We start from the raw sequence: 57,091 nt of genomic DNA, 5'->3' as shown, positions 1-57,091 counted from the left end.
ATACTCAGGTCGCGGCCTTCGCCAGTGGTATAACCGTAATGTAACCCTGCCAAGGTATTTTCAGTTTCCGCTTGTTCTTCCCCCGTCACAATGACCGCCGTAAGCGACGTTTCAATCAGTGTCGCAATCCGGATAATCGGTGCGCCGTTATGGGCTTGTAGATGAAGCAGCGGCTGGCGCGTTAACGCTAGATCAACCTCGCCTGCGGTTAGCAGCTTGATGGCGATGGAAGGGTCGGCCGGTGACTGAATCTCTACCTCAAGCCCTTGGTTAATATACAGGCCTCGTTCTTTCGCAATCACCAAGGCAGCGTGCTGTGGGCTTAGGTACCAATCCAGCATCAGCGTCAGGTGTTTAACCGGCGGTGGCTCAAGAGGCGGGGCCGGGGCAAGTGCCATAGTGGGCGCTGCTTCGGTATCACTTTCAACGGGTCGCCATAGGCCATCCGGCACCTCAACGTCGGCATCCAACGTTAGGGGGGCGGTTTCTTGACTGCTTTCTTCACTCTCTTCATTTGCGTAACTAGCTGAATTGAAAAATAATAACGTAAAGATGAGGCTCAACAGAACAGGGTGCCAATAGCGTGACAGGCAGCGCAACATAGTCAGTAACTCCAAATGTTGTAACGGCGAAGTGTAGCCGCCCAGGAAAGCTTCTGACTAGCCCTTTAACCACAAGGGCGCGCGGAGAAGACACAGTAAATTCAACGGTTACATGTAATAATAGCGCTGTATTGATGTAGAGACGGAGAGTCATGGACGCAATTTATATGTTCTTTTTGGTAGGCGGCTCGCTGATGGCGCTCAGTATCTTGGCCAGCCGCTTATCGTCAATGATGGGTGTGCCACTACTGCTGATCTTCCTTGGGCTAGGCATGCTAGCAGGTGAAGAAGGCGTGCTGGGTGTTGTGTTTGATGACTACTCCATGGCTTTTGCAATCGGCCATCTCGCGCTCGCCATGATTTTGTTAGACGGTGGCTTACGTACTCGCCTCAAAACCTTCCGGGTAGGTTTTAAGCCCGCACTTTCTCTCGCGACCTTTGGGGTCTTTATCACCAGCGCCATTGTTGGCGTGATCGCGATGTGGATTTTTGATCTCACCATCGTGCAGGGCCTCTTGGTCGGTGCCATTGTCGGGTCTACCGATGCCGCCGCGGTGTTCTCAATGCTCAGTGGTCGCGGGGTCAATCTTAACGAGCGGGTAGGGGCCACGCTTGAAATTGAATCGGGTACCAACGACCCGATGGCGATTTTCCTAACCTTGATGCTGGTAGAGCTGTTAGTTGGCGATATTGGTGGCCCCACCGAAACGCTGCTGTTTTTTATTGCCCAGTTCGGCATTGGTTTGATTGTCGGCCTGGGTGGCGGTTGGCTGAGCGCTAAACTGCTGCGCTGGCTAGACTTGGCACCCGGTCTATATGCGATGTTGGCATTAGCGCTTGGCTTCAGTGTATTTGGCCTAACCAGTGTACTGGGTGGGAGCGGCTTCCTGGCCATCTACTTGGCCGGTTTGATGATTGGTAATCAGCCGGGGCGCCACCTCAACTTTATCCTCCCTGTTCACGATGGCCTCGCATGGCTTAGCCAGATTGGCCTGTTCCTAGTGCTTGGCCTGCTGGTGACCCCGAGTGAACTGTGGGATGTGGCACTGCCCGCTGGGTTAGTGGCGCTGGCGCTTATCTTTATTGCGCGCCCCTTGGCCGTGCTGATCACTATCAAGCCGTTCTTTAAGTTCCGCTGGCGGGAAACCTTCTTTATTGCCTGGGTCGGTTTAAGAGGGGCGGTGCCCATCGTGCTGGCTATCTTCCCGGTGATTGGTGGGGTTGAAAACGCTTCGCTCTACTTTAACGTCGCGTTTGCCGTGGTATTGATGTCGCTACTGATTCAAGGCGGCTCGCTAACGCTGATGGCCAAGTGGTTGAAGGTAGAAGTGCCGGTAGGCACCGTGCCTAACCGACGCGGCCCGCTGGGCATTTTGCCAGAAAACGATTTTGAGCTATTTGTTTACGGCGTAGAGAACCAGGATTTGGAAGACGTGCCTATCCGGCTTCTCCGCTTCCCATCCGGGGCGCTGATTTCGGCGCTGTTTCGCAACCACACCATGCTTCACCCCAAGGGCAGCACGCGCTTAAAACTTGGGGACGTGATTTGCGTTATCGGCCGCTCAGAAGACCTGTACTCCCTTAACCGGCTGTTTAATGGCGATGCCAAGCTCAAGCAGGAGCGTGCCTTCTTCGGTACCTTTACCCTGGATGGCAGCGCACAAATGCAGGATATCGCCCAGGCCTATGGCTTAACGCTAAGCCCCGGTGAGCAAAACATGACCCTGGCTGAGTTTATTGCCCTACGCGTGGGTGGGCACCCGGTAGTCGGGGATGACGTAGACTGGCACGGTATTCATTGGGTAGTCAGCGATATGGAAGGCGGAAAAATTACCCGTGTCGGGTTACGTTTGTACTAAAAGCGTTGACTTCCAAGGGAAAGCTGTTATTATACGCACCCATAAGCCGGAGGGATGGCAGAGCGGTTGAATGCACCGGTCTTGAAAACCGGCGTAGGTGAATAACCTACCCAGGGTTCGAATCCCTGTCCCTCCGCCACAATATAGTTTCAGGTGTTCCCATAAAGCATCAGAAACCCAGCAATGAAGCGCCTTAGGGCGCTTTTTTGTTGTCTGCAATTCCCATAACCTACCTTGACTTTGCACTATGTTAGGGGGCATAAGTGGGGGCATACGCCAAAATTACGTTTTTAGGTGCCCCCAATGACCCGAGCCACCAATAAGCTGACCGCTACTGCAGTGCGCAATGCCAAGCCAAAAGAAAAAGCCTATAAGTTATCTGATGGTGGCGGTATGTATCTGGAGATCACCCCGAGCGGTGGCACCTACTGGCGCTTGAAGTATCGCTTCAACGGTAAGGAGAACCGGCTGGCGCTGGGTATCTATCCAGAAACCACCTTGGCCCAGGCGCGTGAAAGGCGAGAGGATGCCCGCCGCCAACTTGCCCAAGGGATTGACCCGAGCGCAGAGCGAAAAGCAGAGCGCCGTGCTAGCAAGGTGGCCGCAGCTAACACACTGAACGCGGTGGCCACCGAATGGCTAGCCGTTCATAAAGATAAGGTGGTCCACGACCACTACCGGCACGACAAGCGCCGCCTAGAACTTCACTTGCTGCCGGTGTTGGGTAGCCGTGTGCTTTCTGAGATCACGGCCCCAGAATTGCTTGATTGCCTGCGTAAGATCGAGAAGCAAGGCAAGCTAGAGACGGCCAAGCGAGTGCGCACCCTGGCGAGTATGATTTTTCGTTATGCCATAGCGACAGAGCGCGCCGACCGTGACCCCGCCGCCGATCTGAAAGGTGCCCTTAAATCGCCGCAGATAAAGCACCATCCCGCCATTACTGAACCGGATGAAATCGCCAAGCTGATGCGCGCCATTTACGCCTATTCTGGCGAGCCGGTAACGCTGGCCGCGCTCAAGTTGTCCGCGTTTGTGTTCGTTCGCCCTGGCGAGCTTCGCCGCGCTGAGTGGGACGCGATCAACCTGGAAGAAGCAACCTGGAAGTTCACCCCGAGCAAAAACGGCCCGCCGCTAATCGTGCCGCTGGCTTCGCAAGCAGTCGAGGTGCTGACCGATCTACACGACCTAACCGGACGAAGCCGTTATGTGTTCCCAGGTGCTAGAAGCCGTGACCGACCAATGAGTGAAAACGCTATTACTGCCGCTATGGCTGGCATGGGCTATAAAGGCCGAATGACTGCCCACGGCTTTAGGGCTATGGCCCGCACGGTGCTAGAGGAGCGCTTAAACTTCCCGCCAGCCCACATTGAGCAGCAGTTGGCCCACGTAGTAAGAGACGCCAATGGGCGCGCCTACAACCGGACGGCGTTTCTAGAGCAGCGCCGCGTAATGCTGCAGGCGTGGGCCGACTATCTGGACACGCTACGCGAAGGCAGTCAAAACGTGGTGCCGCTTAGGGGCATGGCATGAATTTTGAAATAGATCATGACGCCGAGGATGCTGCCCGAGCTCAGCGTCAAAGCGCCCGAAAAATAGCGGATAAAATCGAAGCGGGCGAAACGCTAAGTAAGTTTGAGGGAAAATGGATAGCCGCTGTCATTAGGGGGGCAGTGGACTATATACAAGCCCCAACACGCCAAGGGCCGCCGTCAAAACTACCTAACGGTGACGATGCAGCTATTGAGTTTGCTTTGCTGGTAATTCATCAAGGCAAAAGTAAAACTCAGGCCCGTGCCGATCTTGCCGAGAAGTATGGCGTTTCTATTGAAGCCGTTAGAAAGTATCTTGTTAAAAATCAGCGTGGTCAAAGAGCACTAGAGTTTGTTACCAACCAATCTTAATCATTGGTTCCTATTTTGAATAAGTAGCTATCGCCAGTATTGGCCGTGTCCTAAGCACCCACGGAGAATCACGGAATGGCTAATCTTATCAAGCTAAAGGCAGTAAAAGAAAAAACAGCCCTAAGCACGTCCACTATTTATCGTGGTATTGAACGCGGCAGCTTTCCTAAACCCATTCCTTTGACGCCCAACGGGCGCGCTGTTGCATGGTTGGAAAGTGAAGTTGACCAATGGATTGAACAGCGCATTGAAGCAGCCCGCCAAGAAAAGGGGGCCGCGTGATGTTGACTATTCCCAGCGCTTCCCGCTATGCTTCACTTGCTGGCGCAAAATCGTCAGCAGGGTTTGGCGACCCAAAATCACAAAGGCGCAACAGCGCCCACCGCATTCATGGCGCTTTTTTTATGCCTGCAATGCGTCAATGGCTGCTGTGCGTGGGAGACCTTCGGGTCTGCCGGTTTTACCTTTGTGACCGGTTCGCCAACCTGCGTACAGCCGCCTCCATTACTGTTTGGCGACAGTCGGGGACGGCTCCAAAATACAAAGGAGTCTCACCAATGACGGCATCAATCCGCCTATCTAATCTTATTACCCGCAGTCTATCCAGCCGCGCCGCTGCCCATCGCGCCATGGCCAAAAGTGCCTTGTTTGCCGATAGCAGCGCCAGTACCCGCCTAAAGCGTTACAACCACCACATAGCGAAAGCCGAGCAACTAGAAGCCCGCGCCCTGAATACTGCCAAGTGCAGTGTAGGGGGTGAAGCGTGAACACCAACCAAACGCACCTACACGACCTTGAGGACATCTTGGGCGCTGTATATGGCCTAGCCGACATGCTGGAGCAAAGCGGCAGCCATGAAGGCAGCGAAGACGAAGCGCCAGCCCTTGGCCGCTTTCATCGTGGCTGTATGACCACGGCTATAAAGCACTTGGCTAATCGCGCAAGTTCGCTAGTTGACATCATCGGGGAGCAAGAGGCCAGTAAGGCAGGAGGCACCGATGCTAAATGAACTCTACTTGACCGGCATTCTCCGCACGATGCGAGAAGAAGCCGAGACAGCCGAGCGCCGCGAAGAAGACATAAGCCCCGCCGCGCTAGTTCAGTATGCCCAGATGATTGAAGACTCAGTTTACAAAGGTGCCGCCGCCATGACCCGTACAACCACTAACGATTATGCCCGCCAGCTAGAGAGCACCATTAGCGACTATACCCAACAGCTAGAGCAGATGACGCTTGCCGGTGAAGACCTTTTGAAGCTGGCGTCTGTGTTTAAAGCTATCGTGGACATGCTGGACAAGGATGGGTTCGATTTAGCCCAGGATGCCGAGCGGCTAGCCTGCGTTGGGCGCGAGCTTGCTAAGCGTGGAGCTGAATACTTTATGGATGCGGCAGACTGCCTTGAGGCGACAATTTCACAGCTAGAAGTTGAAGTTGAAGAAGAAAAGGAAAAAGTAATTTTTGCCGAAGAAGGGGAGGAGTAACCATGGCCGCGCCGTTCAATAAAAAGCGCGGCCCTGAGGGGAGCCGCGCCGATCATTCGAAGCCGTCTTGCAAGATCAATCCTAACACCCAGCAAGGCATGGTGCTAGAGGTTTTGCGCCAGCACCCAGCAAGCGCCTTTGAGCTACAACACTTGCTGCCCCTGGCAGATGCCCGCGCTGTGGTGCGTGATTTGATAGCCAAAGGCTGCCCCATCGGCACGATTAAAGTGCCCAACCCAAACCAGAATGCTCGCTGCAAGACAATACAGCGTTATTGCCTTAACGAAGCGGAGTGATTTATCAGCGGGCCTCAGTGTGAGGCCCGCTTGATCTGGAGGAGGTATGGGCAAAAAAAAGCGCGACGCCGAAACGGTGCAAGGCGGCTTTTTTGCCTTACCCTCGTTATTGATGGAGCATCGCGAATTTCGCGAGCTAACGCCATCGGCTTTAAAAGTGTTGATGGTGCTTATCTCTCAATACAAGGGTAGCAATAACGGCGACTTGGCTGCGACGCATTCAATGATGAAGGACTGGGGCGGCATGGCCGAAGGAACGCTCGGCAAGTCGCTGCGTGAACTCCAAGAGCGAGACCTGATCATCAAGTCGCGTCAGAACCGCAAGGGGCGTGAAGGTGCCCGCTGCGCACTTTACGCACTTACTTGGCGTAGAATTGATGAATGCCCTGGCAAAGACTTGTGCATTAGGCCAACTATTGTTGCGAGCCGTAAGCTTTCTAAGGCTTGATTACACTATTGATAATCCCACTTCGCAGTGGGGTTTTTTTTGCCTAAATACTTAGTGATTGAATGGCCGTTCAATATTAACCGCCTTCAAAAATTGAAGCTTATGGCATCAAAAATTGATGCCTTACCCTTAAATGAAGCATTAGAGGCGAAATAAGGCATCAAAAATTGATGCCTTATAGGGCTTCTTGGCAGAGTTTCAGCTTCAAAAATTGAAGACCTCTCTATATATACCAATCAGGTATGCCATAACGTCACGCACTAACCAGAGAGAGAAGCCAAGACGTGAGCAATAAGCGCACACCTTGTAAGCAATCACAGTAATGGTGATATAAACAGTTATGTTATAACATTGTATTTATGGGCTAGGTGTTATAGCGACACCACCAGACGACCAACCGACAAGGTAACAAACATGAAAGTGTCAGCACTACGTGAGCAGCGAAGCGCCAAAGTTGCGCAGATGAAAGGCATGATCGACAAAGCCGCCGATGAGGGCCGCGATCTGTCCGCCGATGAAACCAAACAATTCGATACGCTGAAAGCAGAGGAGCGCGCACTGGCCGGTCAGGTTGACCGAGCAGAGTACCTAGACGAAGCCGAGCGCCGCAGCGTGGCTAAGCCGGTTACTGGGGATGCTGGCGCAGACTTCACCAAGCTGGCGCGTCAGGTAAGCGTGATGAAGGTAATGCGTGCCCAAATGGAAGGCCGCAGCCTGGATGGTGTAGAGGCTGAATACGCTCAAGAAGCTGAACGCCGCAGTGGACGCAAGGCTCAAGGCGCATTCGTGCCGATGGCCGCGCTAGAAACTCGCGCCAATACTACTGGCACCGCTGGCGAGATCACACCAACCGATCACCGCGCCGATCAATACATTGACGCACTTCGCAACCGCTTGTTAGCGCGCCGCCTTGGTGTTCGTGTGCTATCGGGCCTATCGGGTGACGTAAGCGTGCCTAAATATGGCAGCGGCTTGGCTACTGGTTGGGTAACCGAGGGTGGAGCGGTACCGGAAGGCGTGATGAGCTTTGGTGAAGTGACGCTTTCACCCAAGCACGTAGGCGGCAAAACCGAAATGAGTCGCCAGCTAATCCAGCAATCAAGCCCAGACATTGAGCAGCTAGTGCGCGGCGATCTGTCCGCCCTGATTGCCCAGCAGATTGACCGGGCGATTTTGCAAGGCTCGGGTGCTGCTGGTGAGCCTCAAGGCATTATTGGTGCTGCTGGTGTTCAGGCGGCTGACATTCCTACTACGTGGGCCGGAGTTCTTGGGCTATCCGAGCTTTTGGAGCTTGAGAACCTTGAAGGTACGGCTTGGTTATCCGCTCCAGGCGTTAAAACCACACTTGGTAGCACTGAGAAAGTGGTAGGTAGTGCAGGAGTAGGAGGTTCTGGCTTCCTATTACAGAGCGGCATGATGGACGATAAGCCTTATTGGTCCACCAACCAAATGCCCACTAGCACGCTGCTTTACGGCGATTTCTCGCAAGTGTTGCTAGGTATCTGGTCAGAGATCGACATTCTAGTGAACCCCTACGCTGAACCGGCCTATAGCCGCGGCGGTGTGCAGGTTCGCGCTATGGCGACGTGTGATGTGGCCTTACGCCATCCGCAAGGCTTCATCGTCGCAACCCCAGGCGCATAACCATGGAACGCCGTGCTAGCAGTGAATTGACGCCCAAGGGCCGCAAGCTGACCGGCTACGTTGCCCGCTTCGATGAACCCATCGATCTAGGGGAGTTTGTCGAGGTGGTACGTGCTGGCGCGTTTACCCGCACGCTCGCCGGTACCGGTGCCCAAAACATCCGCGCTATTTATGAGCATGATGGCCGCGCACTGCTAGGACGGTTGGGCGCTGGTACGTTGCGGCTAAGTGAGGATGCCGTGGGGCTGGCCTTCGAGATCGACCTACCCGACACCACCTTGGGCCGCGACTTGGCCCACTTGGTGGAGCGTGGCGACGTGGCTGGCTGTTCGTTTGGCTTCCTGCCGGTGAGCGATGCGTGGTCAGAGCGTGAAGGCCGCGCCGTGCGTGAGCTGACAGACGTGGACTTGATCGAAGTCACCATAACCGCGTCACCCGCCTACGACACCACCAGCGTACAGGTGCGCGCCAGCCAGCCCTTAGGCATCCGACTTGCCCGCCTATACGTGGAGGCTTGCCAGTGAAGTTAATCAAGCGCCTATTTGAGAAGCGCGCCGCCGATTCCTACGACACCTACTGGAACCGCTTCACCGCTTCGCAAGACGTGGCAGGTGTGGCGGTGAACTCCAAGAGTGCCGAAGGTATCAGCGCCGTTTATGCTGCAGTAGCGGCCATTTCTGAGAGTGTGGCCAGCCTGCCGCTAGACATCTACCGCCGCACTGAGGATGGGCGCGAGAAGGCCCGAACCCATCCGCTGTTCAAGCTGTTGCACTCAGAGCCAAACGAACAGCAGACCGCGCTAGAGTTTCGGGAAATGCTGCAGCGGCACGTTCTGTTACGTGGCAATGCTTATGCCGAGATCAAGTGGAACGCTGCCGGACGCATCGACAGCTTGAAGGCGCTTCACCCTGACAGTGTGAACGTGCTTATCACCCTAGACGATAAGCTGGTGTATGAGGTGACAGACCGGCACGGTAAGCGCCGCCGCCTGCTGGCGTCTGAGGTGCTTCACCTGCGTTACCACAGTGACGATGGACTGATGGGCCGAACGCCTATAGAGGTGTGCCGCGACACGGTAGGGCTGGCGCTAGCAGAGCGCACCCACGGGGAACGTATGTTTGCCCAGGGTACCAAGCTATCAGGCGTTATACAGACCCAGCCAGCGACCACCAAAGAGCAGGCCGCGCAGATACGCGACAGTTGGGCCGCTGGTCAGAGTGGTGTGAGTAACCACGGCAAGACTGCCGTTCTACCTGCCGGTGCCGAGTTCAAGACGGTCAGCATGACGCTTGAAGACGCCGAGTGGATAGAAGCCCGCCGTATGAGCGTGGAGGAGGTGGCCCGCCTATTCCGTGTCCCGCCCGTGCTTATTGGCGATCTGAGAGAGGCCAACTACTCCAACGCGGTAGAGCTTGGCCGGTACTTTGTGACCCATACCTTACGCCGTCACTTGGTGATGTGGGAGCAAGCGATCAACCGCGCCCTAATCAATGACCCGGTGACGTACTACGCAGAGCACAACGTTGAAGGGCTACTGCGTGGCGATAGCCTCAAGCGCTCACAGTTCTATGAGCGTGGCATATCCGATGGGTGGATGCTGCGCAGCGAGGTACGCCGCTTAGAGAATCTACCCACCATTGACGGTATCGACGATGAAGAAGCGCCGCCACCTACCGCTTAACGGTGCCGCGTGGCAGCGCCTGCGCGCCCAGGTGATAGCAGAGGAGCCGCTATGTAGGCACTGTCTGGCGCGTGGTGTGGTGTCACCTACCACCGATGTTGACCACATACACAATGGTGACGGTGATTACTCAGACGACAACAGCCGCGAAAATTTACAGGGCTTGTGTCATGAGTGCCATAGCCATAAGACCCGCGCCGAGATGGACGGCAGCGCCACGTTAGTCGCTGGATGCGACGCCAGTGGCCGGCCCATTGACCCAAACCACCATTGGAACCGTTAAAAAATCACGAGGAACCGGGCCGCCACGCACCGCCCCCCAACCTCGTTTTTATTGCTAACTGCCATGAAAACAACCGCCCGCCGCCACCGATCAGACAGCGCCAAAGCGGCCATTACCGCCGCCCAGGCCGCCACCATGGAGCCAATCGCGCCCCCGGCTTGCGTTCGCCTGCGCGATAGTGACCGCCCGGCGTGGGTGGCCATTGTGACGGCTAGAGCGCGGGATACCTGGACTGATGCCGACCTTATCTTGGCTGGCCAGCTTGCCCGCATTTATGGCGACATTGCCGCGCTTGAAGAATTGATCGACGAGCAAGGAATGATCTTAGGCGATCAGATAAACCCGGCCTGCACGCTACAGGACAAGATGAGCCGCCGCGCTTTGGCCATGGCCCGCCAACTGAAAATAGACACAATTAGCGTGGTGGGTAAGTCGCAAGACATCAACAAGAGCGCCGCCCTAGAACGCGATGCGCGCCAAGGCGTTGACGATGACGACGGCTTGATACCAAGGACACTGCAATGACTCGCGCCGAGCGAATTATAAGGTTTATCGAGCGCTACTGTGTGACGCCCGAAGGCGCTGGCGTGGGTAAGCCGATGGTGCTAGCCGAGTTTCAGAAGCAATTCATCATCGACGTTTACGACAACCCATCTGGTACCCGCCGCGCCATCCTGTCGGTAGGCCGCAAGAACGGCAAGACCGGCCTTATCGCCGCGCTACTGCTGGCGCACCTAGTGGGGCCAGAGGTAAAGCAAAACAGCCAGCTAGTCAGTGGTGCTATGAGCCGTGACCAAGCCGCGCTGGTGTTTAACCTGGCGTCAAAGATGGTGCAGATGTCGCCCGAGCTTTCCAAGATCGTGCGCATTGTGCCCAGTGGTAAGCGGCTTATCGGCCTGACAATGAACACTGAGTTCAAGGCACTGGCAGCCGATGGCAAAACCGCCCACGGCCTTAGCCCGGTGCTGGCTATTCTGGATGAGGTAGGGCAGGTACGCGGGCCACAATCCGACTTTGTGGACGCGATCACCACCAGCCAAGGCGCACACGAAAACCCGCTGATAATCACGATAAGCACTCAAGCCGCCAACGATGCCGACTTACTCAGTGAGTGGATAGACGACGCGCTGCGCTCGAAAGACCCGCGCACCGTTTGCCACTTGTACACTGCGCCCGAGGGTTGCGACCTAATGGACGCCGAAGCATGGCGAGCCGCTAACCCGGCATTGGGTATCTTCCGCAGTGAAGACGATATGCGCGAGCAGATGGCCCAGGCCGAACGAATGCCGAGCATGTCCAACAGCGCCCGCAACCTGTTACTAAACCAGCGTGTCAGCCTAGATAGCCCCTTCATTAGCCCAGACGTGTGGGCAGAGTGCGCAGCCGAGCCGCTGCCGTTTGATGGCCCGGTGTTTGGTGGGCTTGATCTGTCAGCCCGTACCGATCTAACCGCCTTGGTACTGGTGGGTAAGGTGGAAGGCGTTTGGCAGGTGCAGCCATATTTCTGGACGCCAGAGCAGGGCATTTTCGACCGTGCCAAAACAGACCGGGCGCCCTATGACGTTTGGGCCCGTTCTGGCTTCCTACGCACCACCCCAGGCGCAACCGTTGATTATGAGGCGGTGGCCACCGACCTAGCAGAAATACTTCAAGACGTGGATCTGCACGCCCTGGCGTTTGACCGCTGGCGCATCGACATTTTCAGGAAGGAATTAGACCGGCTTGGGGTAGAGCTTCCCTTGATGCCACACGGGCAAGGCTTCCGCGATATGGCCCCAGCACTGGACGCACTCGAGGCCGAGTTACTGAACGGTCGCATTGCCCACGGCAATCACCCGGTTTTGACGATGTGCGCAGCCAATGCGGTAACCACTACCGACCCGGCTGGCGCTCGCAAGCTGGACAAGTCCCGCCGTACTGGACGCATTGACGGTATTCAAGCCTTAGCTATGGCGATGGGGGCCGCCCAATCAGCCGAAGAACCAACCACTATTGAAACCGAGGTGCTATTTATATGAGCGTTTCACTTGAAGAAGCTAAAGCCCACCTTCGCCTAATGGTTGAAGAAGACGACGAAGACGGATTGATTACCGGCTTAATTGAGGCCGCTGAGGGCTATATAGCCCAATACCTGGGCGAAGACCTTCCCGAACCGATGCCCGCGCCTGTGCGTGCTGCTGTGCTGCTGTTAGTGGGGGATCTATTCGAGCATCGAGAGCGCCAAACAGTTACCGGGGTAGGGGGCTTTCAGGAAAACCCGACGTTCCAGCTATTGCTAAACCCGTATCGGTCTAATGAGGTGTTTTGATGGCTAACTTGAAAAGCGAGTTTGCATGGAACGAACGACCCGCCGGCGAATATCGCACCGACCGGCTAGAGGAGGAGCGCGAGCGACTAAACCGCCGTTTGGTGTGGGCCATGCGTAAGCAGGATGCCCAGGCTATTGAGAGATTGCACCAGCGCCTTGAAGCGTTAGAGGAGGCAATCGACGATGACTTGGCCCCAGGCTGCCCGCCCAATAAGTTTGAGCGTTTCCGTAATATGTGGAAACCCTAGGGCCGATTGTCTGGAATCGCCGCTGTCACCAATTTAGAGACACTGTCTCTAAAATAGAGACACCACCTAAGTTAGGGCATGTTGCCCTGACTCAGGTCAAACTGACTGCACCCCCGTTCTGGGGATTCAGCCCTGAACACCAGTTTGGCGTTACCGATGTCCGATTTTCCGACATCGCCTAAATGTGACCCTGAATCCCTTTTAGGTGACCACCCAACTAAGGGGGCATATCTGGGGGCATGTTTTGATAAGCGATAGCGGAATGTCGCTATCGGCGGGGGTTTTAGGTGGCTTTGTGAGAGACTGTCCCTCCGCCAAGTATTACGACTAAGCCGCTGATTTCAGCGGCTTTTTTGTTGTCTGAAGGTTTTTAACCCACACTTTGACCCACACCTTGCAATTGGCTCTCTTCGAAACGACTGGGACGCCTATGGACAGTTTTTCAATCCAAGCAAGCATCTACAGGCTTGCCACTGAGCATCCTCTCCCAAAGCTTTACCCGCATCAAAGCCCTAAGCTGCTATTCCAAAGATGACACAGATGGCATACACCGTTATTGTGGTCTTAAGAATTATGAGTATTTGCCATAGACAGATTGCGACCCAAAGCGGTCAATTAATTAAAGCTAATGTAACACCACATAATCTATCCAAGAACTCAAATCGACCATTCAGGCTACCCTCTCAAACCCCAAGTATAAGACCAGGTAGTGTCTAAAAAACCCGGGGCGATTCAGTATTGCCAACCGGATAACACGGCTGCCAGGTAAGCAGGCTACTTGAGGTGGTTAAATATCTATGACTGAGACAATAATAAAGTCCACGTTGAATGCTTCTGTTGCTCCGAGACGAATTGTTCAACGTTTCCTTAAGATATATACCAACCTAGATAAGTAGGCTTATTGCGGTGAGTGTCGATTTTAGTCTCAGTTTTTGCCGGTGTTTTTGTACAAGCTCATATTAAACGCACAAAGAGCAAGTTCTTTTATCTTTATGTTCGTTGAGCTAGGCTCGCGAAGACCTTGTGGGCCACGCTATCGTGGTCACATATCTCCTGTCCAATAACTGTCCACTACACATCGATACTGGCTTGGAGATGCGCCAATGTGTTGGCGGAAGAATCGAGTAAAGTGACCCTGCTCGGTAAAACCAAGGTTCTCAGCGAGTTGGCCTAAAGTACCGCTGCGCTCTCGCTCAAGCCAAAGGAAGGCCCGCCGCATTCTCGCGTCATTGAGCATGAGTCTTGGTGTCATGCCGGTGTCCTTGCGAAATAAGGTAAAGAAGTGCGCACGGGAGAATCCGGCGGCCTTCGCAGCGTTGGTGACGCAATCAGGATCGTCAAGATGGGTTTGCAGGTAGGCGCAAGCACGGCGGATGCGTGCATCATTGAATCCTTGGCGCATCTGAGTGCCGAGGCGGCACAGGTGCTTCCATTGCGAGAAATCCTCGATAAGCTCGATTAGAAAATCAAATAGTAAATTTTCAATGTGCTCGCGGGGAATTAGCCCGGCACTATAGGCCTCGGCTATTAACCGGTCGGCCATCGCCCGTTTCTTGCTGTTAAGCTCAATACTAGGCTGGGCAAAAAATCCCGGATGTGAGCTCAGGGCTAACGTATGCTGGGCTTCAGCCAGCCAGGCCGGTTCGATATAGAGCGCGAGAATCTGTGTCTGCTCGGCGCTGGGCTGGTAATCAAAGAAATGCGGCTGCCAAGCGTTGATCAGTACCGCATTGCGGTCGGTAAGAGGTACCTGATGGCCATTGACGTTGAAAAATGTGTCGGAGCCTGAGACCTTCACCAGCACATGGCATTCGTGGTGCGAATGGGTTACAAGTGGTCGGTCCATATCGAGGAGGGCGACTCTCCCAAACTTGCCGTGGAAGACGCGTTGTGCGGTGGACATCGCTAGCTCCTTATGGTCGCGGAGTGTAGTGGCAGGCTTGGTGTGCTCAAGAAGTTTATCACCTAACCTGCCGCGGCAGGTGTAGATTGACCAGCGCCAAGTCTACTACTTTCGTTTCAGAGCGCATCGCGACCTTTCCCGTGATAAACGCGCAGTACGTCGGCGACCACTGACAAGGCGATCTCGGCAGGCGTTTTGCTGCCGAGGTTGAGCCCGATGGGCATGTGGATACGCGCGATCTGCTGTGAAGACAATCCGCCGACCCGGCTCAGCCGTTCAGCACGCCGTATGGAGGTTTGCCGCGAGCCCATAGCGCCGATGTAAAAGGCCGGAGAGCGCACTGCTTCCATCAGCGCCAGGTCGTCGATGCGTGGGTCGTGGGTCAGTGCGACCACAGCGGTAGCTTCGTGGCAATGGCCAGCGGCGATGAATTCGGAAGGCAGCACTGGATGTACTTGAACTCCCTCGGGTGGGCGTCGCAGCATCTCTTCGCGCGGATCACAGGCAATCACCTCACAGCCGATGGTACGAGCGAAGCTGGCGCAGTATTCGGCCACCGGCGACAACCCGGCAAGAATCAGCCTAAGCACAGGGCCGATGCGTATTCGCACGCGTTCGTTCAGGAGCTGCGCAATCTCGCCGCCATGGTCGTCCGCCATGAGCACGAAGGCACCGGAGGACAGGTCGAGTTCACGTACCAACCGACGTTGGCCGAGCAGTGCGTTGTACATGCCCTGCAGATGGTCGACCCAAGTTTTGTCCGGTGCGCGATGCTCGACTAGTACCTTAAGAACACCGCCGCACGGCAGTTGCAGCCGCTGACGCTCTTCATCGCTCTCCCCATACAGGACGATCTGGGTCGGTGCACGCAGCTCGCCGTCAGCGAGACTTTCGAGAAAGGCCTCCTCGACGCAGCCGCCCGAAAGGGAGCCGATGAGCTGGCCGTCCGCCCGCACGGCCAGCATCGCGCCGGGTGTACGGGGTGCCGAGCCGTAGGTTGAGAGCACCGTGCACAGCCAAAAGGAGTGACCCTTGCGAGCCCACTGCAAAGCGGTGTGGACGACCTGAAGGTCGAGTTGAAGCATAACAGCACCCTCGTTATAGGCGCGGTCGCATGAGGCACCGCGTCAGTCTGTAATGTCTCTGGTTCTGCACATCCACGTTGCTACTGAAGAGTATGCCCGGATTTTATAGCTAAGAGACCAATATGACCGTTCTTCGTTGTAGCACCGGCTCTAGCGGCGTCTGATAATTGCTCTGGCTTGGCCCAAGGCCCCCATTTTTCCCGCAGCCCAGAATCATGCTGCTCTCAGGGCAACAGGTCTTGCCCTGAATCAGTTTTTTATGTTGCGCTGTGCCTCCTTTATCTAGGTTTAGCCCTTGACCTCGGTAGTGGTGAGGTCGTTTTTCATCTTATTCTTTTAATGGCTGCACTATAAGAGGACTGTTCCAGTCAGTTAACCCTCAAGGTACTGATAGCTGGAATCGAATTTGATGACGCGCCGACACCGAAAATGCTGCTGCAGGGCGTGGCTATTCTCCTGATTGGCTTGAGCCTAAGTTAGGAGTAGCGGTTAAGCCCTGTCCATTAATGAATTTTGATGCACCTCATCACAGTCCGCTATAGGCGACTACCGTGCGCCTGGTACGGTAGTCACATCCGATCAGCGCTTGATTTCGCCCAGTACCCCGGATACCAACACTCCAAACAACAGTGCCCAGAACGGCGAGCTGATGCCCATGAAGGAGAACTGACTCATCGCCACGGCTAGCGCAATAAAGGCGCCAATCTGGCAGTAACCGCCCTTTTGGAAGGCCTGCTGCAGTGCGCCGAGCAGTACGCCCAGCATGGCCAGGCCAGCGATCACGACGATCAGCGCCTTGGGGAAAGCCAGGATGAAGGGTACGGCAAGCCCGGCGAATAAGCCGAACAGCGCGAACAGCGCACCGTTAACCAAGGCTGCACCATAACGCAGGTTGCGGTCCTCACCGGCCTGCTCAGAGGAGCATATGGCGGTCATCGGGCCGGCAATGTTGGCATTGTGACCGCCGAGTAGCCCGGCGAGCATGCCTCCGATGCCACTGATTACCGTCATTGCATTGACTGGTGGGCGGTAGCCCTCTGTAATCAGTACACCGGTCGCCTGGGCGTTTTCTGCACCAATCACCAGTGCCGTCAGCGGGATGGTGATAGCCAGGAAGGCGTCCAGAGAGAAACTAGGGAGGGTGAAAGCCGGCATGACGAAACCGATATTCACGTCGGCCGGCTGCAGTTGGCCCATGGCGAAGGCCAGTACCAGCCCAACAACGCCAGCCACCAGCACCGGCGGTACCGATTTGGCGAACCGAGTAACGAGGAAGAAGCTCAGCGCCGCGGCTCCTGCGATGATGGGCGCGGTGACAACCGAGTCCACCGCACCGGTGGCGAAGCGGATCAGCGCACCGGCGATCATCGCCATCACGATCGGCATCGGTAGCCAGCGCATTAACCGGCCGATCAACCCGGTGACACCGAGGATCAGCACTAGCAGGCCGCTAATGATGAAGGCCCCGATAGCCTCGCTGAAGGGAATGACACTGAGCGAACCGACCAGGATCGCTGCGCCGGGAATGGTGTAGGCACCGCAGATCGGCTGACGATAACGCAGCGCCATGAAAAGGCTGATCAGGCCGCCCAGCACGTACACGGCGAACAGCCAGGCGACCGTCTGGCCATTGGTCAGGCCCCCTGCTTCGGCGGCATTGATAATGACCAGCGCAGGGCCGGTGCAACCGAACAGCGCGGCGACAACACCTGCACTGATGGACTTCGAGTTGAATGCATGGCGCAAGGGGGTCTTCGTAACTGGTTCGGCATGGGAAGCGTTTGCATCGGGTGCGACGGGGCTAGACATGGGCGTGCTCCGCTAGTTAATTGTTTTATAAGAGTCAGGGCGGTTTGGCATACGGTGGCGGGGCGCTTAGCCCAAACAGGCCATCAGGTGCTAGGGCGACGGTTGCCCAGACGTGCAACCGTCGCAGTCACATAGGTATTACTCGCCGCGGAATACGGCCGGACGCTTGCTGTGGAACGCCTCGACGCCCTCCTTGAAGTCCGCCGAGCTACGCAGGCGGCTGTAGCAGTGGCCTTCCATCTCAATGGCGACCTTTAGTGATGCGTCCTCGTTGTCGTTGATCAGTTTCTTCGCCGTACGCTGGGCGAGCGGCGAGAATCGGCGCAGTTCATCGACCATCGCATCGACGGTGCTTTCTAGATCTGCGTCGGGCACGCACTCGGTGACGAAGCCCCAGTCATAACCCTGCTGGCCGGTGATGCGCTTGGCGCGCATAACGATGTGCTTGGTGCGGGTGATGCCGATAATCTTTTGTAGCCGAGCCGAGCCGCCAGAGCCAGGAATCTGGCCGAGGTTTTGCTCGGGCAGAGCATAGCGGGTGGTTTCCGACGCAATGCGAAAATCGCAGGCCAGCGACAGCTCGAAGCCGACGCCGAAGGTGTAGCCGCGGTTGGCTACGATCACCGGCTTGGTGCAGCGCTCTGGGGCGGCGACGTTCCAGGCCAGCTTGGAGACGTGCTCCGGCGATGCCTCCAGAAAGCCCTTGATATCCCCACCGCTGGAGAAGTGTTCGCCCTGGGCACGCAATACGATCACCCGGATCCCAGAATGAGCGTCAAGCGCTTCGAAGACCTGGCGCAGGGTGTCACGCTGGCTCATGGCGATGACGTTGAACGGCGGGCGGCCGAGGATGATGTCCCCGCGCTCGTGCTCGAGGTTCAGTTCCACGGTGAAGCCGTCGAACTCAGTGCTCAGGAATTGTTCGATCTGCTGAGTATTCATGTAAGTTCTTTCCTTGTGTAAAGCAATAGTGTTAGTTGGCGGAAGTGGGGTGGCCGTAATCGGTCACTAGTATGCGGCGCAAGATCTTGCCGACCGGGGACTTGGGGATCTGGTCGATGAATTCGTAGCGGCGCGGCCGCTTGAAGCGAGCCAGACCCGAGGATACGCAGTGGGCGTCCAGCTCTTCCTCAGTAATCGGATGACGCAGCTTGATGAAGGCGACGACTAGCTTGCCCCATTGTTCGTCGGGTAGGCCGACCACGGCGACTTCCTCGACCGCAGGGTGCAGCGATAGGGCGTTCTCGATCTCCGCCGGGCTGACGTTCTCGCCACCAGTAATGATCAGATCGTCGACACGACCAGTCACGAACAGGTCGCCGTCCTCGTCGAAGAAGCCAGTATCGCTGGTGAAGTACCAACCCTCATGGATCGACTTGGCATCGGCGTCGGGCCGCTTCCAGTAGCCTTCGAAGGCCTCGTCGCTGGACAGGTCGGCGATGATCTGGCCTTCCTCGTTGTGCTTGCAGAGGTCGTCCGGCGATTCGCTGCCCAGCGCCACCACGCGAATGCGTTGGTTCAGCGCGCTGCGGCCAGACGAGCCAGGCTTGGCGCTGGCCTTCTGGTCGATGGTGAAGGTGTAGATTTCCGAGCTGCCATAGTGGTTGACGAACAGCTCCGGCTTGAACGCGGCCTCGACACGTTGCAGCAGCCCATCGCTCATGGCCGCGCCGGCGAAACCTAACTTGGTGACGCTGGCTACCCGCTCGGGGCTGAAGGCCGAATGTTCAATCAGCATGTGGTAGAGCGTCGGCACCAAGTACAGGTTGGTGATCTTCTCGCGCTCGATGGCGTCCAGCGTGGCTTCCACATCGAACTTTGGCACGCAGACGAAATGCCCGTCTAGCAATGCCATCGACAGTAGCGAACGCACGCCCATGGTGTGGTAGAGCGGCATCACGCCGAGGGTGCATTCCTCTTGGCTATACATGTTCTGCGCTAAGTGGGCGACCGCGGCGGCGCGTTCGGCGCGGTGGCGGCGCGGCACGCCCTTAGGCCGGCTGGTGGTGCCGGAGGTGTAGAGCATCAACGACCAGTCCTCGGGGTCGGCGCGCAGGATGATTTCGCTCGGCGTTTTGGCGCACAGTTCTTCGAAGCTGATCGCGCTATCGTTGCCCGGCTGGCCAACACTGACGCACTGCCAGGTGCTCCTGCCGCAACCGGCAACGGCTTCTTGGGCTGAATCGTCATGGATAACCACACGCGCTTCGGCGTCATTGGTGCACCAAGCGAGTTCGTCGGCGGTGGAGCGCCAGTTGAGCGGGGTCATGATGATGCCACTGAACTGGCAAGCCCAGTGCAGGGTCGCCATCTGCCAGCGGTTCTGCATTACCGCTACCAGATGGTCACCTTTCTTCAGGCCGAGCTGTTCGAGACCGTGCGAGGCACGTTGGATGTCGGCGAACCAGGTCTCGTAGCTTTTCTTCAGGTCGCCGTCGCTGATCGCCACGGCATTGGGGCGCCGCTCGACCGCGGCGAGAAAACTGCGTCCAAGGTCAAACATCGTTGTTGTTCTCCGCAAGTGTTTCTTGTCGTTGCTGCGTCACTTCTAGCACCGCCCGGACCATGCTGGTGTAGCCGGTGCAGCGGCACAGATGCCCAGAGAGCATGTCGCGAACTTGGGTTTCGTCCGGGTTCGGGACGCGCTCGAGGAATTCCACGCAGGACATCAAGATGCCCGCGGTGCAGAAGCCGCACTGCAGGGCGTGATGGCGGCTGAAGGCCTGCTGCAGGTCGTTCATGATGTTGTCGCGTGACAGCGACTCCACCGTGTCGATCCGGCGCTCGTGGGCCTGCACGGCGAGCATTAGGCAGGAGCGTGAGGCAACGCCATCGACCAGCACGGTGCAGGCGCCGCAGACGCCGTGTTCGCAACCGACATGCACGCCGGTGGTGCCCAACTCGTGTCGCAGGAAATCACACAGCTGCATGCGTGGCTCGGCGAGCCCTTCGCGTTGACGGCCATTGAGTTCTATCTGTATGGGGAAGCGCTGATCAGCTCGCACGTGCATGGTCGTTGTCCTCGATCAGTTGTTGGCCCAGTTCCCGTACCAGCTGGCGGCGGTAGGATGCGCTGGCGTGCACGTCGTCTTGGGCGCCAAGCGACCAGGCCAGGGTATTGAGTGAATCCTTCAGTTCTGCCCCCAAGGGCAGGCGGCGCAACGTTGGCCGGTCGGCGACGCCGCCGACACCCAGGTCCACCTCGCCTTGGCGGATACAGGCGGCGAGCGCCACCAGGGCGAAGTCACCGTGGCGCATGGCGACCTCGTGGAAGCGGTAGATCACGTCGGCCTCACGCAGTGGAAATTGGACTTCCACGACCATTTCGTCCGGCCGCTTCTCAGTGGTTAGCACGCCTTGGAAGAACTCGGCGGCGGGAACCTCGCGGCGCTTTCCCTTGAGCGATTCGAGCACTACAGTGCCGCCCAAAGTGACCAGACACAGCGGAATTTCGGCGCTCGGGTCGGCATGCGCGACCGAGCCACACACGGTGCCGCGATTGCGCGTCTGGAAGTGGCCGATCCAAGGCATCGCCTGGGCCAGCAGGGGGACTTCATCGACTAAGCTTGTACGGTCGAGCAGTTCGACCTGACGCACCGCTGCACCGACCTTAAGGCAGTTGTTTTCCACCTTCAGATAATGCAGATCGCTGGCCTGATTGATGTCGATCAGCACCTTCGGCTGGGCTAGGCGCATGTTCAGAACGGCCATCAGCGACTGGCCGCCAGCGATGATCCGAGCCTGCTCGCCGTGCTCTGTAAGCTGCTGCAAGGCCTCGCGCTTGCTGGCTGCACGGACATAGTCGAATGCGGCGGGTTTCATTTCGTACCTCCCATGCCGAGTAGGGCGCGCAAGCGTTGCCACAGGCTGGTGTCGATAGGCTTGCCGGAGAGCCGTTGGGCCAGACGGGTAAATATTTGACCGATAATCACGCGCGAGGCGCTCTGCAACATGCGCCCACCGACGGCGGCGACCTTACCGGTCACTGCGGCCTCATAGGCGTACTCCAACCGTGTATTCCCGTTCTCCAGCGCCACCAGATTGATCTTTGCGCTGCCGGTAGCCGAGCCCATAGGACTGTTGCCGGAGCCGGACAGACGTAGCGAGTGAGGTGGATCGAGGTCGGTCAGGGCGACCCGTGCGGCGAAGCGCGCGCGGATCATGCCCACACCGACGGTGACGTCGGCCCGGTAATGGTTTTCGCTTTCGAGTTCCAAGGCGTGGCAACCCGGGATGATGGCCTTCAGCGTTTCGGGGTCGAGGATGGCGTCGAATACCTGCTGCGGCGGCGCGGGAATCTCAACCAAGTCGTTAGCCTGCAGGGCCGAACCACCGGCTACCTTCGGTGCATCCATGACAAGACCTTCTGGCGCCGCCGGCTCGTCGATTCCGATCATTGAGCGAACCCGCGACGGCGTCAGCGGAAGCTTGATGTCAGAGCGGCCTAGCGCATCGGCTACGGCATTGGCGATGCACACCGGAGTGCTCATGTTGTTGCCTTCACCGACACCCTTAGCCCCCAGCGGGGTGAAGGGCGAGGGAGTTTCCATGTGCAGGATCACCGGGTCGACTACCTCCGGTGCGGTCGGGATCAGGTAGTCGGCCAGGGTGCCAGAAAGGAAGCTGCCGTCCTCGCTGTAGGCAAACTCTTCCATTAGCGCCACGCCCAGCGCCTGGGAATAAGCACCGAGGATTTGTCCTTCGACCAGCATTGGATTGAGAATGCGCCCGGCGTCATGGGTAGTGACGTACTTGTCGATGCGTACCTGACCGGTGACGCGATCGATCTCTACTCCGCAGAAATCGAGGATGAAGCCGTAACACAGAGAGCTGTTAATGCAGTCCTGGTCGTTCGGCGCCTCGAGTTGGGGAGGTGTCCAGAAGGCAGTTTCCCGCAGACCGCCCGTTTCGCCTTCCGGCAGCAGGCCCGGTGACCAATGGGTGGTGCCAGCCACACGATGAAAGGGCTGACTAGGGCCGTTCTCTACGAAGATCTTGCCGTCGGCGAAGCGGACGTCAGTGGGGGATACCTGCCACATGTCCGCGGCGATGGCGGCCATGCGTTCACGGATCTTCAAGGTGGCGTTATACACCGACCCGGCGACGGCGCCGGAGAAGCGGCTCGAGTAGTTGCCGGAGGCTATCGACCAGGCGTCCTTGCCGGTGTCCAGCTCGACATTCACGCTGATGCTTTCCAGCTTCACACCTAGTAACTCGCTAATGATCTGCGCCACCACTGTTTGATGGCCCTGACCTTGCGGTGTCGAGGACACGTGAGCGGTCACGCTGCCGAGCGGGTCGACACTGACTGTGGCAGTGCTCACTGCTCCATTCTTCGGTCCAGCCTTCTGACGCTCTTCGGGCGTCATGGCGACGGTGATGTAGCCCATGTTGGAGATTGAGGGTTCCACCACAGCGGCATAGCCTATGCCATACAAACGTCCCTCGGCACGGGCCTGGTCACGGCGCTGTAGGAGCTCGTCGAGATTGCCTTTACGGCGCGCCAGTTCCACAGCAGCAGGATAGTCGCCGGAATCGAGCAGTGCGCCCGCTGCTGCGCGGTAAGGGAATACGCCAGCGGGAACCAGGTTGCGCTGGATGACCTCGAGCGGGTCGAGGCCGAGTTCTGCAGCGACGTGTTGCATCAGCCGCTCAAGGGCGAAATAGACCTGACCGCCCCCGAATCCGCGGTTCAACCCGGTAGGCATTTTGTTGGTGAGCACCACCCGGTTGCGCACCGCCAGGTTTCGGATGGCGTAAGCGCCACTGAGATTGCCGTGCATGCGGTAGAAGGTGGCTGGTTCAGGGGCCCGTAGGTAAGCGCCACAATCATCAATCTGGTCGTAGCGCAGGGCCGTGACGCGGCCATTGGCTTCCACTGCGGCCTCGATTTCGCAGACGCGGTTGGTGGCGCTGGAAGAGGCCTGTAGATGCTCGAGGCGATCCTCCACCCACTTCACCGGAGCACCGACCTTGCGCGAGGCCAAACCCATCAGCACCACATAGGGGAACACCCCCTGCTTGATGCCGAAGCTGCCACCAGAATCCGGCGGGGTACGCAGGCGCAGGCGGTTGGCCGGCACGTTGAGTGCCCGGCACATTACCGAGTGCAGCGCGTAGGGGCCCTGGAAATTGGCCATCACATCATAGGTTTCTGAGGCTGGCAGGTACTGCGCCAGTACCACGTAGCATTCAATCGGCGTGCAGGAGTTTCGCGGGTACTGAACCTTCAGTGTGATGCGGTGTGGCGCTTCGGCGAAAGCCCGCTCCGGATCGCCGTAGCGGAAGCTGCGTTCGTTTACCACGTTGCTGCCTACGGCTTCGTGCAGAATCGGCGCATCATTTAGGGTGGCCGCTTCGGGGTCGATGATCGGTGTCAGCGGCTCGTATTCGACCTGAACGGCATCCAGAGCATCCTCGGCTAGGTAGCGGTCGTCGGCAATCACTACGCAGACCGGTTCGCCAACGTAGCGCACCTTGTCGACAGCCAGAGGCCAATGCTCCATAGGTGCTCTGACGCCCACCGGAAACGGGTTAGACCAGCGCTTGACGTCGTCGCCAGTGAGCACACCATGTACGCCTTTCATAGTCAGAGCGCGTGAGGCATCCACCGAACGGATACGGGCGTGGGCATGGGGAGAACGGACAACAGCGGCTTGCAGGGTCCCTGGTGGTGTCGCCATGTCGTCAGCGTAGCGGCCTTGGCCTTGAAGCAGAGCTGCGTCCTCGACTCGAGCCTGACGACTTCCGATGTGACCGATGGTGGCTTCGGCAATACTTTTTTGCATATTCATGGCGAGCTCTTGTTTTTATGCACGAAAATTTAAAGCTAATTCTCGCCAATTACCCGGCGCGACGCTTTGCCTGGAAATATGCATTCATGCCTTAGAGTCTGGTTATTTGCCCTGGAGTCTTATAGTACGGTGAGCGTACTAGCCTTCCTCAGCAATAGTCAGTCTCAATACTGAGTCTAGGAGCTATCCAATACGCTAATGCAAGGCATTTTCCCTAATCCATTATGGCCGCATCAAAGAAGCGATTCATGCGTGTCGGTGCATCTGGGCAAGCGTCCCAGATGCTGGCTATGGCCAGTGGGAGCTGGCGACAGATGATCTGCTGAGTGTTTATGAAGCGGCTGGCGGTATTTCCATCGCCTAACTGACGAGGCCCGCCCGAGAGGTGCGCTATGAACCCAAGACGAAAAGAGAAACGCCCTATGAATGGCAGAGACCCCAACTTCTGGCATGGGCTGCTGGATTTTTTTGCCCATCACTTTGGTGGCCATGCTTACGTTCACGATGGGCTTTATTCGTGGTGTTCACCGAGGGCGGTAGCCTGAAGAAGTCACTACTTGGCGCGGTGATGTGCATGATTTTGGCAACGCCGCCGGGGATTCGAGGTGTAGTTCCCCATTTCGAGCATGACGGTCGCAGCTAACAGGCCGAAATACAGTAAAGAATGGCCGGTTTTGTTCCAGCGTCCACCGTCTCGGCAGCTTCCGCCCTGGCCAGAAAGGGTGGTCAAATAGCGTACTTAGGTGATTCGATATAACTTGACTCGGGTACCCTTAGTGTTGGTAAGTGCTAAGGGCATTTATGTGGCTTTGCGAGATGATTGCCTCCCCGCATCCAAAATATTATTAGCTGAGCTCCCCGAACTCAATCTTGCCTAGTACATCCCTCACCATTTCGCGGCCAGCGAAGGTATCGAAAATATCGATGGGCTGAGACCCATTCAGCGCTCGAACCTCGCTGTGCAGCCACTCCTGGGCGCTATCACGATCACCTAAGACCTTTCCGGCTTCGACATATAGCTTCAGTGTATCCAGCACTTCCTCGCTCTGAGCACGGCCCAGGGTCTTACGCTTGTACAAGCGATGCAGGTTTCCTTTTTTGACAGGACTCGACCATAGAGAGGGTAATGCAAACATGGTTACGGATATTAATAGAGGCTTACTGAAAAGGTCATTTGGCACTTCCAGCCTTCCGGTTAGGCTCCGTATGAATAATCCGCCGGGTCTGAATAGGCGCTCGTACAGTTGCGAGGTGAAGTCCATGTTGACCGCATGGGAAGGACTTGGTTCGACGACGCTTTGGCGATACCAGTCCGGCGGCACCGCTCCCGTGAGGAATCGCTATACCTTTGGGTGCTCCTCACTAATAAGAAGGTTTCGATAGCGAAAGCGCCTGAATATTGCTCCTTCGGCTCTACATACTCGCAAGCATGCCGCTTAATAAGAGGGCTGCTCGACTTCACTAATAAGCCGAACTGGCTTAAGTTAATGGGGCTTGAACATGTATGGGCTGATAGCCGGCTGGGGAGTGGCAAAGAAAGTGCCGACGCGGAGCTGCCGGCTAGGGGGGAGCTGTTGTTCAACGGTTCAGGAAAGACGTAGATTCTTTCTAATAGTATAGCAACGCTTGTATCTGCGGTTTTTTATTATTCGTGTGATTGGTTATCATAACAGGGTATGAACTATGATTTGGCAAAAACAGATAACTCTTGATGAGCTTGGCTTGAGTGCAAAGGAGACCCTAATAAGTCATCTCGGAATTGAATTCACTAAAATTGGGGATGATTCTCTTAGTGGAAGGATGCCAGTAGATGCAAGAACCATTCAGCCTGCCGGCATACTGCATGGTGGTGCATCGGTAGTACTTGCTGAAACCCTAGGTAGTATAGCTGCTAACTTCTGTCTGAAAGACTGCAGCAAGATCGCCGTTGGCCAGGAGATTAATGCGAACCATGTGAGGCCAATGCAGTCTGGCTGGGTCTATGGAACAGCGAGGCCGCTACATATCGGCGGATCTACTCAGATATGGGAAATACATATCAAAAATAACGATGAAAGGTTGGTTTGCGTTTCTAGGTTGACCATGGCCGTTATCAATAAATGGTAAACGCATGTTCCGTTGTCCATCCTACTGTCGAGGGTCAACATGCATGACAGTTTGCTTTTGATGGCTCTGCTCGATGCTCGATAGTGTTCAGCAGTTTCATGGGGCCGACCAGAGCGTTCTCGCTGCCGCCGGTCATATCAGGCTCGCGGCATCCAGCCTCGCATCGCTCGCCGGGGCATAGAGGGTGATCAACGACTCGGACGCCATCGCTGGCTTGTCGAGAGAACCTTTGTCTGGCTAGGTTGAGTGAGACGATGGCGATACTCTATCAGCGTCGTGTCGATATTCATTATGCCTTACGCTGCTGGGATGCTCGCTGTTCTGTCTGAACAAGCTTCGAGGCAGGTTTTGAAAAGCATTGTTAACCCGACTCAGTAAGAATCAGGCATCGATCCAAGCGAAGACGATATGCTTAGCTTTCATCTGGAAATGTCATATTTTTCAGCGGTTCGCACCCTAGGTGTGAAACAGTTTCCAAAACTATCTTAGCAACCCTCGACAGCCTTCTTCGATTCGCACGCCTGCCAGTCGGCAGTGCTCGCCGAGCGCAGTGAAGGTCAATTGCCTTCTATTAATGTGTTGAACCACCCTGTCGCGGCGCGTTGTGTCTGGGGGCTATTGCACGGATCAGACTCTCGGGAAAATCTCAGTACAATTCGGGAAGTTCTCATTTTGTGAGGCAAGGCTTCCCCACGTGTGCTCCTTAGACTCCCTTACAGGTGGTCGGCCTTCATGACGCCACCAAGGAGGAGAGCATGACCGCGCCTGAGCCAACCGGACTTAATAGTAAGCGCAGCAACTTTATTGGCAAGAGCCAAGCTCGCGTCGAAGACGAAGCCCTGCTGAGGGGGCTTGGACGCTATGGTGGTGATCTCGCTACACCTCCGGGTACCTTGCATGCTGCAGTGTTGCGCTCACCGCATGCCCATGCACGGCATACTTGGTCAACCACCCCCAAGCTCTAGACATACCTGGTGTGCACGGCGTGTTGATAGGGGAATATGTCAAGCGCTGGGCGGCTCCATTTGCTGTTGGTGAACCGCCCCGGTTATTCCGGAGACCGGACTTGACCCGCAACACCTGGAACTCGAGCTGACCGAGAGCATGCTCATGGAGGATGTCGATACGGCGGTCGCAACGATGACGTGCCTCAAGGATTACGGCGTGAGCATCGCGGTGGATGACTTCGGCACCGGGTATTCCGGCCTGAGCTACCTGAAGCGTTTCCCGATCGATACGCTTAAGATCGACCAGTCGTTCGTCCGCGAAATCACAAGCGATCCGGCCAGTGCCGCGATCGCCGACGCCATCATCGCCATGGCTCAGCGCCTGAACTTGGATGTTATAGCCGAGGGCGTGGAGACACCGGAACAGTGCCGATTGCTGCGTGAAAGCGGATGCCGGTATATGCAGGGTTACCTGTTCGCAAGGCCGGTGCCGACAGAGGATCTAACTAAACTGTTGCGTGTGGGGCACGTCGGCAGGCACCTCTGACGCGGTTTGTGTTGATGCGGCTTGTTCGAACACGGCCAGCAGTAAAAAAGAACCAGGGTATGGAGTTGGTGCTGGCGGTTCATTCGCCCGGGATGGCGGGGCCCTGCTGCTGCTTGCCGCCTTGCTTTCAGTCTACCTCGGGCTATACTTATTTAATCTTCTCCCGGGCTCTGCCCCCTCCCAAGTTTTACTGGGCTCCGCCTCTTCTCCAAGGCTTAGCGGTTCCTATATGACTGTTGTAAGCCATACAACGGTACAAAGGAGGGATCATGAACAAGAGTCCAGAAAAATCGCAGCAAATATCATGCGATATCTGCCAACAACGCCCTGCGGCTCTGCAGGTAACCGTTTCACAGGCCGGACGCAGACGCACTCTCAACGTATGCCAAACGGATTATTTGCGCCTGAGAGCACGAAGTGCCTCTCCGTTTGAATCCCTATTTGGAAGCGGGCTGCTCGCCGACGATTTCTTCGAGCGGCTGGCGCGAGACGAGGATTTCGGCTTTGGCAGGGTCGCCAGCCGAGAGAACGGTCGGCCGCAGGATAGCGAATCGGTCGCCCTCGGTGACTTACTTAGCGAGCAAAGCGAGCAGATTCTGCAGCAAGCCGCGGCTACAGCGACGGAGTGGGGTTCGCAGCTGATTGATACCAGCCACCTGCTTTACGCGCTGGCCGATAACGATGTGGTGCAAGCGCTCCTCAAGCGATACCAGCTATCGGCCAAGGACCTCAAGGCCCAGATTGAGCAACTGACACCCAAAGCTGCGAGCGAACCTGAAACGGACGGGCCTACAAAGATCGGAGTTTCCCCACGAGTGAAAGCCGCGCTACAGCGCGCCTTCCAGGCGTCGAGAGACCTCGGGCATGGCTATATTGGTCCCGAACACCTTCTGATCGGTCTGTCCGAGGAGGAGGGGCTGGCCAGCGACTTGCTGAACCGTTATGGCCTCTCAGCACACGGTCTTCGGCAGAAGGCTGTGCAGGTGGTCGGAAAGGGGGCACAGGAGGGGCGACTGCCGGAGCAAAGCGACACGCCCACCCTGGACAAGTACAGTCGGGATCTTACGGCATTGGCTAACGAGGACAAGCTGGACCCGGTGATCGGGCGAGCGGCCGAGGTCGAGACCCTGATCGAGGTTCTTTCCCGGCGCCGCAAGAACAACCCCGTTCTTATCGGTGAACCGGGCGTCGGCAAGACCGCCATCGTCGAAGGGCTGGCGCAGCGAATTGTTCACAACGAAGTGCCGGACCTGTTGCAGAACAAACGGGTGGTTGAGCTAAACATCAATTCGCTGGTGGCGGGTTCCCAATATCGTGGTCAATTCGAGGAGCGGATCAAACAAGTCCTCGACGAGATTACGTCCCACCAAAACGAGATTGTGCTGTTCATCGACGAGCTGCACACCATTGTCGGCGCCGGATCGACCGGGGGCGAAGGCGGGCTGGACGTCGCGAATACCCTCAAGCCCCAACTGGCGCGTGGCGAACTGCATTTGGTCGGGGCGACCACGCTGGCCGAATACCAGAAGCACATTGAAAAAGACGCAGCGCTAGAGCGGCGGCTGCAACCGGTGTTCGTCGCCGAACCAACGATTGACCAGACCATCAATATACTAAGGGGGCTCAGGGATCGACTGGAGGCTCATCACAAGGTGACGATCACCGACGAGGCGATTGTCGCTGCAGTGGAGATGGCCGACCGCTACGTCACCAACCGGTTCCTGCCGGATAAGGCCATTGACCTGATAGATCAGGCGGCTGCCCGGGTACGAATCGGTGGCACTTCGCGGCCGCCGGAGCTTCACGAGCTCGGTGCACAGATCGACCAGCTGCGGCGTGAGCGTGACTACGCATCCAACCGCAAGAATTTCGAGCGCGCGAGCGCGCTGGAAGCTCGTATCGAAGAACACCAGGGCGACTATGACCAAGGCCTGGAGGAATGGAACACGACCCGGAGCACTAGCGCTAACCAGGTGGGCGTCGAGGATGTGGCACAGATCGTTTCGCGCCTGACCGGCGTTCCGGTGGCAGAGCTCACCACGGAGGAGCGCACCAGGCTGATGGAGATGGAACAGCGTCTGCATCAGCGGGTCGTCGGTCAGGACGAGGCAGTAAGAGCCATATCCGATGCCGTGCGTTTGTCTCGCGCCGGGCTGGGCGACCGTCGCCGTCCCATCGCAACCTTCTTCTTTCTCGGACCCACGGGCGTGGGAAAGACAGAGCTGACCAAAGCCCTTGCGGAAACAGTATTTGGTGATGAGGAGGCGATGATCCGCGTTGACATGAGCGAGTACATGGAGCGGCACACGGTCGCGCGCCTTATTGGGGCGCCTCCCGGGTACGTCGGGTTCGAGGAGGGGGGCAGCTTACCGAAAGGGTACGCAGAAAGCCGTACAGCGTCGTTCTGCTTGACGAGTTCGAGAAAGCACACATGGATGTCCAGAATGTGTTGCTGCAGGTCTTCGAGGATGGGCGGCTCACTGATGGCAAGGGGCGTGTGGTGGACTTCACCAATACCATCATAATAGCCACAAGCAATATCGGTTCTGATCTCATCCGGGAAAACCTCGAGGCCCCGGAGGACGAGCGCAAGGACGCCGCGGAATTGAAGTCGGAACTGTTGAACGTGCTCCGTCGTTATCTCCGCCCGGAGTTCATCAACCGCATCGATGAGATCATTGTATTCCACGCACTCGACCGCAAACAGATCCGTGACATCGTAGGTATGCAGCTCGAGCGCGTGAAGCGTATCGCGCACGGACAGGGCTTGACGGTGGAGTTCGACGACTCGCTCATCGACCATTTGGCGGATGTCGGCTACCGGCCAGAGTTCGGTGCGCGCGAACTTCGTCGCCAGATCCGATCCCTGATCGAGACGCGCCTTGCGAGTGCCGTATTGCGCGGCGAAATAGAGGAAGGCGATAGCCTGCGCTTCATCTACGACAAGGATCGAGGTGAAATCCATTGGGAGAAGGAAACAAAGGTGCCTGCCACCGAACCGGAGTGACGAAGCCGCGCGGGCGGCGGACAGGAGGGCATGATACATGTCCAGAGGAAAGCCCCTACAAGGGGGTGGCGGTAGTAGGTCGCGCCGCGTAGGTTCCGCACTCGCTGGACGGTTCTCAGAGACACGCCTTGCTTGGCCGAACATGTCCTACTACCAGCGCTTCGAGCAGATTGTGGCGATAATTCTCACGCTGCTGCTCAGTCTCGTGGTCGCGGTGGCTCTCGTCCATCTGACCTGGCGCATCCTCACGCTGATTGTGCTTGGTGTTGTCGATCCTGCCAACCAATCTGTCTTCCAAGTGGTCTTCGGCATGGTCATGACGTTACTGATTGCCCTGGAATTCAATCATTCCGTGCTGAGTATAGCCGAGCGTCAGAATAGTATCGTGCAAATCAAGACCGTCCTGCTAATTGCGCTCCTCGCTCTGGTTCGAAGGTTCATTATCCTCGATGCCACAAAGATCGACCCCATGACTCTGCTGGGGCTGAGCGCGGCGATTCTGGCTCTCGGCGCAATCTACTGGCTGGTGCGAGAGCAGGAGGGGAGGCAGAAGCGCGAATAGTGAAGAGGCTAGCGGGAGGGTCGTTACGAGAGTGAGGTGCGCGCGAATCATGACACCATGATGCTCAGTGAGTATCAACCCGGGTCGGGTAGGCTTGTCGCACTCGACTGTACCGCTGTATCCCGCGGCCTTGCAGCGGGAATAAATGGAGGAAAGGGCATGTTTACTCCGAATTCCATTCCCTATCAGCAACAAGCTGGCTTTCAGCGCACCTATCGCCAAGGCCGCCTGAGCCTGGGCCTTTTCTTCCCTCTCGAAGCCTTTACCGGCGATATGCCAACTATGGCCAACCAGGTAAGCTTGGCCCAACTTGCCGAACAATTGGGTTTCTCTGCCCTCTGGTTTCGCGACGTGCCGTTACGCGATCCCAGCTTCGGTGATTCCGGTCAGGTGTTCGATCCCTGGGTCTACCTGGGTTTTATGGCCGCACACACTCGCTCGATTGCGCTGGGTACCGCCTCGGTCATCCTGCCAATCCGTAATCCCCTACACACTGCCAAGGCCGCAACGAGTGTTGATCAGCTCAGTGGTGGCCGTCTGTTACTCGGCGTGGCTTCCGGTGACCGTCCAGTAGAGTTCCCAGCATTCGGTGTCGACCCGGAGCAACGCGGCAGCCTCTTCCGCGAATACCTCAAGGTATTTCGCGAGGTTCAGCGCAGCAGTTTCGTACCTATAACCTGGTCCGGCGGCACGCTTCAAGGAGCTGATCTGATTCCCAAGCCAACCACAGCGGAAATTCCATTCTTCGTGACCGGCCATAGCCGCCAGACGCTGGAGTGGATCGCCCGCTACAGTCATGGGTGGATCAGTTATCCGCGACCCCCGAAGGCCCAGCAAGCGGTTGTCGAGAGCTGGCGCACGGCGGTTCGTGATGAATGTGGCGAGCTGTTCAAACCCTTCACCCAGTCACTTTACCTCGACCTGACAGATAACCCGCAGACACCCCCACGGCCGATCCACTTGGGGTATCAACTGGGACGGCATCACCTTATTGCGCTGCTCCACAGTTTGCAGAAGATCGGCGTAAACCATGTGATTATCAATTTGAAATACGGCCAACGCCCCGCCGGTGAGGTGATTGAGGAAATCGGGCAATTCGTTTTACCTGACTTCGCCATGTCGACATAAGCCGGTCAGATACTGTACGGAGGAGGCCGTCGCCAGGTGGTCAACACCTAACCGAAGAAGGCCAGGGTGCGAACCTCGATACTCTCGCGAGGCGGGGCTCCTGGCGGCGTATGGGGGTCCTGGAAGGCGGTATGGGGAGTGAAGCGGGCACGGCCGTCGTGGCGTGAGTCATACCCTTTGATTAGCAAGGCTTCGTCACGGCGCATGTCCGGAAAATAGTACCAGCGCTGGCGCGGATTGTAGGCCAAGTGGTAGATCTCACCGATACGGTCCGGATAGATCAGGTCGGTGGCCAGCAGGTCATCGGGGTCGAGCGTCGATGCGTCCAGCAGGGCCAGCGGCGAACGCTTGACGGGCCCGCTTATCGGGCGCCAGAGGTTGATCTGAGCGACTGGCACCGCTGCCAGCGCGTCGGCCTGTTCGCTGCCCAGCACGTCGCGGATACGTTCAAGCCCCGAGCGCTCGGTGTAGTCATTATGCACGCGGCTGGCCGGGCCGCGAATGCCCCGTTGCTCGGCATCGCTACGCCGGGTGTGGTCGAAGATGACGACCCGGCTCGCCCCCGTCAGTTCTTTGATCAAAGCCTCGACTTCGGCGTAGTAGACGCTTTCCACCAACGTATCGTCGTAAAGGTCGTCGACCACCGTATCCCGCCGATGAAGTTCGAACCCCTGCTTGTCCAAAGATAGGCTGTCTACCAGTGGTCGGCCGTTGTATATCGTGACATCGCGCTCCTCCTGTTCTGCAAAGTAGCGCGGTTCACTTTCACCGGTCAGGGCTTCGGTATGCACATAGGGCTTCGCGTCGTGCTTGACCAGATAGGTGAGCGTCGTGGTAATGCTGTCGGGCATATCAGTCGTGCGCTGCAAGCAACACCTCCCGATCCGCTGAGCGCGTCCAGAGTGGTGTCACCGTGGAGTCGCGATAGCTAGTGTAGGTTTCTTCACTACCAAGTATAGGCCATCAGACGGGAACTTTCCCTGCCTTGACCCTGTTCTTTGGCAAATGTTACGTCGCGTTGTAATCGCTCACTGGGTTTACCTTCGCGTAGTGGGCTATAGTGTTACTAGAGTTCCACTCTGTATTTCCTTTACCCGTCAACCTGAGGTCATTATGGCCGAGTCGACCCACAATCCGAACGGTCAGCCGGCCTCAACCGACACCGTGTATGGAATGCCGGCCTATGCCGATAGGGCGGCGGCCGTGAACGAAGTGCATGCACGCCCACACCTCATGATTCAGGCCCCGAGGCAGATGTCCGAGCCGCCTGGCCAGCGGCACCGCGATGACCGCAGCCACCAGGTATATAAACGCCTGAACAAAGTAGTCAGTCATCAGTTATGTCCTTGGAGTTATGATGATTTCTGGTGTACGAGGAGATAGGTGGATGGCGTATCCTGTTGATTGATCACGACCAAGATCTCAATCAACAGAAGGTGATACGCCATGACCAAGTCTACCCTGAGAGCTCTTTCACAACCAGAAGAACAGGTGACAGATCCGCTGACAGAGTTGCTGCGCAACGGTGCCCGCGAACTGATCGCTTAGGCCGTAGAAGCTGAACTTCAGGTGTTACTGGAGCAGCATGCTGAACATCGACTGCCGGATGGCCGCAAGGCCGTGGTGCGCAATGGCTATTTGCCAGAGCGCACGGTCCAGACGGGTACCGGCGATGTCGAGATCAAGGTGCCGAAGGTCAGGGATCGTAGCGGTTCCGGCGTCCGCTTCAACAGCTCTCTGTTGCCGCCGTACCTGAAGCGCGCCCGGAGTGTCGAAGAGCTGCTGCCCTGGCTGTATCTGAAGGGCGTGAGTACGGGCGATTACCAGGATGCGCTGTCCGCGTTGCTGGGCGATCAGGCCAAGGGGCTTTCCGCCAATACCATCAGTCGGTTGAAGCAGCACTGGATTGACGAGCACCGCGGCTGGTGTCAGCGTGATCTTAGCCAGAAGCGGTATGTGTACTGGTGGGCGGATGGCATCTACAGCAACGTACGCATGGATAATCGCCTCTGCCTGCTGGTGATCATCGGCGTCACAGAGCACGGCCGCAAGGAGCTGGTCGCCGTTGAGGACGGCTTTCGCGAGTCAGAAGCCAGTTGGTCAGAGCTGCTGCTGGGCCTGCGTGAGCGAGGCCTGACGACAAGTCCTAAGCTGGCGGTCGGTGACGGTGCTCTTGGGTTCTGGAAAGCAGTGGCCAAGTGTTACCCCGATACCCGTCATCAGCGCTGCTGGGTGCACAAGACAGCCAATATCCTGTCTGCACTGCCGAAGTCCGTTCAACCCAAGGTGAAGGCGGCACTGCATGATATATGGATGGCAGAGACACAGGACGAGGCACACAAAGCCTTTGACCGGGCGCTGGTTCGCTTCGAGTCGAAGTATCCTGGTGCCATGGAGCGCCTGCGCAAGGATCGGGAAGAACTGCTGGCGTTCTACGACTTCCCGGCAGAGCATTGGGTTCACATCCGGACAACCAATCCGATCGAATCCACGTTCGCGACTGTCCGGCTGAGAACCAAACGAGCGCGAAACTGCGGCTCGCGAGAGACCACGCTGGCGATGGTCTACAAGCTGCTGGAGTCAGCCCAGAAGAACTGGAAGCGGATCAAAGGATTTAATCTGCTGACTCTCGTGGTCAACAACGTGAAGTTCAAGGACGGCGAACAAGTACAGGATCAATCAGACAGGAACGTGGCCTGATGTCCGTACACCAGATTTGACAATAACTCCGATAATCCGTTTGCAGAGTCACTGTTCCGAACCTGCAAATATCGGCCGGACTGGCCATCAGCAGGCTTTAAAAGCCTTGATGAAGCAAGGGGATGGGTGCTGAAGTTTACGCGGTGGTACAACTACGAGCATAAGCACAGTAAGTTGCGGTTCGTCACGCCACATCAGCGCCATACAGGGCAGGATGTTGCGATACTGGCTCAATGCAAAGAACGAATTGAAGCCGCTAAAGCAGCTAACCCAAGTCGTTGGGGAAACCGCGAGGTTAGGAACTGCACACCAGTGGGACCGACAACGCTGAATCCTGAAAAACAGCAGACTAAACAGATAGAAAAAAAGGCCGCTTAAAACGGTCAATGGTGACAACTAACTTGAAAAACGCCGCTCAACTAGCCAAGATAGTTGTCATCAACAGGTCATCCTAATTGTCGCAAGCACCCAAATGGCCTGAACATTTGGCGAACTAAGCTACTCGGCCCGCGCTAACTCCCGTGCCAGGAACGGAGCGGTTCGGCTGCCAGACTTTCGGGCCACCTGCTGAGGGGAGCCCGCCACCACGATGCTGCCGCCGGCAGCGCCCGCGCCTGGCCCTACGTCGATCACCCAGTCGGCTTGGGCCACCGCACGCATGTCGTGCTCGATCATCACTACGGTATTGCCGGCATCGACCAGGCGCTGCAACTGCACCAGCAGCCGGTCGGCATCCGAGGCGTGCAGCCCGGTGGTCGGCTCGTCGAGCACGTACAGGCTTCGGCCGCGCTGGCTGCGCTGAAGCTCGGTCGCCAGCTTGATGCGCTGCGCCTCGCCACCGGAAAGCTCGGTGGCCGGTTGCCCCAGGGGCAGATAGCCCAGTCCGATGTCGCGCAGCAGTTGCAGGGGCCTTGCCACCGCGTCTTCACCCGCGAAGAATTCGCTGGCCTCGTCCACGGTCATCTGCAGCACCTCGGCGATGTTGCGCCCGTTCCACTGCACCTTCAGCGTGGCCTCGTTGTAGCGCGCGCCATGGCAGGCCGGGCACGGCGCGTACACGCTGGGCATGAACAGCAGTTCCACGCTAACGAAACCCTCGCCCTCGCAAGTCTCGCAGCGCCCCTTGGCGACGTTGAACGAGAACCGTCCGGCATCATAGCGGCGGCGTCGGGCATCGGGCGTGGCGGCGAACAGCTTGCGCACATGGTCGAACAGACCCGTGTAGGTAGCCAGGTTCGACCGCGGCGTGCGCCCGATCGGCTTCTGGTCTACCTGCACCTGGCGCTGTATGGCGTCCACGTCGCCCGCCAGATGGCCGCCGGTCGCTTCGACCACTGCCGGCCCTTCGCTGGTGGCGCTTTCGGCGGCATCGTCTTCAGGCTCGTGGCCCAGGTGCAGCAGCACCAATTCCGGCAGGGCCTGCGCGATGAGGCTGGATTTGCCGGAGCCAGAGATGCCGGTAACGGCTGTCAGCACGCCCAGCGGAATGCGCGCATCCACGCCATGCAGGTTATGGCGGTGGATGCCCTGCAGCTCCAACCAGCCGGTTGCTTCGCGTGCTCGGCTTCCGGGTGCGGGAATTTCGTCGAACAGGTAACGTGCAGTACGCGATTCGGCAATCTTGCGCAGCCCATCCGGCTCGCCGCTGTAGAGCACGCGGCCGCCACGCTCCCCGGCATCCGGCCCGACATCCACGAGCCATTGCGCGCGGCGCATCAGGTCCAGGTCGTGCTCCACCACAAACACCGAGTTGCCCGCGTCGCGCAGCCGGTCGAGTGCATCGTACAGGGCCTGGCTGTCGGAGGGATGCAGGCCCGCCGAGGGTTCGTCGAGTACGTACACGACGCCGAACAGCAGGGAACTTAATTGCGTGGCCAACCGCAAGCGTTGCAACTCGCCGGCCGAAAGCGTCGGCGTGGCCCGGTCCAGCGTCAGGTAGCCCAGGCCTAGCTCGCGCAGTTGGTGCAGGCGCGCCATCACGCCTCCAGCCAGGCGCTGCGCGGCGAGGCGCTTTTCTTCCGACAGCGCGGAGGTATGGCGCACGTCGGGCGATACCGCATGGACCGCATGGCCGGTGGCAGCGCGTTCGGCACGCTCGCGCCGGGTCGATTCCTTGTCTGTAGCCGCACCCGCTGCATGGGCGCGGAAATCGCCCTGTGCGATGGGTTCGAGCAATGCCGCCAAGTGGTCCAGCGGCATCTGCATAAACGCGCCGATGTCCACCCCAGCGAAGGTAACCGACAGCGCTTCGGGCTTGAGCCTCTTGCCGTGGCAGGTAGGGCACGGTTTGCCCTCCATGAACCGGGATACGCGCTTTCTCATCAGCGCGCTCTGGGTATTGGCAAAGGTGTGCAACACATACCGCCGGGCGCCGGTGAAGGTGCCCATGTAGCTCGGCTCCATCTTGCGTTTGAGCGCGGTGCGGGTTTCGGCAGGCGTGAAACCGGCGTACACCGGCACCGTTGGTGTTTCCTCGGTGAACAGAATCCAGTCGCGATCCTTTTTTGGCAGGTCCTTCCACGGCCGGTCAACGTCGTAGCCCATGCTGACCAGGATGTCGCGCAGGTTCTGGCCCTGCCAGGCGGGTGGCCAGGAAGCAATCGCCCGCTCACGGATGCTCAGGGAGGGGTCGGGCACCATGTTCGCCTCGGTCACCTCGTACACATGACCCAAGCCGTGGCAGGTCGGGCACGCCCCCTGCGGCGTGTTCGGCGAAAAATCCTCGGCGTAGAGCATCGGCTGGTTGGCGGGATAGGCGCCGGCGCGCGAATACATCATCCGCACCAGGCTGGACAGGGTGGTCACACTGCCCACGGAGGAACGCGCATTGCTGGCCCCCCGCTGCTGCTGCAGCGCCACCGCTGGTGGCAGGCCGTCGATCGCATCTACGTCCGGCACGCCCGCCTGGTCGATCAGGCGCCGTGCATAGGGGGCCACCGACTCAAAGTAGCGTCGCTGCGCCTCAGCATAGATGGTGCCGAAGGCCAGCGAGGACTTCCCGGAGCCGGAGACACCCGAGAACACCACCAGCGCATTCCGCGGGATAGAGACGTCCACCTCTTTGAGGTTGTTCTCACGCGCGCCACGCACCTGCACGAGGCCGCTGGCCGCAGCGGTACAAGAGGATTCACCGAAAGAATTGCTTGGCATGTTGTTCTCCTCTGTTCAAACGGACGGCGCAGCTATCCCGTGCCAGGACGGCAGCTCGTCAGGAAGGTTTCTCTTCCGCCGCCGTGTCGCTGTGGGCGTGTCTTATCCTGCGGACGATCCACCAGATCGTCAGCATCACCGCAGGTACCAGAACCGCCATCACCTGCGCCACGCTGTCGTGAACGAGCGGAATGCCCTTGAGCAGGTAGCCGAGAAGACTCACGACGTAATAAGAAATTGCCGCGACCGACAGGCCTTCGACGGTTTGCTGAAGGCGCAATTGCAACTTGGCCCGGTTATTCATCGAAGCCAGCAGATCGCGGTTCTGGCGTTCAAGTTCGACGTCGATCCACGAACGCAGCAACGCGATGGCTCGGGTCAGTTTGTCGGAGAGCTTGGCCTGGCGCTCCTTTACGGATTGGCACTCCCGCATGGCTGGAGCGATGCGACGCTGCAGGAAATCCGCCCAGGTGCTGTATCCGGATACGGCCACTTCTGAAAGCGCAGCCAGCCTTTCCTCGACGATCTCGTAGTAGGCACGGCTGGCGCCGAAGCGATAGAGATTTGCCGCGATGCCAGCTTCCAGTTCGGCGGCCAGACCTGTCAATTCGGAAAGCAGCACGTCGCTATCGCGGCGTTCTACCAAATTCGTACACATCTCGTCAGTGATCGCAGCAAGCCGCGACTCCATGTGTCGCAGCTCCGACGTCATCGATCGCGTCAACGGCAGAGACAGCAACGCCAAGGTACGGTACGTCTCGATCTCCAATAGAAGTTGAGCCAGCGCACCTGCCCGCGCCGGGGTCAAATCACGAGCAAGGATGAGGATCTGCGTCAGGCCATCCTCATCCTGTCGGAAGTCGGTCAAGATGGCGGCAGAGCCGTTCTCTACCAGCGAGTAGCACAGGCTGGCAGGATCGAAGCGATCAGCCTCCTTCTCCGTTTCTGGTATCCACGGAAGAAGTCTCAAGCGGATGCCGGATATGACCGGGCCCGGAGGAACAAATCCATGTTTGAAGGGATTTTCTCCGCAAGGCTCTCCCGTCTTGGAATCCAGCGAAGCGCACCAGAGATACGTGGAGAACTCGGTGTGCTTTTCACAGTGAAGGTCTCCCTCATCCCATGTCATGCCGTGTAGCGGCGTAGCGTGGTCGGGCTCGGCAACGCCCAAGCGATGAGACAACTCGCTCATCGCCATCTGATCCCTGGTCTGGTCACCTTCGGTCATGAAAGCGAGCTGCAATATACCGCGGGGGGCCTCAAGCAACAGATGCGGGCGCGCATGCACTTCACCCACGGCTGCAGCACGATCGGCATAAGCCGGCATGCCGTACACGGTGGCGGTTGGGGTGGGTTGTACGGTCATCGTATTGATATTGGCCGGCTCTTTCATAACGACCTCATTTCTCATTGGTTGAAAAGCACGCTTCAAAACAAATGCCCGCAGCCATGTGTTTCGCACATGGCTGCGGGCCGATCTTCATGAGCAGGCACCGCGTTACACAGTCCGTCTAACAGGCTCACCGTATAATAGAGGCTTGTGCTGACCCTGTCAGAACGCTCTCAGCTTCCTTGCTTTCAGACGAAGGTGTACGAGCAGATCTTGTTGCCCGCCGGATCACGCAGGTAGGCCGCATAGGCACCCGGCAGGTGACCACGTGCGCCAGGCTGGCCCTCGTCAGTGCCGCCTGCGGCAAGGCCGGCGGCGTGGAAGGCATCCACTTCAGCGGGAGTGGCGGCCGCAAAGCCGATCGTCACGCCGTTGCTGGAAGGCGCTTCACCATTGCCCGGGCGGGCGATGATGAAAGCCGGCTTTTCGCGACCGAAAAGTACCCATCCGTTGTTGAAAGGACCGAGGTTCTTGATGCCAAGAGCACCCAGAGCGGCGTCGTAGAACGCGACCGACTTCTGAAGGTCGGCAGCGCCGATAAAGATGTGCGAAAAGATGCCATCGCCAGAAATGACAGGAGTGGACATGATTAATTTCCTTGGTGGTTGGTGTTGAATGGGTAGTGGGCGGTCAGTAGTGGATCACCGTGCGAATCGACTTGCCTTCATGCATCAGGTCGAAGGCCTTGTTGATGTCGTCGAGGCCCATGGTGTGGGTGACGAACGGGGCGAGATCGATCTCGCCTTTCATTGCGTCCTCCACCATGCCGGGAAGTTGAGTGCGGCCCTTGACCCCGCCGAAAGCCGAGCCCTTCCAGGTGCGACCGGTGATCAACTGGAACGGGCGCGTCGAAATTTCCTTGCCTGCACCAGCCACGCCGATGACGATCGACTGGCCCCAGCCACGATGTGCTGCTTCCAGTGCCGAGCGCATCACGTTGACGTTGCCGATGCACTCGAAGGTGTGATCGACACCCCAACCGGTCATCTCGATGAGAACCTCGTGAATCGGCTTGTCGAAGTCCTTCGGGTTGAGGCATTCGGTCGCGCCGAAGGTACGAGCCAGCTCGAACTTCGCTGGATTGGTGTCGATGGCGATGATGCGACCTGCCTTGGCCTGGCGTGCCCCCTGAATCGCAGCGAGCCCGATACCGCCGAGGCCGAAGATGGCCACAGAGTCACCCGGCTGAACCTTGGCCGTGTTGTGAACAGCGCCGATGCCGGTGGTCACACCGCAACCCAGCAGGCAAACATGCTCGGGATTGGCGTCCGGGTTGATCTTGGCCAGCGAGACCTCGGCCACCACGGTGTATTCGGAGAAGGTCGAGCAGCCCATGTAGTGGTATATCGGCTGGCCGTTGTAGCTGAAGCGGGTAGTGCCATCGGGCATCACGCCCTTGCCTTGGGTGGCGCGCACCGCCACGCACAGGTTGGTCTTGCCGCTCTTGCAGAACAGGCACTCACCGCACTCGGCGGTGTACAGCGGGATCACGTGGTCACCCGGCTTGACCGAGGTCACGCCCTCGCCGACCTCGACCACGATGCCGGCCCCCTCATGGCCCAGCACCGCCGGGAACACGCCTTCCGGGTCCTCGCCCGACAGGGTGAAGGCGTCGGTATGGCAAACGCCGGTATTCGTGATCCTGACAAGCACCTCGCCCTTGCGCGGCGGCTCGACGTCGATCTCGACGATTTCCAGTGGCTTTCCAGGCCCGAAGGCAACTGCTGCACGTGATTTCATGATGTCGCTTCCTTTACTAGCTAACTAAGTTTTCCCTCACCGAGGGTACCCTGGCGCCTCTACCGCAGGTAGGAGCGGACGATGGAGATGGTCTCGTCAATGGACTTGTTCTGCGAATCGCTCCTGATTTCGCTACTGGGAAACTCTTCCCTTAGATAGCTCTCCAGAACCGTTGCCATCAATCCGTTGACAGCTCCACGAACAGCCGCAAGCTGCTGAAGAATTGCAGGGCATTCAGCACCTGCATCGAGCGCTTGCTTCTTTTCTTCCGGGCCATGTGGCACTCACCGCTTTTCACTCCAGATAAGCGGGGCCTGACGCCGAAGAGACAGGCCCTCAACTCATTAGAATTCCTGCACGGTTGGGCGCAGAACGATCTCGTTAATATCCACGTCAGCAGGCTGCTCAATTGCGAAGGCGATAGCTCGCGCGACGGATTCGGCGGGAATTGCATGCTTGTAGAAATCCACCACGAAATCGCGGCTCTGTTGGTGGGTGCTGCCGAATTTCAGTTCGGAGTCCACGGCGCCCGGCTCGATAGTCGTGGTGCGGATGCTGCCACCGACTTCGTGACGCAGTCCTTCGGAGATAGCCCGCACAGCAAACTTGGTGCCACTGTACACGGTGCCACCCGGGCTGAACACCTTCACGCCTGCAACCGATGCGATGTTGATGAAGTGACCACTGTTTTGTTTCTGGAAGACTGGCAATGCAGCCGCGACTCCGTACAGCAGACCCTTGATGTTAATATCGATCATGCGATCCCACTCGTCAGTGCGAGTATCGCTGAGCGGTGCAATCGCCATCAGTCCGGCATTGTTGATCAGTACATCAATGCGACCGTAGGTGTCCACGGCACCTTGAATGAGTGTTTTGACCTCTTCCTGAGAGGTGACATCGGTCTGATACGCGATTGCCTGACCACCTGCATTGGTCAGCTCAGCCACCAATGCGTCGAGTTTATCTTTGCGGCGTGCAGCCAGCACTACGCGAGCGCCAAGCGCAGCAAGGTGGCGTGCAGTAACCTCACCCAGGCCGCTACTGGCACCGGTGATAACGACAACTTTTCCAGAAATGTTATTGCTCATGCTAAGAACCTCATCGGTGGTTTTATACTTCGCCATGGTTGGTTAACCTGGCAGTGCGCAAACTTTAGACCCATGATTGATCTCAATAAATGGAAATGATTGGATTATGCTATTCCTGAAAATGGAATAAATGGGAGGGGCAACATGCTTAACCGCATGGAGATGGTCAGGATTTTTTGCACAGCAGCAGAGGCAGGTAGCTTCCGCGAAGCGGCAACTCGATTAGGCATCTCCCCACAAGGGGTGACTCGAGCCATTCAAGCCCTGGAAACTGAGCTTGGCGAATCACTGTTCCACCGCAATACCCGCCAGGTGAGCATCACTGCTTTCGGTCAGGATTACGCCAAAGATGCCAGGTCAGCTCTGGATCATTTCGATACGCTATTCCGGTCGCACAGGACGGAGCCTGAGCTGTCAGGTAGGGTGGGGATTACGGCGCCACATGCTATTGGCAGGCGCTTCCTAATACCGTTTCTTCAGCCCCTGGCCGCTGCACATCCTGACCTGCAATTCGATCTCCGCTTGGAAGATCAGATGACTGATGCCGTTGAAGCGCATATCGATATTGGTATCCGGGTGGGGGTTATTCGCGACCGGCGCTACGTTGCACGTGCCTTAGCTCCCGTGCCGTTTTACGTTGTCGCGTGCCCGTCTCTCATAGGCCAAAAGACACCACCTGAATCTTTGGATGCCTTAGCTAAGCTGCCACTTTCAGTCCTGATCGACCGGAAAAATGGCCGCCCTTGGCCTTGGCTATTTGCCGACGGGCAAACGTTCGCGCCCAGGCAGCCAGCGCTTATCTGTGATGATCCAGATACGGAATTGGAAGCCACCCTGGCAGGCATGTGTTTTGGCCAAATTCCTGCCTATCTGGCTGAGCCTCATCTGCGGTCAGGAAAGCTGGTTGCCGTTTTGGCTGATCACGCTCCAGCACCATGGGATCTGTTCATATACCGCCCGCAGCAGGGTCCTGTATCGAAGCGGGTGCGATTGGTGTACGACCACCTTAAGCAGGCTTTCTCAAACCCCAGGCTATTTCCCCAGGGCCTGGGGGAATAGCCTGAGACTCATAGACAACCCTGGTGCGAAGCACGGCGCGTTCCCAGCTGATCCAGAAGTGAGCTGCAAGGGCGTGAAAATATGCATACGTGCCGGAAATAATAGCGACATATTGACATATATAGATATTGCGAATAGCCTTGACTCGTAACCCGCACTAGAAACCTCAGGTGGTACCCCCATGAAAGATTCCAGCGATACCTACCATGAGACCTCAGCCCATGCCCCTTTGGTGGCGATAAGAAATCTGGCCCAGGACGGGAAACTCACAAGTCAATGCTGGAAGCCTACAGCCAGAAGAAGAATATCTACGTCAGCCTCAACGAAGCACCGCTAGGCTCTTCAGAGCTCGTTGATCCATGTTTTTCGACCTACGACATCGAATATTTTAGATATGCAGGTAAGCAAAATGACACACTCAGAACTTTTTAAAACCACTCAGCTGGGCCCATACACCCTCAAGAACCGTATCGTTCTGCCGCCACTGACGCGTTCGCGCAGCTCCCAACCCGGCAATATTGCGAACGACCTGATGGCCACCTATTACCGTCAGCGCAGCGGTGCTGGCTTCATGGTGACCGAGGGCACACAGATTGAGCCCCGAGGACAGGGTTATGCCTGGACACCCGGCATTCATAGCCCGGAACAGATACAAGGCTGGCGTAAGGTCACCGACGCTGTTCACGCCGAAGGAGGGGTGATCTTTGCTCAACTTTGGCATGTGGGCCGCGTGTCGCACACATCGCTGCAACCCGGTGGTGAAGCACCCGTCGCGCCATCAGCCATCCGCGCGGACAACGTCAAGGTGTTCATCGAAACTGGCCCCGGCACGGGTACACTGGCCGACCCATCGACCCCACGAGCCCTGTCCACCGAGGAGGTAAAGGAACTGGTTGAGCTCTACGCCCAAGCAGCCCGAAATGCTCTGGAAGCAGGTTTTGACGGGGTGGAGCTTCACTGCGCGAACGGGTACCTGGTAAACCAGTTCATTTCGGCCCATACCAACCAGCGTGATGATGAATATGGCGGTTCGCTGCAGAATCGTCTTCGTTTCCTGCGCGAAATCACACTCGCCGTTGCTGGTGTGGTCGGCAAGGAGCGCGTTGGCGTTCGCTTCGCCCCGCTGTTCGCGACCACAGACGAAGACCGCGTTTACCTCGGCCTGGTCGAAGAAGACCCTCACCAAACCTACATCGAGGCAGTGAAGATCCTCGAGGAAGCGGGCATTGCCTACCTGTCGCTCGCCGAAGCCGATTGGGACAACGCACCCGAGCTGCCTGAGACGTTCCGGGAAGCTGTTCGTAAGACTTTCAGCGGCAAGATTATCTATGCCGGCAAGTACACCGCTGAACGAGCAAATCGCGTGATAAAAGCTGGCTGGGCCGACCTGATCGCTTTTGGTCGCCCCTTCATTGCGAACCCCGACCTGCCCGCGCGTATCGCCAACAACTGGCCGCTTAACCCACTTGATCCAAGCAGCATGTACGGCGGTACCGATAAGGGCTACACCGACTACCCGACTTACAAACCCTAAGCGCTCAGAGCCACGCCCCATAACTCAGGGGCGTGGCTCTGCGTTTGCTGACCGAGGAAGTTAAGCATGTACCAACCGAGTACGATTCCCTACCAAGAGCATAGGGGATTCAAACAGACCTTCAGACAGGGTCATCTAAGCCTTGGGCTGTTCTTTCCCCTGGAGGCTTTCCAGGGTGACACACCGCGCATGCTAGATCAGGTCGCGCTGGCCAAACGTGCAGAGGCACTAGGTTTTTCGGCACTCTGGTTTCGCGATGTGCCGCTCAGGGACCCAAGCTTCGGTGATGTCGGCCAGGTTTTCGACCCTTGGGTGTATCTGGGCTACATGGCAGCCCATACAACAAAAATCGCACTAGGCACCGCCTCCATCGCCCTTACTTTGCGTAATCCCTTGCACACGGCAAAGGCCGCAGCGAGCATTGATCAGTTGAGCGGAGGTCGCTTGCTCCTGGGAGTAGCCTCTGGCGATCGTCCCGTGGAGTTTCCCGCATTCAGCGTTGATCCAGAACAGCGCGGCGAGACCTTTCAAGAAAACCTCAATGTGATACGCCAAGCCCATCGAACACACTTCGAGCCCATTCGCTGGAGTCACGGTGAGTTACTGGGGGCCGATCTCGTTCCCAAACCTACGACTCGGGAAATACCGCTATTCGTAACCGGACATAGCCGCCAGTCGCTCGATTGGATCGCGCGTGAAAGCCATGGATGGATCAACTATCCACGTCCGCCAAAAATACAGCGACTCATCGTGGAAGATTGGCGACAGGAAACGGCTAAACAATGTGGCACTATCTACAAGCCGTTCTTGCAATCGCTGTATATCGACCTGGACGAACACCCATCCACGCCGCCCTCGCCTATCCATCTAGGATTCCGACTGGGACGTAACCATCTTCTGGCCTTGCTGGATACACTTCAGGAAATCGGTGTAGATCACGTCATCCTGAACCTCAAGTATGGTAAACGCCCCGCAGCAGAGGTTATCGAGGAACTTGGCAAACATATCGTCCCGCAATTCGGCGCACAGGTGTCCGATAGTCCTACCTGACAGGACAATAGGATTCCAGTCCAAGCCTGCCCATCACTGCGAAGGGCAGGCGCGGAGATCATGGTGAAGCCTTCCAATTTGCTGCGTGAATCAGGAAGATATCCAGATATCGGAAGAGTAGGTATAAAAAATTCATGACTATTGACGTCAACGAAGCCCTGAAAGCATTGGCGAACCCGATGCGCCTTACCATCCTCAATTGGCTCAAGGATCCCAGGACAGCCTTTCCCGGGCAGGAGGTCGACCCAGAAACGGTAGGCGTGTGCGTCAGTATCATCCAAGAGCGCACGGGCCTCTCGCAGTCAACGACATCGCTTTATCTCGCCGCTCTACAGCGCGCGCAATTGGTGACATCGCAGCGGATCGGCCCCTGGACCTACTACAAACGCCACGATGAGAATATCGACGCCTTCTTAAAGGCGCTGCAAGAAAGAATCTAGGTATGCAGACCCAGGAAGTCATGGTGCATTCTTCAGCCCTCATCAGGAGGATGCGCCATGGCTACAGGTCTTCATACTTTGACAGCCGCCAAGTAATACGCCGTCGTAGGCCATTATTTAGCGCCAACCAATGACTAAATTTTTGTTACCTTTCGAGTGCCCGGATACTTTCCGGATGTACGTCGAGGCCCATTGATAAACGAGGTATCTATATGGCACGCATTGTCAGAATTCATGAATACGGTGACGCCAGCGTTTTGAAGCTGGAGGATCTGGAAGTATCGGCACCAGCAGCAAACGAGGTGCAGATTAGTGTTAAAGCTATTGGCTTGAACCGAGCCGAAGTGATGTTCCGCAATCACGCATACCTACAAGAAGCGGAGTTCCCCAGCCGCTTAGGCTACGAGGCCGCAGGCATCGTAACGGCAGTTGGGAGCGACGTAACCGAGATCACTATTGGTGACTCGGTCGCTCTGATCCCACCTTTGGATATTGCTCGCTGGGGCACCTACGGCGAGTTGGCCAATGTACCAGCCCACCTGGTGGTAAAGAGCCCTGAGAACTTGTCCTTTGAAGAGGCTGCGGCGTCTTGGATGCAGTACGTCACCGCCTGGGGAGCATTGATTGAACAGGCGAAGCTACGGCAGGGCGATTTTGTCATCGTTACCGCCGCGTCAAGCAGTGTTGGCTTGGCCGCCTTCCAAATAGCTCGAATGGTCGGCGCCACATCGATTGCGATCACTCGAACTCACGCGAAGAAGCAAGCCCTGCTTGATGCAGGCGCTGCGCATGTCATCGTCAGCGATGAAGAGGATATCGTCGAGCGTGTTATGACGATAACTGCCGGTCAAGGCGCTCGCGTTGTATTCGATCCTGTAGGCGGGCCGTCCTTTGAACCTCTCACGCAGAGCATGGCGCGGGGCGGAATTTTGCTGGTGTACGGCGCACTCAGCTCTGAACCGACACCATTCCCACTGTTTACCGTGCTGGGCAAAAGCCTGACTTTGAAGGGTTATCTCTACGCAGAGATTGTGGCCGACCCTGAAGCCCTGGAGAGAGCGAAGGCTTTTATTCTGCAAGGGTTGAAGTCCGGTGCGTTGCGCCCGATCATCGCAAAGACATTCGCACTTAGCGACATCCAGGATGCCCATCGTTTCCTTGAAGCCAATCAGCAGATCGGCAAGATCGTGGTAACTGTCTGACCAGCAATTATGGGGCTGAGAGCGTAATCCTTCGGCCCCGACTCAAGCCAGCCCTGATGACCGCTATTGGCCGACTCTGTTGAAAAAGTAGCTGCTCCCCCATGCTGTCGGCAGAATTGCTCTGTCAGCTAGCGCGGGGACGGTGAGCCGCCGCATCGTCAGGGCACAGCGTTGCTCAATCATTGATTTGCTCAACTACGGCATTGCCAGCAAAACTTTGTCCAGGGTCAAACTGGAGCTTGCGCGCCGTGGCGGGCAGTAGTTTTGTCAGTTTGTCCAAATGCGCCGTTTGGCCTGCGTCAGTTTCGCGGCGGTCTCCAGCCGTACATATACCAAACGCCTCTGGTCATCCGCCGCGTCGCAACTCCCTGACACCCCGGCCCAGCTTGCGGCGCAGCAGGGCCCGCAGGGTCGCCCCATCCGAATACCCGACCTGTGTGGCGACCTGGTCGACGCTGGCGTTTCCGGTGCGCAAGAGATGGACGGCATGCTCCACGCGCAGGTCCTGGAAATACGACAGTGGTGTCTTGCCCAAAACGCTTTGCAGCCGCCGCGCCAAGGTGCGCTCGCTTGTGCCCGCGGCGCTGGCCGCCTCCGCCAGCGAGAACCCCTGCGCGAGCCGACGTCTGGCCCAGCTCTCGAAGCGCTCCACCATTGGGTCGGCATGCGCAAGGTGGTCGGGAATCACGAACTCGGCTTGCGAACTGCGTGCCTCGACCAGCAGATAGCGTGCCACCAGGGCCGCCAGCGCCGGACTGCGCCCCCGGATGATGTGCAAGGCCAAGTCAACGTGGGCCAAAGCGGCACCCGCGGTAGTGAAGCGTGTCGAGTTCACGATCATGCGTGACTCGTCCAACGTGACGTTCGGATAGCGCTGCCGAAACATCGGCCCCAGCCACCATGACGTCGTCGCACGATGCCCATCAAGCAGGCCACTCTCTGCAAGTAAGAAACTACCGGAGCAGGCGGCACCAAGGTGCGCGCCAGCGGTGGACCACAGCTGTAGCGCGGCGACCGCATCGGGCACGTCGGGGCGTGTGAGCCGAGCCGAGAGCGTGTCAGGCATCTTGTCACCAAACGCGGGCACGAGCACGACGTCTGGTTCCGGCACACCACGCGCAGTGACCACGGGGACCGTCAAGCCCTGCGCCGTTAGGATGCGACGCCGCACGCCCACCAGCGTGAGCTCTATGTGCGCGGGAGCCTGTGGCAGCGAGCTCGACATCGCATTGGCCAAGCCCACTGTGTCAGTGAGCGCCGCAAGCCCCAGATCAAACACGCCATCACAAACAAGGATATGAAGTTTCATGGCAATAATGATATCAAAGTTGTCATTTTTGTCTATATAAATGGTTGTCATGAAGACTTAGACTGCAGGCTCGTCGGTGCTTTCACCTAAACCATTTACCCAAAGGATTACAATATGACCAAGCTCGCCCTGTTTGTTCGCCTCGAAGCCAAACCCGGCCAGGAGGCTGCGCTTGCCGACTTCCTGGCCAGCGCACTGCCGCTCGCCAACGCCGAATCCGGCACCACTGCCTGGTTTGCATTGAAGTTTGGCCCTTCGACGTTCGGTGTGTTCGATGCCTTTGCCGATGAGGCAGGTCGCCAGGCACATCTGAACGGCCAGATCGCCGCGGCCTTGATGGCCAACGCCGCGACCTTGCTCAGTTCTCCGCCCAATATCGAGAAGGTCGAACTGCTTGCAGCCAAACTGCCTGCATGACAACCCGGCCTTGACTCAATCAGGTCACGCTGCGTAGGGCCACACGGCCCTACGCAGCCCCCCTCGATTGCCGGGGGGATGTTCGGCGACAATTAGGATGACCAGTTGACGACAATTCTCTTGGCCGGTTGGGTGTCTCAATAGGTACCTTGTTTTCTGTTCGGAGTTCAAGGTGCCAAGAATATTAAACGCGCATACATGTAAAAGCGAAGCTCACCTGAGATTACGGTAAGGCGCATTCCTTAAGTACTCTTAGCTATCTAAGCCCAGAGAGGAGGACAAGCGCAAGGACGACGCGGAATTGAAGTCGGAGCTGTTGAACGTGCTTCGTCGCTATCTCCGCCCGGAGTTCATCAACCGCATTGATGAGATCATCGTGTTCCACGCGCTCGACCGCAAACAGATCCGTGACATCGTAGGCCTGCAGCTCGAACGCGTGAAGCGTATCGCGCACGGGCAGGGCTTGACGGTGGAGTTCGACAACTCACTCATCGACCACTTGGCGGATGTCGGCTACCGGCCGGAGTTTGGGGCGCGCGAACGTCGTCGCCAGATCCGATCCCTGATCGAGACGCGCCTTGCGAGTGCCGTGTTGCGGGGCGACATAGAGGAAGGTGATAGCCTGCGCTTCGTCTACGACGATGATCGAAGTGAAATCCGCTGGGAGAAGGAAGCAAAGGTGCCCAGGGTTTACCTTCGCGTAGTGGGCTATAGTGTTACTAGAGTTCCACTCTGTATTTCCTTTACCCGTCAACCTGAGGTCATTATGGCCGAGTCGACCCACAATCCGAACGGTCAGCCGGCCTCAACCGACACCGTGTATGGAATGCCGGCCTATGCCGATAGGGCGGCGGCCGTGAACGAAGTGCATGCACGCCCACACCTCATGATTCAGGCCCCGAGGCAGATGTTGCAGTTCGCTTTCATGACGGGAGGAGATCTGACTAAGGATAAGTTGGCGGTGAATGAGTTGTCTGGTCGTCTCGGCGTGGCTGAGCCTGACCAATCCACGTCATTTCACGGCTTGGCCTGGGACGACGGAGACCTGCACTGCGAAAAACACACGGAGTATTCGACGTATCTGTGGTGTGCCGAGCTTGATCCCGAAACCGGAGAACCATGCGGCGAGAATCCGTTCAAGCATGGATTCATCCCTCCAGGCCCGGTGGTATCGGGCGTGCGCCTGACCTTTCTTCCATGGAATTCAGATACTGAGAAGGAGGTAGATCGCTTCGATACTTCCAGCCTTTGTTACTCGCTAGTAGAAAGTGGGAACGCTGCCATCCTGACCGATTTCCGACAGGATGACGACGGCCTGACGCACATCCTGATCCTTGCGCGTGATTTGAAACCCGCGCGAGCAGGTGCGCTGGCGCAACGTCTTCTGGAGATTGAGACCTATCGGACTTTGGCCTTATTGTCGTTGCCGTTGACTAGGTCAATGACGAAGGAGCTGCGAAGCATGGAGTCACAACTGGCCATGATGACTGATGAGATGTCGACGAACTCGGAAGCGCGGCGTGACAACCACCTCCTTCTGTCAGAACTGACCAGTTTGGCGGCAAAGTTGGAGGCCTGCGTTGCTGCGAATCTCTATCGATTTGGCGCCAGCCGGGCTTACTACGAGATCGTTGAAGAGAGGTTGGCAGCGCTATTGGAAGAGGGGGTGTCCGGATACTTTACCTGGCGGGATTTTCTTCAGCGTCGTATTGCTCCTGCGATGCGAACCTGCCTTTCGGTTAAAGAGCGCCAGGCCAAGCTCTCCGACGAACTGACCCGAAACATCTCACTGCTGCGCTCCTGGGTCGATGTCGAACTGGAACGCCAGAATCGGGACTTGCTGGCGTCGATGAACAACCGGGTCAAGCTGCAATTGCGTCTTCAGCAAACGGTTGAAGGGCTGTCTGTGGCAGCAATTTCGTATTACGTCGTGAGTCTTTCAGGCTATTTCCTGAAGGGAATTCCATTCATTTACGATGTTGCCACACCGGTGATGTCGGTACTGGTACCCGTCGTGATGCTGTCGATCTGGTGGAGAGTTCGTCGGATCAGGCATGCCCACGACGATTCCACGGCGTTGTAAAAGTCTTAATACGATCTACCGGCTGAAGCGCGGAATGGGGTAATCGTGGAGCGTCCAGTAGGGATGCCAGCATTTAATGGACCCAGTCATCTAATCTCTTGGGGTAGGGGTAGGGCAGCGAGCAAGGCCGGCTGATGGGACCCGGCTTCAATTTTTGGTTTCAATTTCTCCAATGACTATAGCGAGAGTCGCGCTATGCTAATCTTCATCTAAGCTTGGATATACTAGGCGGGCTTTACAGGGTCCCACTCCTAAGTCCGCTAGCTACGTCGTCAAGGAGCGCTTATGACCAAGGCTCAAAACGAGGTCTACACCAAGCAGCCCGCAGCAGAAGGGATCCAGACGGTTAACCCATGCCGAAAAGTGGTGGGCCTAGTACCTGCTCCGGAGATGTCCGCTGAGATGGCCGAAAAGGTAATCGACCAGTTACCCGAACTTCTGGCCAACTACGTCGATGACCGGTTGAACTGGGAGGTGCAACTGATCGTCGATCCGTTGATCGGTGCTGCAGAGGCTTCCAACGATATTATTGGGAGTATTCTCGAGTATAAGCGGGACCAGCAGTGGGACTACGCGATCTGCATTACCGATTTGCCGATCTTTAAGGACGGGCGCTTCGTAATCGCTGAAACCAGCACGGTGCATGGCGTTGCGATGATTTCATTGCCTGCCTTCGGCATTACCGCAATACGTCGTCGCCTGAACGAAGCGATCCTGCAACTGGTCAACGAATTGCACCATGGCAGTTCCGAAGAGGACCGTACTCGTCAGGAGCAGCGTACCCAGCAATCCGATAAAGTCCACGAGAGTCTGCGTGGCAAAGGTGCGCGGCAACTATTGGGCAGGCACCTCTACGAGAAGCTGTTTCCGATACGTCGGCTAACGCTATCGGGCGAGGGAGAGTCCTTTGACGTGCGCTTCATTGCCGATTCGTGGATCAACGGGAACCTTCGCATCCTGGCAGGCATGGTGCGCGCCAACCGCCCCTCGACCATCTTTCCTGCTTTCAAGCGCGTCATCGCCGTCGCGTTCGCGACCGGCGCCTATGGTCTGGTGTTTCCCACCCTTTGGCAGCTCAGCGCCAATTATGGCCGGCCACGCCTTGTTCTGCTGATGGGAGTGGCCATGGTGTCGATGATTGCCTGGATCATTATTGCCCACACGCTTTGGGAACCGATAAAAAACGCCCGATCACCACGTCTGGTTCGGCTCTATAACACGGTCACTGTCCTGACGCTGAGTGCCGGGGTCGTATTCTATTACGTGATCCTGCTGGGCCTTTTCTGTTTCACGGTCCTCGTTTTCATTCCGGCCAACATGCTGGAAGCGCAACTTGATCACGGGGCCAGTCTTCTCGATTACACCACTCTTGCCTGGCTCGCGACTTCGGTTGCCACTATCGCTGGCGCCCTGGGGGCCGGACTGGAAGATGAAGAAACCGTCAGAAACGCTACTTACGGCTACCGGCAGCGACGCCGCAACCAGGAAGCGAATAAGCGCTGACAATTCTGTTTTAGTGATCAGCCGTTGTTCCTCGGTGGGGTCCACGCCGGTGCTTCGTCCTCGATTTGCCGTGCGTCTTCCCGCATGGCGTGCCCCAGTGACTCGTCCAGTTTCATGAACAGCTCCCCGTAGCGCGGGCTGAAGTGGATGCCTTCCTCGATGTTGCGCCAGGCGCTGAACAATTGGTCTTCGTTGGCTTTTTCGCTGGCGACAAAGGATTGAGTCATTCGGCGGGCGCGTTCTGGGTGGACGCCCATGGCAGTGAGGGCATCGCCGCCGAGTTTCAGGGCGGAGTAATAGGTTTCGCTCACCACATCGTCGGCGCCGGCTTCACGCAGCTCGTAACCATGGCCGCGGTCGAAGGCGCGGGCCAGTATCCAAACCTCCGGGTAAAGCTGTTTGACGTGACGCACCAGGCTCACGGCCCGGTCGCGGTCATCGATGGCGACGACGAGCAGGCGTGCCTCGGCAATGCCGGCGGTTTCCAGTAGCTGGATGCGGGTGGCGTCGCCAAAGTAACTTTTCAGTTGGATCAGGCGCAGATTTTCGATCTGATCCAGAGCATGGTCCAGGGCTACGCTGGGAATGTTGTTGGCGCGAAGCAAACGACACACGATCTGTCCGAAGCGGCCGACCCCTGCCACGATCACCGGGGCCTGCTCTTCTATCTCATCCGGCTCTGCTTCTTCATTGGAAGCCTTCTGATAGCGCGGCAGCACCACCCGGTCATAGACAATGAACAACAGCGGTGTCAGGAACATGGACAGGGCCACCACCAGTGACAGCACCTGAGCGGTGTCTGCAGGGATAACTTGGTTCTGGGTACTGTAGGTCAGCAGCACGAACCCGAACTCACCGGCCTGGGCCAGCCCGAGGCTGAACAACCAGCCTTCACTGCCGCGGATGCCGAATGCGAAAGCCAGGCCAAACAGAATCAGCGTCTTGCCAATGATAACCGCCAGGGCGAGAAGAAAGACCGTATCCCAAGAAGCCGCCAGAACGCCGAAATTGATTCCCGCGCCTACGGTCATGAAGAAAAGCCCTAGCAGCAGCCCCTTGAAAGGTTCGATATTGGCTTCCAACTCGTGCCGGAATTCGCTGTTGGCGAGGACCACACCGGCCAGGAATGCGCCGAGCGCCGGCGACAGATTCACCAAGCTCATCAGCGCCGCGATGCCGATAATCAGCATCAGGGACGCGGCGGTGAATACTTCCCGCATGCCGGATCGCACCACGTAGCGGAACAGCGGCCGACTCAGGTAATGGCCACAGATAATCACGATCACGATCGCACCGACAACGGCCAGCCCATGCGCCCAGCCCGGCAGGTTCTCAACCAGGCTGAGGCTGCTATGCCCGCCCTCGCTGCCACTACCGGACATTGCGGACACGGCCAGCAGCGGGATGACGGCCAGCATGGGAATCACCGCAATGTCCTGGAAAAGCAGCACTGAGAAGGCACTCTGCCCACCTTCGGTTTTGACTAGCCCCCTTTCGGTAAGTGTCTGCAAGACAATCGCTGTTGAGGAAAGGGAGAAGAGAAACCCTACCGCCACGGCTGTTTGCCAGGCCATCCCCAGGAACCAGGCAAAACAGGTGGCGGCGGCTGCAGTCAGTGTGACCTGCAGGCCGCCAAGACCGAGCAGCCGAACCCGCATGGCCCAAAGGGATTTGGGGTCAAGCTCCATCCCCACCAGGAACAGCATCATTACCACGCCGAACTCAGCAAAATGCTGAAGAGTGAGGGCCTCCTGGCCCACCAGTCCTGTCACCGGTCCTATGACCACACCGGCCACCAAGTAACCGAGTACCGACCCCAGCCCGAACTGTCTGGCCAGTGGCACCGCTATTACCGCCGCCACCAGGTAGATAAACGCCTGAACAAAGTAGTCAGTCATCAGTCATGTCCGTGGGTCGAAAATCACATACCCATTCTTCTAACATTAGACCAACGGCTGCATTTCGCTTCCGGTATCGAAAATGGGGGACAAAAATGGGGACATACCTGTTTTTCTTCACCACAATGCTCAGTGCGGCCATAGCCGTCAACTGGTATCCCGCGTGATTCATCACGGTCTTGTTAAAGTGGCTGATCGCACGCTTCCGGCTCTTATTCTTCTGCCAACGACATGGCAGCACCGCCACATATGCTCATTTATTCTCTAAATACTTGTCGCTTATAATATCAAGTAAAGAGGGTGGGGCGCTTGCTCACGGCCCCCTCGACCACTGGACGATGCCTTAAGAAAGGCGGTCGTGGTGGCGGTTAGGACAATGCGGCCAATCTTGGCCCTCCTCGCATCAGGGTTGGTCACCAATTGTCGGCGGCGGCTCCCAGGTGCAAGGTCACCCGCAATGCATGCATGGTGAGCGTGGCGGCGACTTTCAGCACCTGCTCGCGAAACCTCATTAGGCTCCACCTCTTACGGTTTTGATTCCCCATCAGGCAGCTCAGGCCGTGCGGATATTGTTTCAATCTAACCATTAGTTCTAGTTCGTTCTGGGCCTTCGGCCCTCCACCGGATGGCCTTTTCTCCGCTTCGCTACGTAAAGGCCGCTGCTGAATGTTGGCGTTACATCAGGAAAGTCTCAATGGCGGCTTCTGGCCGGACAATGACGGCCCAAAATAGGCCGTCGTTCAGCCTCATCAAACTTCAGTCTGTTCTGCCATTTCCAACGCGTCATCTACCTCAACCCCTAGATACCTGACGGTGCTTTCCAGCTTCGTGTGACCCAGGAGAAGTTGCACTGCCCTTAAATTTTTCGTGCGACGGTATATCAGCGAAGCTTTTGTACGTCGCATCGTGTGCGTGCCATACATTGATGCATCTAGTCCTATTTCGGTAACCCAGGCTTTCACAATACGGGCATATTGGCGCGTTGAGAGAGGCTTTGCGCTATTGATTCGGCTGGGAAATAGGAAGTCTTCGCTTCGGAGCTGAGCCAGCTGTATCCAGTCGATAATAGCGATACGGGCTTGCTCGGTTATTTCGAACTGGACAGGTCGATGCGTTTTTTGCTGCATCACGATGGCTCGTGGGGATATGCACGCACCATGGGCTATATCTCGGACTCGTAAATTGACGAGGTCGCAGCCTCGTAATTTGCTATCGATGGCTAAATTGAAGAGGGCGAGGTCTCTTGTCTTTTTGGCAATCTGTAGACGAACACGGATCGCCCAGATATCTCTGAGGCGCAGTGGTGTCTTCTGCCCAACCAACTTGCCTTTATTCCAAGGAGTGAAGGGGTTTTGAGTAGAAACGTTCATGGCAAGATCCTCCATCGGGTGGAGATCAAAGAATGGAACATTTCACCTAAGCTTGTGCTGTGATGGCCACTGAGAATGGTGGTCATCGATAACAAAGACGTGCCGATGTGAGCCTCGAAAATGATGGTGGGAATGGCGATGAGGTTCCGGCCCCTCCCATCCCTCATGCTCGTGTTGATGGTGTTCATCGTGGTAGTGCAGATGGGTATGGGTTATGGCTGCGTGCTCGTGCTCAAGAGTTCTCAGGTCAGATTTATGCCAGATAAGGGCTGTGAGCGCCGTTGCTGCCAGAGCAATCGTTCCCAGCAAAGCGAACGTTCCCGTCAGTCCCACGTTTACCCCCAGCCAACCTGCCAACGGATAAGTAACCAGCCAACAGCTGTGTGACAAGGAAAATTGGGCAGCAAACAGCGCTGGACGATCCTCCGGCTGACACGAGCGTTTGAGCAGGCGTCCGGAGGGGGTCATAACCAACGAGGCCCCCGCGCCCAACAGCAACCATAGCCCGGTAAGCCCCGT

General features: G+C 57.3%; 54 protein-coding genes, 1 tRNA gene and 4 pseudogenes (1 of these 59 cut by a window edge). 36 read left to right on the top strand and 23 right to left on the bottom strand.

The window, feature by feature from the left end:
• Window positions 1–602 carry the 5' portion of an ABC transporter substrate-binding protein gene (locus tag CXF87_RS13680; RefSeq protein ID WP_101146980.1) on the bottom strand. The gene continues 532 nt to the left of window position 1, outside the view, so only the first 602 of its 1,134 coding nucleotides appear in the window; the start codon lies at window positions 600–602; its stop codon lies beyond the left edge, outside the window.
• A 152-nt stretch (window positions 603–754) separates the two neighbouring features.
• Between CXF87_RS13680 and CXF87_RS13675 the strand changes: the two genes are divergently transcribed.
• The 18 genes from CXF87_RS13675 (at window position 755) to CXF87_RS13590 (ending at window position 12,751) form a co-directional block, all read left to right on the top strand.
• Window positions 755–2,461, top strand: a complete 1,707-nt coding sequence (locus tag CXF87_RS13675) for a potassium/proton antiporter (RefSeq protein ID WP_008958703.1) — start codon at window positions 755–757, stop codon at window positions 2,459–2,461.
• A 48-nt stretch (window positions 2,462–2,509) separates the two neighbouring features.
• A tRNA-Ser gene (locus tag CXF87_RS13670) sits at window positions 2,510–2,600 on the top strand.
• Window positions 2,601–2,764: 164 nt separating this feature from the next.
• Entirely contained in the window at window positions 2,765–3,991 is a 1,227-nt protein-coding gene (locus CXF87_RS13665) for a tyrosine-type recombinase/integrase (protein WP_101146979.1), read from the top strand.
• Window positions 3,988–4,362, top strand: a complete 375-nt coding sequence (locus tag CXF87_RS13660) for a hypothetical protein (protein ID WP_101146978.1) — start codon at window positions 3,988–3,990, stop codon at window positions 4,360–4,362. Before CXF87_RS13665 ends, CXF87_RS13660 begins: the two co-directional genes overlap by 4 nt.
• Before the next feature lie 75 nt (window positions 4,363–4,437).
• The gene (locus CXF87_RS13655; RefSeq protein WP_101146977.1) at window positions 4,438–4,644 is read left to right on the top strand and encodes a helix-turn-helix transcriptional regulator; all 207 of its coding nucleotides are present in this window, start codon (window positions 4,438–4,440) and stop codon (window positions 4,642–4,644) included.
• A gap of 275 nt (window positions 4,645–4,919) precedes the next feature.
• The gene (locus CXF87_RS13650) at window positions 4,920–5,129 is read left to right on the top strand and encodes a hypothetical protein (protein ID WP_101146976.1); all 210 of its coding nucleotides are present in this window, start codon (window positions 4,920–4,922) and stop codon (window positions 5,127–5,129) included.
• Window positions 5,126–5,371: a hypothetical protein gene (locus CXF87_RS13645; RefSeq protein ID WP_101146975.1), complete on the top strand. Its 246-nt coding sequence runs from the start codon at window positions 5,126–5,128 to the stop codon at window positions 5,369–5,371. The genes CXF87_RS13650 and CXF87_RS13645 overlap by 4 nt, the downstream gene beginning before the upstream one ends.
• Window positions 5,361–5,843, top strand: coding sequence for a hypothetical protein (locus tag CXF87_RS13640; RefSeq protein ID WP_101146974.1), 483 nt, complete (start codon window positions 5,361–5,363; stop codon window positions 5,841–5,843). Before CXF87_RS13645 ends, CXF87_RS13640 begins: the two co-directional genes overlap by 11 nt.
• A 2-nt stretch (window positions 5,844–5,845) precedes the next feature.
• Window positions 5,846–6,139, top strand: coding sequence for a helix-turn-helix domain-containing protein (locus CXF87_RS13635; protein ID WP_101146973.1), 294 nt, complete (start codon window positions 5,846–5,848; stop codon window positions 6,137–6,139).
• 46 nt (window positions 6,140–6,185) lie between these two features.
• Complete coding sequence (locus CXF87_RS13630) at window positions 6,186–6,587, top strand: MarR family transcriptional regulator (RefSeq protein WP_101146972.1); 402 nt, start codon at window positions 6,186–6,188, stop codon at window positions 6,585–6,587.
• A 414-nt stretch (window positions 6,588–7,001) separates the two neighbouring features.
• Window positions 7,002–8,231, top strand: a complete 1,230-nt coding sequence (locus CXF87_RS13625; RefSeq protein WP_101146971.1) for a phage major capsid protein — start codon at window positions 7,002–7,004, stop codon at window positions 8,229–8,231.
• A gap of 2 nt (window positions 8,232–8,233) precedes the next feature.
• A complete protein-coding gene (locus tag CXF87_RS13620; RefSeq protein ID WP_101146970.1) occupies window positions 8,234–8,755 on the top strand; it encodes an HK97 family phage prohead protease in 522 nt (173 codons plus the stop codon).
• Complete coding sequence (locus CXF87_RS13615; RefSeq protein ID WP_101146969.1) at window positions 8,752–9,912, top strand: phage portal protein; 1,161 nt, start codon at window positions 8,752–8,754, stop codon at window positions 9,910–9,912. The genes CXF87_RS13620 and CXF87_RS13615 overlap by 4 nt, the downstream gene beginning before the upstream one ends.
• Window positions 9,884–10,195 carry an HNH endonuclease gene (locus tag CXF87_RS13610; RefSeq protein ID WP_101146968.1) on the top strand — a complete coding sequence of 104 codons (312 nt, stop codon included), beginning with the start codon at window positions 9,884–9,886 and terminating at the stop codon, window positions 10,193–10,195. The genes CXF87_RS13615 and CXF87_RS13610 overlap by 29 nt, the downstream gene beginning before the upstream one ends.
• Window positions 10,196–10,258: 63 nt before the next feature.
• Complete coding sequence (locus CXF87_RS13605; RefSeq protein WP_101146967.1) at window positions 10,259–10,720, top strand: TerS protein; 462 nt, start codon at window positions 10,259–10,261, stop codon at window positions 10,718–10,720.
• Window positions 10,717–12,213, top strand: a complete 1,497-nt coding sequence (locus tag CXF87_RS13600) for a terminase large subunit (protein ID WP_101146966.1) — start codon at window positions 10,717–10,719, stop codon at window positions 12,211–12,213. Before CXF87_RS13605 ends, CXF87_RS13600 begins: the two co-directional genes overlap by 4 nt.
• Window positions 12,210–12,503, top strand: coding sequence for a head-tail connector protein (locus tag CXF87_RS13595; RefSeq protein ID WP_101146965.1), 294 nt, complete (start codon window positions 12,210–12,212; stop codon window positions 12,501–12,503). The genes CXF87_RS13600 and CXF87_RS13595 overlap by 4 nt, the downstream gene beginning before the upstream one ends.
• Window positions 12,503–12,751 (top strand): hypothetical protein, encoded by a 249-nt coding sequence (locus CXF87_RS13590; protein ID WP_101146964.1) that lies wholly within the window; start codon window positions 12,503–12,505, stop codon window positions 12,749–12,751. Before CXF87_RS13595 ends, CXF87_RS13590 begins: the two co-directional genes overlap by 1 nt.
• 1,042 nt (window positions 12,752–13,793) lie before the next feature.
• Here the strand turns inward: CXF87_RS13590 and CXF87_RS13585 are convergent.
• The 8 genes from CXF87_RS13585 to CXF87_RS13550 all read right to left on the bottom strand — a co-directional run bounded on the left by CXF87_RS13585 (window position 13,794) and on the right by CXF87_RS13550 (window position 24,342).
• Entirely contained in the window at window positions 13,794–14,654 is an 861-nt protein-coding gene (locus CXF87_RS13585) for a helix-turn-helix transcriptional regulator (protein WP_101146963.1), read from the bottom strand.
• Window positions 14,655–14,770: 116 nt separating this feature from the next.
• Window positions 14,771–15,739 carry an XdhC family protein gene (locus CXF87_RS13580; RefSeq protein ID WP_101146962.1) on the bottom strand — a complete coding sequence of 323 codons (969 nt, stop codon included), beginning with the start codon at window positions 15,737–15,739 and terminating at the stop codon, window positions 14,771–14,773.
• Window positions 15,740–16,318: 579 nt separating this feature from the next.
• Window positions 16,319–17,548, bottom strand: a complete 1,230-nt coding sequence (locus CXF87_RS13575) for a benzoate/H(+) symporter BenE family transporter (protein ID WP_101146961.1) — start codon at window positions 17,546–17,548, stop codon at window positions 16,319–16,321.
• Between the two features lie 138 nt (window positions 17,549–17,686).
• Window positions 17,687–18,490, bottom strand: coding sequence for an enoyl-CoA hydratase/isomerase family protein (locus tag CXF87_RS13570; protein ID WP_101146960.1), 804 nt, complete (start codon window positions 18,488–18,490; stop codon window positions 17,687–17,689).
• A 31-nt stretch (window positions 18,491–18,521) separates the two neighbouring features.
• Window positions 18,522–20,051, bottom strand: a complete 1,530-nt coding sequence (locus CXF87_RS13565; protein ID WP_101146959.1) for an AMP-binding protein — start codon at window positions 20,049–20,051, stop codon at window positions 18,522–18,524.
• On the bottom strand, window positions 20,044–20,559 hold the full coding sequence (locus tag CXF87_RS13560) for a (2Fe-2S)-binding protein (RefSeq protein ID WP_101146958.1): 516 nt from the start codon (window positions 20,557–20,559) through the stop codon (window positions 20,044–20,046). The genes CXF87_RS13565 and CXF87_RS13560 overlap by 8 nt, the downstream gene beginning before the upstream one ends.
• Window positions 20,543–21,370, bottom strand: a complete 828-nt coding sequence (locus tag CXF87_RS13555; RefSeq protein ID WP_101146957.1) for an FAD binding domain-containing protein — start codon at window positions 21,368–21,370, stop codon at window positions 20,543–20,545. The genes CXF87_RS13560 and CXF87_RS13555 overlap by 17 nt, the downstream gene beginning before the upstream one ends.
• On the bottom strand, window positions 21,367–24,342 hold the full coding sequence (locus CXF87_RS13550; RefSeq protein ID WP_101146956.1) for a xanthine dehydrogenase family protein molybdopterin-binding subunit: 2,976 nt from the start codon (window positions 24,340–24,342) through the stop codon (window positions 21,367–21,369). The genes CXF87_RS13555 and CXF87_RS13550 overlap by 4 nt, the downstream gene beginning before the upstream one ends.
• Window positions 24,343–24,764: 422 nt before the next feature.
• On the opposite strand from CXF87_RS13550, the gene CXF87_RS22290 reads away from it, so the two are divergent.
• A complete protein-coding gene (locus CXF87_RS22290; protein WP_269801108.1) occupies window positions 24,765–24,887 on the top strand; it encodes a hypothetical protein in 123 nt (40 codons plus the stop codon).
• Between the two features lie 8 nt (window positions 24,888–24,895).
• Here the strand turns inward: CXF87_RS22290 and CXF87_RS22445 are convergent, their stop codons facing one another.
• The gene (locus tag CXF87_RS22445) at window positions 24,896–25,072 is read right to left on the bottom strand and encodes an RES domain-containing protein (RefSeq protein ID WP_422822711.1); all 177 of its coding nucleotides are present in this window, start codon (window positions 25,070–25,072) and stop codon (window positions 24,896–24,898) included.
• 115 nt (window positions 25,073–25,187) lie between these two features.
• The gene (locus CXF87_RS21670; protein ID WP_157826556.1) at window positions 25,188–25,421 is read right to left on the bottom strand and encodes an MbcA/ParS/Xre antitoxin family protein; all 234 of its coding nucleotides are present in this window, start codon (window positions 25,419–25,421) and stop codon (window positions 25,188–25,190) included.
• Window positions 25,422–26,025: 604 nt separating this feature from the next.
• On the opposite strand from CXF87_RS21670, the gene CXF87_RS13530 reads away from it, so the two are divergent.
• The 7 genes and pseudogenes from CXF87_RS13530 to CXF87_RS13505 all read left to right on the top strand — a co-directional run bounded on the left by CXF87_RS13530 (window position 26,026) and on the right by CXF87_RS13505 (window position 32,639).
• Window positions 26,026–26,448 carry a hotdog fold thioesterase gene (locus tag CXF87_RS13530; RefSeq protein WP_022523788.1) on the top strand — a complete coding sequence of 141 codons (423 nt, stop codon included), beginning with the start codon at window positions 26,026–26,028 and terminating at the stop codon, window positions 26,446–26,448.
• A gap of 755 nt (window positions 26,449–27,203) precedes the next feature.
• The gene (locus CXF87_RS13525; RefSeq protein ID WP_198556110.1) at window positions 27,204–27,413 is read left to right on the top strand and encodes a hypothetical protein; all 210 of its coding nucleotides are present in this window, start codon (window positions 27,204–27,206) and stop codon (window positions 27,411–27,413) included.
• Between the two features lie 85 nt (window positions 27,414–27,498).
• Window positions 27,499–27,942, top strand: coding sequence for an EAL domain-containing protein (locus CXF87_RS13520; RefSeq protein ID WP_082116891.1), 444 nt, complete (start codon window positions 27,499–27,501; stop codon window positions 27,940–27,942).
• Window positions 27,943–28,211: 269 nt separating this feature from the next.
• A pseudogene (locus CXF87_RS13515) lies at window positions 28,212–30,559 on the top strand (ATP-dependent Clp protease ATP-binding subunit); the annotation flags it as partial.
• A 108-nt stretch (window positions 30,560–30,667) separates the two neighbouring features.
• Complete coding sequence (locus CXF87_RS22440; protein ID WP_431313219.1) at window positions 30,668–30,949, top strand: hypothetical protein; 282 nt, start codon at window positions 30,668–30,670, stop codon at window positions 30,947–30,949.
• Window positions 30,950–31,091: 142 nt separating this feature from the next.
• Window positions 31,092–31,511 (top strand): phosphate-starvation-inducible PsiE family protein, encoded by a 420-nt coding sequence (locus tag CXF87_RS13510; RefSeq protein ID WP_101147050.1) that lies wholly within the window; start codon window positions 31,092–31,094, stop codon window positions 31,509–31,511.
• A gap of 159 nt (window positions 31,512–31,670) precedes the next feature.
• On the top strand, window positions 31,671–32,639 hold the full coding sequence (locus CXF87_RS13505; protein WP_101146953.1) for an LLM class oxidoreductase: 969 nt from the start codon (window positions 31,671–31,673) through the stop codon (window positions 32,637–32,639).
• Window positions 32,640–32,686: 47 nt separating this feature from the next.
• Here the strand turns inward: CXF87_RS13505 and CXF87_RS13500 are convergent, their stop codons facing one another.
• Entirely contained in the window at window positions 32,687–33,508 is an 822-nt protein-coding gene (locus CXF87_RS13500) for a CmcJ/NvfI family oxidoreductase (RefSeq protein WP_101146952.1), read from the bottom strand.
• Between the two features lie 577 nt (window positions 33,509–34,085).
• Between CXF87_RS13500 and CXF87_RS13490 the strand changes: the two are divergent.
• Together CXF87_RS13490 and CXF87_RS13485 are read left to right on the top strand one after the other, a co-directional pair.
• Window positions 34,086–35,339: pseudogene (locus tag CXF87_RS13490) on the top strand (IS256 family transposase).
• A 24-nt stretch (window positions 35,340–35,363) separates the two neighbouring features.
• Window positions 35,364–35,717: pseudogene (locus CXF87_RS13485) on the top strand (integrase core domain-containing protein); the annotation flags it as partial.
• 120 nt (window positions 35,718–35,837) lie between these two features.
• On the opposite strand, the gene CXF87_RS13480 reads toward CXF87_RS13485, so the two are convergent.
• The 6 genes from CXF87_RS13480 to CXF87_RS13455 form a co-directional block, all read right to left on the bottom strand.
• Window positions 35,838–38,489 (bottom strand): excinuclease ABC subunit UvrA, encoded by a 2,652-nt coding sequence (locus tag CXF87_RS13480; RefSeq protein WP_101146950.1) that lies wholly within the window; start codon window positions 38,487–38,489, stop codon window positions 35,838–35,840.
• A 58-nt stretch (window positions 38,490–38,547) separates the two neighbouring features.
• Window positions 38,548–39,882 (bottom strand): DUF3422 family protein, encoded by a 1,335-nt coding sequence (locus tag CXF87_RS13475; RefSeq protein WP_101146949.1) that lies wholly within the window; start codon window positions 39,880–39,882, stop codon window positions 38,548–38,550.
• A gap of 185 nt (window positions 39,883–40,067) precedes the next feature.
• Window positions 40,068–40,466 carry a VOC family protein gene (locus CXF87_RS13470; RefSeq protein ID WP_101146948.1) on the bottom strand — a complete coding sequence of 133 codons (399 nt, stop codon included), beginning with the start codon at window positions 40,464–40,466 and terminating at the stop codon, window positions 40,068–40,070.
• Window positions 40,467–40,509: 43 nt separating this feature from the next.
• Window positions 40,510–41,619 carry an S-(hydroxymethyl)glutathione dehydrogenase/class III alcohol dehydrogenase gene (locus CXF87_RS13465; RefSeq protein WP_003291553.1) on the bottom strand — a complete coding sequence of 370 codons (1,110 nt, stop codon included), beginning with the start codon at window positions 41,617–41,619 and terminating at the stop codon, window positions 40,510–40,512.
• Window positions 41,620–41,678: 59 nt separating this feature from the next.
• Window positions 41,679–41,903 (bottom strand): metal-sensing transcriptional repressor, encoded by a 225-nt coding sequence (locus tag CXF87_RS13460; RefSeq protein ID WP_012218028.1) that lies wholly within the window; start codon window positions 41,901–41,903, stop codon window positions 41,679–41,681.
• Window positions 41,904–41,963: 60 nt separating this feature from the next.
• Window positions 41,964–42,743: an SDR family oxidoreductase gene (locus CXF87_RS13455; RefSeq protein ID WP_232774929.1), complete on the bottom strand. Its 780-nt coding sequence runs from the start codon at window positions 42,741–42,743 to the stop codon at window positions 41,964–41,966.
• Window positions 42,744–42,851: 108 nt separating this feature from the next.
• Between CXF87_RS13455 and CXF87_RS13450 the strand changes: the two genes are divergently transcribed.
• The 5 genes from CXF87_RS13450 (at window position 42,852) to CXF87_RS13430 (ending at window position 47,992) form a co-directional block, all read left to right on the top strand.
• Window positions 42,852–43,766, top strand: a complete 915-nt coding sequence (locus tag CXF87_RS13450) for a LysR family transcriptional regulator (RefSeq protein ID WP_101146947.1) — start codon at window positions 42,852–42,854, stop codon at window positions 43,764–43,766.
• Window positions 43,767–44,175: 409 nt separating this feature from the next.
• Window positions 44,176–45,300 (top strand): alkene reductase, encoded by a 1,125-nt coding sequence (locus tag CXF87_RS13445; protein WP_101146946.1) that lies wholly within the window; start codon window positions 44,176–44,178, stop codon window positions 45,298–45,300.
• 66 nt (window positions 45,301–45,366) lie between these two features.
• Complete coding sequence (locus CXF87_RS13440; protein WP_101146945.1) at window positions 45,367–46,350, top strand: LLM class oxidoreductase; 984 nt, start codon at window positions 45,367–45,369, stop codon at window positions 46,348–46,350.
• A 134-nt stretch (window positions 46,351–46,484) separates the two neighbouring features.
• Complete coding sequence (locus CXF87_RS13435; protein ID WP_036993197.1) at window positions 46,485–46,790, top strand: ArsR/SmtB family transcription factor; 306 nt, start codon at window positions 46,485–46,487, stop codon at window positions 46,788–46,790.
• A gap of 212 nt (window positions 46,791–47,002) precedes the next feature.
• Complete coding sequence (locus tag CXF87_RS13430) at window positions 47,003–47,992, top strand: zinc-dependent alcohol dehydrogenase family protein (RefSeq protein ID WP_003291522.1); 990 nt, start codon at window positions 47,003–47,005, stop codon at window positions 47,990–47,992.
• A gap of 346 nt (window positions 47,993–48,338) precedes the next feature.
• Here the strand turns inward: CXF87_RS13430 and CXF87_RS22435 are convergent, their stop codons facing one another.
• On the bottom strand, window positions 48,339–48,647 hold the full coding sequence (locus CXF87_RS22435) for a helix-turn-helix domain-containing protein (RefSeq protein WP_412458233.1): 309 nt from the start codon (window positions 48,645–48,647) through the stop codon (window positions 48,339–48,341).
• Between the two features lie 768 nt (window positions 48,648–49,415).
• Here CXF87_RS22435 and CXF87_RS13415 point away from each other — a divergent pair.
• From CXF87_RS13415 to CXF87_RS13405, 3 genes are all read left to right on the top strand, one after another.
• Window positions 49,416–49,718, top strand: coding sequence for a putative quinol monooxygenase (locus CXF87_RS13415; protein WP_007182542.1), 303 nt, complete (start codon window positions 49,416–49,418; stop codon window positions 49,716–49,718).
• A gap of 301 nt (window positions 49,719–50,019) precedes the next feature.
• Window positions 50,020–51,801, top strand: coding sequence for a DUF3422 family protein (locus CXF87_RS13410; RefSeq protein ID WP_101146943.1), 1,782 nt, complete (start codon window positions 50,020–50,022; stop codon window positions 51,799–51,801).
• Between the two features lie 285 nt (window positions 51,802–52,086).
• On the top strand, window positions 52,087–53,304 hold the full coding sequence (locus CXF87_RS13405) for a hypothetical protein (protein ID WP_101146942.1): 1,218 nt from the start codon (window positions 52,087–52,089) through the stop codon (window positions 53,302–53,304).
• Window positions 53,305–53,321: 17 nt separating this feature from the next.
• Here CXF87_RS13405 and CXF87_RS13400 read toward each other — a convergent pair whose 3' ends face one another.
• The 4 genes and pseudogenes from CXF87_RS13400 to CXF87_RS22125 form a co-directional block, all read right to left on the bottom strand.
• Window positions 53,322–55,202, bottom strand: a complete 1,881-nt coding sequence (locus CXF87_RS13400; protein WP_101146941.1) for a monovalent cation:proton antiporter-2 (CPA2) family protein — start codon at window positions 55,200–55,202, stop codon at window positions 53,322–53,324.
• A gap of 413 nt (window positions 55,203–55,615) precedes the next feature.
• Window positions 55,616–55,810: pseudogene (locus CXF87_RS22130) on the bottom strand (IS1380 family transposase); the annotation flags it as partial.
• Window positions 55,811–55,951: 141 nt separating this feature from the next.
• Complete coding sequence (locus tag CXF87_RS13390) at window positions 55,952–56,572, bottom strand: tyrosine-type recombinase/integrase (RefSeq protein WP_101146939.1); 621 nt, start codon at window positions 56,570–56,572, stop codon at window positions 55,952–55,954.
• Between the two features lie 42 nt (window positions 56,573–56,614).
• A partial coding sequence (locus CXF87_RS22125; protein ID WP_332870654.1) for an MFS transporter occupies window positions 56,615–57,091 on the bottom strand: 477 nt, incomplete at its 5' end.

The sequence above is a fragment of the Halomonas sp. MES3-P3E genome (assembly GCF_002836035.1).
Classification (GTDB): Bacteria; Pseudomonadota; Gammaproteobacteria; order Pseudomonadales; family Halomonadaceae; genus Vreelandella; species Vreelandella arctica.
The sequence above is the reverse complement of the archived record's forward strand: the minus strand, read 5'-3'. Positions and strand labels throughout refer to the sequence as shown.

Bases quoted from the DNA above. Each gene is read 5' to 3' on its own strand.
- CXF87_RS13675 (WP_008958703.1), top strand. From the start codon at position 755: ATGGACGCAATTTATATGTTCTTTTTGGTAGGCGGCTCGCTGATGGCG.
- CXF87_RS13665 (WP_101146979.1), top strand. From the start codon at position 2,765: ATGACCCGAGCCACCAATAAGCTGACCGCTACTGCAGTGCGCAATGCC.
- CXF87_RS13660 (WP_101146978.1), top strand. From the start codon at position 3,988: ATGAATTTTGAAATAGATCATGACGCCGAGGATGCTGCCCGAGCTCAG.
- CXF87_RS13655 (WP_101146977.1), top strand. From the start codon at position 4,438: ATGGCTAATCTTATCAAGCTAAAGGCAGTAAAAGAAAAAACAGCCCTA.
- CXF87_RS13650 (WP_101146976.1), top strand. From the start codon at position 4,920: ATGACGGCATCAATCCGCCTATCTAATCTTATTACCCGCAGTCTATCC.
- CXF87_RS13640 (WP_101146974.1), top strand. From the start codon at position 5,361: ATGCTAAATGAACTCTACTTGACCGGCATTCTCCGCACGATGCGAGAA.
- CXF87_RS13635 (WP_101146973.1), top strand. From the start codon at position 5,846: ATGGCCGCGCCGTTCAATAAAAAGCGCGGCCCTGAGGGGAGCCGCGCC.
- CXF87_RS13630 (WP_101146972.1), top strand. From the start codon at position 6,186: ATGGGCAAAAAAAAGCGCGACGCCGAAACGGTGCAAGGCGGCTTTTTT.
- CXF87_RS13625 (WP_101146971.1), top strand. From the start codon at position 7,002: ATGAAAGTGTCAGCACTACGTGAGCAGCGAAGCGCCAAAGTTGCGCAG.
- CXF87_RS13620 (WP_101146970.1), top strand. From the start codon at position 8,234: ATGGAACGCCGTGCTAGCAGTGAATTGACGCCCAAGGGCCGCAAGCTG.
- CXF87_RS13610 (WP_101146968.1), top strand. From the start codon at position 9,884: ATGAAGAAGCGCCGCCACCTACCGCTTAACGGTGCCGCGTGGCAGCGC.
- CXF87_RS13605 (WP_101146967.1), top strand. From the start codon at position 10,259: ATGAAAACAACCGCCCGCCGCCACCGATCAGACAGCGCCAAAGCGGCC.
- CXF87_RS13600 (WP_101146966.1), top strand. From the start codon at position 10,717: ATGACTCGCGCCGAGCGAATTATAAGGTTTATCGAGCGCTACTGTGTG.
- CXF87_RS13595 (WP_101146965.1), top strand. From the start codon at position 12,210: ATGAGCGTTTCACTTGAAGAAGCTAAAGCCCACCTTCGCCTAATGGTT.
- CXF87_RS13590 (WP_101146964.1), top strand. From the start codon at position 12,503: ATGGCTAACTTGAAAAGCGAGTTTGCATGGAACGAACGACCCGCCGGC.
- CXF87_RS13585 (WP_101146963.1), bottom strand. From the start codon at position 14,654: ATGTCCACCGCACAACGCGTCTTCCACGGCAAGTTTGGGAGAGTCGCC.
- CXF87_RS13580 (WP_101146962.1), bottom strand. From the start codon at position 15,739: ATGCTTCAACTCGACCTTCAGGTCGTCCACACCGCTTTGCAGTGGGCT.
- CXF87_RS13575 (WP_101146961.1), bottom strand. From the start codon at position 17,548: ATGTCTAGCCCCGTCGCACCCGATGCAAACGCTTCCCATGCCGAACCA.
- CXF87_RS13570 (WP_101146960.1), bottom strand. From the start codon at position 18,490: ATGAATACTCAGCAGATCGAACAATTCCTGAGCACTGAGTTCGACGGC.
- CXF87_RS13565 (WP_101146959.1), bottom strand. From the start codon at position 20,051: ATGTTTGACCTTGGACGCAGTTTTCTCGCCGCGGTCGAGCGGCGCCCC.
- CXF87_RS13560 (WP_101146958.1), bottom strand. From the start codon at position 20,559: ATGCACGTGCGAGCTGATCAGCGCTTCCCCATACAGATAGAACTCAAT.
- CXF87_RS13555 (WP_101146957.1), bottom strand. From the start codon at position 21,370: ATGAAACCCGCCGCATTCGACTATGTCCGTGCAGCCAGCAAGCGCGAG.
- CXF87_RS13550 (WP_101146956.1), bottom strand. From the start codon at position 24,342: ATGAATATGCAAAAAAGTATTGCCGAAGCCACCATCGGTCACATCGGA.
- CXF87_RS22290 (WP_269801108.1), top strand. From the start codon at position 24,765: ATGAATGGCAGAGACCCCAACTTCTGGCATGGGCTGCTGGATTTTTTT.
- CXF87_RS13530 (WP_022523788.1), top strand. From the start codon at position 26,026: ATGATTTGGCAAAAACAGATAACTCTTGATGAGCTTGGCTTGAGTGCA.
- CXF87_RS13525 (WP_198556110.1), top strand. From the start codon at position 27,204: ATGACCGCGCCTGAGCCAACCGGACTTAATAGTAAGCGCAGCAACTTT.
- CXF87_RS22440 (WP_431313219.1), top strand. From the start codon at position 30,668: ATGCAGCTCGAGCGCGTGAAGCGTATCGCGCACGGACAGGGCTTGACG.
- CXF87_RS13510 (WP_101147050.1), top strand. From the start codon at position 31,092: ATGTCCTACTACCAGCGCTTCGAGCAGATTGTGGCGATAATTCTCACG.
- CXF87_RS13505 (WP_101146953.1), top strand. From the start codon at position 31,671: ATGTTTACTCCGAATTCCATTCCCTATCAGCAACAAGCTGGCTTTCAG.
- CXF87_RS13480 (WP_101146950.1), bottom strand. From the start codon at position 38,489: ATGCCAAGCAATTCTTTCGGTGAATCCTCTTGTACCGCTGCGGCCAGC.
- CXF87_RS13475 (WP_101146949.1), bottom strand. From the start codon at position 39,882: ATGAAAGAGCCGGCCAATATCAATACGATGACCGTACAACCCACCCCA.
- CXF87_RS13470 (WP_101146948.1), bottom strand. From the start codon at position 40,466: ATGTCCACTCCTGTCATTTCTGGCGATGGCATCTTTTCGCACATCTTT.
- CXF87_RS13465 (WP_003291553.1), bottom strand. From the start codon at position 41,619: ATGAAATCACGTGCAGCAGTTGCCTTCGGGCCTGGAAAGCCACTGGAA.
- CXF87_RS13455 (WP_232774929.1), bottom strand. From the start codon at position 42,743: ATGGCGAAGTATAAAACCACCGATGAGGTTCTTAGCATGAGCAATAAC.
- CXF87_RS13450 (WP_101146947.1), top strand. From the start codon at position 42,852: ATGCTTAACCGCATGGAGATGGTCAGGATTTTTTGCACAGCAGCAGAG.
- CXF87_RS13445 (WP_101146946.1), top strand. From the start codon at position 44,176: ATGACACACTCAGAACTTTTTAAAACCACTCAGCTGGGCCCATACACC.
- CXF87_RS13440 (WP_101146945.1), top strand. From the start codon at position 45,367: ATGTACCAACCGAGTACGATTCCCTACCAAGAGCATAGGGGATTCAAA.
- CXF87_RS13435 (WP_036993197.1), top strand. From the start codon at position 46,485: ATGACTATTGACGTCAACGAAGCCCTGAAAGCATTGGCGAACCCGATG.
- CXF87_RS13430 (WP_003291522.1), top strand. From the start codon at position 47,003: ATGGCACGCATTGTCAGAATTCATGAATACGGTGACGCCAGCGTTTTG.
- CXF87_RS22435 (WP_412458233.1), bottom strand. From the start codon at position 48,647: ATGGTGGAGCGCTTCGAGAGCTGGGCCAGACGTCGGCTCGCGCAGGGG.
- CXF87_RS13415 (WP_007182542.1), top strand. From the start codon at position 49,416: ATGACCAAGCTCGCCCTGTTTGTTCGCCTCGAAGCCAAACCCGGCCAG.
- CXF87_RS13405 (WP_101146942.1), top strand. From the start codon at position 52,087: ATGACCAAGGCTCAAAACGAGGTCTACACCAAGCAGCCCGCAGCAGAA.
- CXF87_RS13400 (WP_101146941.1), bottom strand. From the start codon at position 55,202: ATGACTGACTACTTTGTTCAGGCGTTTATCTACCTGGTGGCGGCGGTA.
- CXF87_RS13390 (WP_101146939.1), bottom strand. From the start codon at position 56,572: ATGAACGTTTCTACTCAAAACCCCTTCACTCCTTGGAATAAAGGCAAG.